We start from the raw sequence: 54,553 nt of genomic DNA, 5'->3' as shown, positions 1-54,553 counted from the left end.
AGTGATAAGTCCTGATTTTTCATCGACGGTGGCCACGGCTTCATCACTAGAGGTGTACTTTACGATTTGCTCGTAAGGGTTATTGAGAACAAGATTCAAACCACCGCTTTGCACATCAACGCCAAGCTCTGAGTACACAACCGGTGAGTCATCCACTTTACGAAAACCGACAGGCTCAAGCTTTAAGTTGTCGTCTGAATTATTTTCTACATCCGCTTTTAACTTTGCTTCCACAATAGGTTGACCTAATTGATGATAAGCATCCCCTTCACGTTTTAAGAGGTGAAGCTTTGCGATGGCTTGCTCAATCAAATCGTTACGACGTGAATGGTGCAGCAGTGTGCGTGGGTGAGCGCCCATTTGAACAAAGGCATTCGACGCGTCACGCAGCGCTTTAGAAAAGACACCATCTTGTTTGGCTTTTTGTTGCTCTAGGGGACTCATAACCAGGCTCCTTCTGCAAAGAGTTGAACGCAAGAAAGCGTAAATTCATTCGCGGCGGTGAGCGCAGAGTCATCCGCAAGCACCACACGGTCGCGAAGGTACGCGCCAAGGCGAAGTGCTGAAACAGAGGCATCACCTTTCATTTGTTTTGTGGTCACCACCCCCAGCGTCACTTGAGTGACGGTAAGGTTGCCAGCGCCATCATCTTGAACGGTGATCAACGGGGAGCCGTCCCAACGCCCAGTGATCACACCATCAGTGATCACCACGGCATGACCAGGCTCTAAATCGGTGATGCCATTGACCATCATTTGTTGGATGACGTTGCCACCGGTATAACTGCCGACAATGGCGGGAGCGCCCTTGATGGTGGTTTTCATTCCAAATTCCATTACCAACCCTCCGGATCAAAATTATCTTTTTGAGCATTGCCTGTATCCGCTAGCTCTAAGTTCTCAGTTAATTTATCCCAGACCGATGGTGTTGCCGGAACCGTTTTCTTCTCAGACATAGCACTTAGCATGCCTTTCAATTGACTGTAACGATTGCCATCACCAGAGGCGCAAAGCTCGATAGCGGACGCACCTTCAATCATGACTTTCACACTCTTGCGAAGCTCGTCGCTCATTTCACGCGAGTCCGCCAGTTCGGTCAGTGTTTCTTTACGATCGCCTGCCAACGTTTCTTGCATCGCAGTAACCGCACCGTTTGATTTGTCGTCATCGGTCTTGGTCGGCTCTCCATCTTTGCTTTGCTCACCTTCTTTTTTCACTGGCGGCGTATTGGGTTTAATCCCCATACCGTCAAGCTGCTCTTTGACGACATCGCCGAGCAGCGTTTTGAGTTCGTCTTTTTTCATGGTTATTCCTGTTTCATTGTCACCAGAGCCAGGTTGAGTACCGACATCTGCACTGAGATAGATAGCGTCATCACAAAAATCGCTATCGCTGAGATCCACCACATCACGGGTTTTCGTGTCCGCCGCCGGAGGAAGTTGACCCAAGAAGGCAAGATGGTGCATGTACCACTCACCTTCTTTATCCGGTACTGGATGGATGCCAGCACTGAAGCCTTCAAACTTGCCCGAATCTTCCAGTGTTTCCATTTCGGGGGTGTAAATCACCTCACCCACAAGGACGGTTTTTCCGCTTTTATCGCCACTGCCAGCTTCCGTTCTGAGGTTGGACGCTCGCCCCAACGCGGCAATCTGATCGCTGCCTTTGGTTGGGTGACCTGGGGTCACGGGAGGGCGGGCGTCCGATTTATAATGGCGAACCACCGATTCAAGCTGCGCTTTCGTGACGGGTTGACCATTTTTTTGAATGCCATCCGCCACAATTTCCAACTTACGAATTCGCATATCGACTCCTTACAAGGTCACGGTGATACCAAATTGCCCTGGTGCATCCGGTGGATATTTCGCTCCGGTTTGCATGTCGAGCATGAATACGCGTCCAGAGGTATTGCTGATCTCAATAAAATGCACAGCAATGTTGGCGCTGTACGGCGAGCCTTCATCGTTATAACCAGGCACCGGAGGGTTTTTCACAAACCCATGAATACGAGTAATACCCGCATCAATGATCTTGGTCCCCGTTTCGGAATCCAGCATGCGTACTTGTCCGGTGAGACGCAGCTTGATCCACCCATCGTTATTAGTCAGTTGAGCCACGTCGCCAAGCGCCACCGATTGAAACTCCACCGTTGCCGTTGGGGCTTCGTACTTGCCGGTTGGCACTTCGACATCACCCAGCCCCCCTAAGCCGCCCACCGTGGCCATCTTGCGCTGTAGGTCGCTGCTTGCGCTTTTTACGCGTCCGACGTATTGGGTTTCATTAATGAACGCCATCTGGTCACGCCAGACCACACTTTTCTCTGCCATGATTTACCTCATGCAATCAGTTTGTTAAAGGCGCTTTCTAACCCTTCAACGTAAATTTCAGCTTCAAATTCCACACTCTGCATAGGCACAGGCGGTGTCATTCGATAGCGGTACTTAATTTTGCCTTGCATCAGATTGGTGAGCGGGTTATCACCGGCATCAATTGATACATTGCTGTACACCAATGCGGTGCCTTCTTTCGAGCGAAGATAATCGTTCACCGTATCTTTCACGCGGCCACAGGTCGTATTGGCAATGTCAGTTGGGCTGGTGAACATCGGAAAGTCTAAGAACTGACGTGTAGCGTCCTCAATGCTTTCTTCTATGATGTCAGCCGTGCGGCGAACCGATAGAAATGACAGGTAATCGCTCTTGGCTGGAAATGCGGTGGAGTAGTTACCAAAGTTCTTCCAACCGCCATGGTTCATCAGCGTGGTAATGCCGTTCACGTTTAAGTAGTTCACATCACACGATGGATCGCTTGGGATGTAATCGAGCTCAATGGAAGGGCCTATCACATCGGCCATGACATAGTTTGATGGGGAGCACCAGTAACCGGTTTCCGGCACAATGTTCTGTTCGGTTTGGTTGCGATCTACCTGAGCAATTAAGCCGCATAAGCTTGGCGCGTACCAATCGACCACCGTAGCTCCGTCTTCATCTAAAATTTTTGGACGTGGCCAGCCAACATACGCTCGTTGTGAGGTGTACTTTTGCTTCCAAGCGTACGCCTCAGTGGGTGTTGAAATATGCTCTGGCATATCTCCTACCCAAATGCCACGGATAGTACTGACCGCCGCAACCGCAAGTCCCATCGCGCCTTCTTTATGTAAGATGCCTGGAGCCATGTTAATTTTGGATGAAAAGCCGTAGCTCTGTTTCGCTTTACGCAATAGCGGCAGTGCTTCCATAAATGTCGCCAGCAGTGCATCCGTCACACGAGACACCGTGAGCACGTAAGTCAGTTCAACGCCTGCCACATCGCCAATCACGACTTCAACGCCATTATCATTGATGTAGCGGACATTGCTCTTAGGGGCGAGTTTCACGGTGACGACGGTTTGACCTTCTGAAAGTGGGGTGATCGTGCCATCACCACTATCGACTAAGGCAAGGGCTTCATCATCAATTGACCAAACAGCGGTTTGTTCGTGCGGATTGATTAACGCGTTCGGCTGAGAGTCTGCGCCTAGAAACGCTGTCGCAACAGAATCCCCCAGCGTCGCTGGACTCATGGTCTTGCCTGCGTTTGGATTGATTTGCGCCACCGTCACCCCATAGACATGGGCTTCATCTACGTCATTCTCACCATCATTAAAGGTGACCAAAGCGGTGATGTTAGCAACCCCCGCTTTCACTGGTGTTACCACGCCCGTATCAGCATCGACGGTAGCAATGAGATCATTGTCCGAGCTGTATGCAATACGACAAGCGTGAGGGTTTAAAATCGTGACAGGTAAGCTTGCGCCATCATTAATATAAATAGAGACACTGGATGTGCTCATCGTGACGCCAGAGACCGCAGGCGTTTCAACGTCAGGGAAGTCGCTGTCCTTACCTAAAGGGATAGATAGAATGGAGTTGCTTGGAACATAGTGGTGAACGCGACGAATGGCATTGGCGAGCGTGCCTTCACCGAAGGTCTTCTTCGCGTCATCGTAATTAGTGGTGTGGTAGAGCTTTAATGGCTCTGCCAACTCAGAGGTGCCAAACACACCAATCACACTGGACGACACTTCGATGACCGAAATGGGACCTGTGAGCGATTCGATAGTTCGGATGCCGTGAAGTAATTCGGCCATGGATACTGTCTCCTGTTAATCAGTCGAGTCAGTATCTGAGATTATTGGAGGATAATTTCCGTTCGGCAGGCTTAAGCGTTAGTAAAATCGAACACGTCACTTTGCCCTGTGGCGAGGATTTGGCAAGAAAGCTTAATGCCAATAATGCCTTGTGGCAAATCGGTTTGAGTGACCACAATACTATCGAGTTTGACTCGAGGCTCATACTTGGCCACCGATTCAGCAATGGACACTTTCAACCCTTGCACTTCCCATTGAGGCTTATCAATGTACTCTAATGCATCCGCGGCGTAATCCTGCATATAAATACGTTCGCCTTTGCCTGTGTACACAATCATAAAAAGTGATTGCTTGATATCGGCCACCAAATCAGTGTTTCGTCCGCTTCCTGCAAATTTGAGTGAGTAGGTCATGCGTACCCCGTTTGAATTCGTTTGAAATCCGGTTTGAATGAGTTTGAATAAAATTATTTGAAATTCACACCAGATAGAAATTAAGCGCCCTTAGAATCGCTCTGAGGGCGTTTTGTCATTTATTGGTTTGCGTTGGACGTTGGTCTGCCTTTTGCGTCATTGTGGTTATGGCTAATCACGGCGACCGTAACACCATTGATGGTCACTGAGCCTTGCATGGTGGCACCGCTGCTCATCACGGCTGCGCCACCACTGGTGCTGCCGTAACCTGCTGCGCCTACTAAACCAGTAAAGGTGGCCGTTTTCATTCCCGTTAACGTATCCATCATGGTCGTCGCTTTTACGACCTTGAGGGTGTCATTGAGCGAGGTCGCACCTGTGACTTCCAGCTTCGCGTCAATCAATACCTTTTCTGTATTGACGGTAATGGCAGGGGTTCCACCGCCAATCTTTAGCACGCCCGTTTGGGTGGACTGGTCGTACTCAAGCAATGTGCCGTCTTTAAACTGAACCCCAAACTTATCGACATTCGCGATATAGGGCTTTGCTGATTTGTTTGCCATCGAGCCAAGCACAAAACCAGACATCATTGAACCGCTGGGGATGAACAGGCACAGCACCTGTTCACCTGGCTCAAGGTTGCACGAAATACTGACGCTCTTACTTCGTAGCCCCAGCACAGGCAGCCAATCTGACTCAGGGTAACGCAGCCCTGGGAAGGTCACTTTGACGCGCCTTAGCTCGGCATCCACCTTACTCACCTTGCCAATGCACACCAGCTTGCGCAGCATGGAGAGCACATCGCTGAGTTTGGTTTTCATTTCTACGAGTTTGTTGAACATAGAGATTCCTAACGCATCATTCGTCGCAAAGCACCACCACCAAAGCGTGAGAGCGCTTTCGCGGCGCTACTGATTGACTTGGGTGTTTGTGGCGTTGCGCCGCCCACAAAGCCAGATTCAAATCCACTGATGGCCATCTCCACCGCATCGGGGCCGTCATCATGACCACGAGGGAACTCTAAAAACATTTGACGAAGCAGCGTCTGAGTCTCTAAGAATTGGATAAGTCCGTTCTCCACTTGCGAAGAAAGTGACTTAATACGCACTTGCTTATTGCCTCCTTTGAACTCTCGAACCGGAAGGCGCACGCCTTTCTTCTTGGCATAACGCATCACTTCCTTTTTGTAAATCTTCTGGAACGCAACGGTTTCGAACATCACAAAGGACGGTCTGTGTTGCCGGAAGACATCCACAATACGCTGGGCAAACTTAAGATCAGACTCTTTCCAACCTTTGGCAAACAGCACATGATCCACCATAGTAATTTTATGTCGAGCCACCACGGCAATAAAGGACCAGTCGCCTTTTTTAAGGCCCGTAGCAGGGTCAATCGCCATACCAATGGTGCAATCTCGAAGATCCAATTCATAAGGTTTGAAATAGACAAACCACTCTTCCTTAAAGTCGGCATCTTCATCGGCAATGGGACGGTTCATCCATTCCGTCCACCACGCACTGCCTGACGCGATGCGTTTATTGTCTAACTCTTGCAAGCTCCAACGCGATGGAAATAAGGAATGCCCCGATGGGGTAATGGCACTGAAGCGCAGCCCCAACCAGTTAGGTAAACGACCGTCTTCAATTTGTTTAAGTAAACGTGACGGTAAATCGTCTGGGTGCATGATGGTGTTGGCGATAATAGTCAGCGCCCCTTTGCCCAGGTTCATAATAACGCGTTTAAACCAGCGCTCTGCCTGACGACGCAGTGTCGGCGATTCCACCTCTTTGTCATCAAGCAAGTCATCACAGATAATGTGAGTCGGACGTTGGTATTTATTCTTGATACCACGCAGCCGCTGCCCACGACCGACCGCCACGATGGAAGAGCCATTGGCAAGTTTGATTTTACGTTTAGTCCATGTGTTGCCGCGCTGCTCCCCATAGTCATCCAGAATCAATTCGTTATCTTCTAAGTCATCTTTAATGGCATCCATCATTTCTTTGGCGCTATCGGCGGACGCGCCACAAATGACAATAAAAGAGCCTGGATGATTAAGCGCCAGCCATAAGGGCATGGCCTGAGTATTACGGGTGGTTTTACCGTGGTCACGTGGCTCGATATCGAGAATGCCTTCATACTCCCCACGCTTGCCATTTTCAAGCGTAAGGGGCTGTTTGATAAAGCCGTGGTCGCGCGGGTCAATGAGCGCTTTGAACAGCGCTTCGTCTTGATGATTCAAGTGTCGATTGGCGGCCAGGCGAGTCAGTGCAAGCTGGTATTCACTGAACTCAAGCGTGAACGCATCCGGCATATAGATCTGACAGAAATACGCAAAGTCGCGTTTAGATTTGGCGCGGCGCTTTTGGCGCGCCTTTTCTTCTTTTTGTTGTCGTGCTAAATCACGCCGCTCTTGGGCTTTGGTGTTCTTCGTGACGCGTTTATCTTCAGCGGCGATATGTGCACTGTCTCGAATATTCTCTAAATCCGCATCGGATAATCCACCAAAGAGGCCGCTCATCGACGGCCTCGTTTCGGTTTTTGGTCGATACGAATCTTCTGAATGATGCTAACCAGCTCAAGTAAGAGCTCGGGGCGCGTCTCTTTGAGCATATCGGTAAGCTGACTTTCAAACTCGGCCTTTGCCGCATCCACACCTTTACGAAACTCGACTTTCAATCGGTCAAGGTTCACCTGTGCATCCGATAGTCGTGCTAACAAGTTGGCCAGCTTGTTCGGATCTTTAAATGACTCAGGACCAAACTCCAATTCACGCAATACTTTGAACATGTAGCGCTGCATGATTTGTAAGTTCAGCTCTGAGATATCGGTGTTGGGGCTGTCTTTGAATTCCTTTAGAAAGACCTCTGCCTGCTCTTGAACCAGACGCTGCTCTTCAATCAATTCCTGATTACTGCGAAGCACACGGTGCACTGACGAACGTGAAATATCAAAGCCGTCTTCTTTGAGCGCCTCCGCGATATCGTCCAGCTTCATCTTGTCCACGGTGTACATCTCAATGACGCGCTCAAGCAGCCCGTGCAATTCCACCTTTGAGCGTGGAGCCATGGGGTTTCCTTCTTATTGTTCTAGTGAGTGTGCAGCTTATCCCTCGAAGGGTTGATTAACTTCCGTTCGGCAGATGGCCGCTAAATAAAAGGCAGAATTTAAGCCTGGTTCAAACACCGTTCAATGGAGCGTATCAGCGATGAAAGGGTTTCTCGATGCACTGCACAACACCACCAAAGCGATTGAGGGACTGCCCGAGACGTTGGCTCCCTTTGGCTTGCAGTGCGTGCGCGACAACATGAAAAACGGCACTTTCAAAGCCAATTCACCATTGACCCAAAACACTAAAAACGCAGGGGCTAAGCCACTGTTTGATACAGGCGAAACTTATGCGTCATTGACGTATCAGGCAGGCAAAGATGAATACCGAGTGGGCACCAACAAAGCCCATGCGCCACTGATTAACAATGGCGGCGTGATTAAAGCTAAGAAAGCCAAGCAGCTCGCCATACCGGTCAACAAGCAGGTAAAGAAACGCACTGAGGTGTATGGGGTGCGTAAAACCTTGGAAGGATTAGAGCGTCAAGGCTGGAAGATTTTCTACCGTCCCCATTCCATCATGGGACGAGCGCCTTTGGGTGGTAAGGCTTTTGGGCAAAAGGTGAAGACCAAAGCCAACCGAAACAACAAAGGCGCAGATAAAGGCGTGTTCTATGTGCTGTATATCCGAACGCCGCAAATCAAAGTCTCCAGTCGTGAGTTCATGTATTTAAGTCCCGAGCAGCAGCAAGCGCAGCAAGAAATGGCGTTAGAGCAGTTAAAGGCGGCAATCCAATGAAAGTGATCCGAACATTAGAAAAAACACTGCAAACCTCACTCGGCATGCAGGCGGTAGTTGAACCTTCCAATGCCGTGGCCAGAAAAGAAGTGCGAGTGATGTTTAACGGCATTCGTGGTTTGAACCGCTTACCATTAGCAACGCAAGGCTCCTACGTCCCTTATGAAATGCTCCTTGATGTGGTGATTTCAGCCAGGGTCAGCGGCGGGAACACGCAATGCTTTTTATCTAGCCAGCAGATACAACTCAACCTGCGCATGACTGATTATCTCACCCATGATCTGATTGTTTTAAAAGACATTGGCGAAGACTTGCCTGCTGGTTTTGGTGAACTCTGTGAGCGGCTGACGGTCGTGGGCGATGCGGAGATGTCCGACGCTCGCAAACTATCATCGGGCTGGAGTGAGCCAAAACAAAACGATGACTTTGACTCCAAAGACGAACTGTTTACTTGGCGCGAGGATTGGCAAGCCACATTAGTGCTCACCGTACACAAACACTTTACCAACCCTAATGTGACTGAAATTACCGCCAAGAGCGTTCTCACGGGTGAGAGTCACACCATCAGTGATGAGGAACCATAGATGACAGAACAAACAACGAACTATTCCCAGTGGGGCGGCTTTGGTGACTTGATCTTTAAGGGGCGCTTCACACCAAACAAAATCAGCGACTCGCGCACTTTTAATATCAACAAACAAGATCTCATTAACGGTTATCCCGCGCACCAAAATATGGGGGAAGATGAGCACACCGCGTCATTGGAGCTGACCTTCAATAATTACTTTGTCGACATCACGAAAATGATCAAGAAGCTCGAATTAATGGGTGAAAACGGTGTGCCTCGCGCTTTGGTCGTGGGCTCAGAGGTGTATGGGCAGTTCTGTATTCGAAAAATCAATCGTACTCACATTGAAACCTTGCCCTCTGGCGTTATCACCAGTGTCAATTACCAAGTTGACCTAGTGGAAGTACGCGCATGAACACCTTGATTGCACGCCAGAGCGAGCGATGGGAGCAGCTTTGTTATCGTGCCTATCGCGCCAACAGCCAAACCTTAGTTGACGCGCTGTTTGAGGCTAACAGAGAGCTCACCCGAACCATGACAAGCTTTACTTTTCGTGGCGGTGAAACCGTTATTATCCCTGCAATTAAGGTGGTCAACACAGTCACCGTGGAGACGCCGCCATGGGCCTAATCGCCACGGGAGTTATTCGTCCGTTTGCCATTTTGCATTGGGCTGGCAAGGATGTGACCGCTGAGCTCAGTCGCTATGTCAAGTCCATGACCTATACCGACGTCATGGAAAGCAAACAAACTGGTACCGATACCTTGTCTCTCACTTTATTTAACAAAGACCGACGCTTTTGTCAGGCATGGTATCCGACCAAAGGGGACACCTTAAAACCGGGTATTGGCTGGTTAGATGAGCAAGGTCAGCGTCACGAGTGGTTGTGGGGCGAATTCAGTATTGATGAAGTGTCCTTCAAAATTGGGCCTGATGATGTGATGGTCGGTGCAAACGCCAAGCCGCCCACCATCAAGCGAGGTTTTATCGACAATCAGCAGTGCTTGGTACAAGAGAATGTCACGTTTGAGCGCGTTGCACAGTCTTGGGCAAAAGAGAGCGGCCTATCGTTTATCAAAGCGCCTGATACGCCTGACTTTCAATTTGCTCGCATTGAGCAGCGAGATGAAACCACCCCTGCATTCTTAACTCGATTGTCAGAGCAAACCAGTGTGCCGATGGCCATCAAAGGCAAGAACCTTGTGATGGGCAACTTTAAAGACGACGTGATTCAAATTGACACCTTAAACCGAGACATTCTCACCGCTCTCAATTTACCCGATAGCGCTCGTTCAAAGTACGTAGCGGTCGAAGTCAATGGTTATGACCAACAAGCCCAGCAGCTTTTTAGTTATCGCGCAGGGGATGCCACCGCGACGGGCGATCGAGTGAAGATGCTGCACAACATCGACAACGTGAAATCCATGGCAGACGCCAGAGCTTACGCCGAGTCCTATTTACAAAACGGCGCAGACGGGAAACAAGGCGCGAAAGGACGCATGTCAGTGACCAATATCATGTTAACCACCGCGCATTCGATTGAATTTTTAAACTTTGGCAACGTGCCAAACCGCTGGAAACCCACCACCGTGACGACCTCCATTAGTGGACGTTCGTGGACCGCCAGCGCGCAACTAGCAAGAGCGAACTGATATGACCAATCGATTCCCTAATATCCCAGAGCCGCAACTGGTCGAGGTGAATTATGACGCCGACCTTGTCAGCCTCAAGCAGCATTACCAACTAGGCACAGGGCACTATCCTGGCATCAACGATCCAGAAACGTTTCATCTTGAGCAAATCGCGTATGAGAAGAACGAGCTCAAAGCGCTCATTAACTACGAAAGCAAACAGAACTTGCTGCCGTTTGCAGAAAAAGAGCGTTTAGACAACCTTGGACTGCTCACTGAAACCGAACGGTTGCCTGCCTCAAAGGCCCGTACGGTAATGGCTTTTACCTTTACCCCTCATACTGGCTTTGTCATTGCTAAGGGCTATCAAGTGATTGCCGTGGATAACCAAACCCTGTTTGAAACATTGGAAGAAGTGGTGGTCAGTGCGGGCACGCAGAGTATTAATACCAACGTCGAGTGCGTCGACGCTGGCCTTCAGGGGAATGGTTTTTTAGCCGGACAAATCAATCAAGCCGTTGCGCCATTGGATGCGCTTGAAAGTGTGACCAATACCGAAGCAACACAAGGCGGCTCTGAGATTGAGGATGATGATGATTTTGCCTATCGAATCTATATTTCGCCGTCAAAGTTCAGTGTGGCTGGGCCGTACGAGGCGTATGAGTACTTTGCTCGCTCAAGCAGTTCATCAATTAAGAACGTGTCGGTTTGGACTCCGGCCCCGAATGAAATTGAAATCAGTGCCATTTTGCAAGATGGCTCGCTCCCTAACCAAGCCATCAAAGACTTGATTAAGTCAGAGTGCTCAGGAGATAAGCGAGTGCCTATGGGGGATTTGGTGCGCGTGGTGGATGCAACGGATGTCAGGGCAACGGCCAGCTTTCACCTGCAGATCTTCAGTGACTACGCCTCACTGGCTGAGTCCATTCAAATGACAGCAAAAACCAACATTGAAGCCGTCATTAATACGTGGAAGACGCAGCACGGACGCGACATAGTGCCTGCGGCCTTAACGTCGCTAGCCCAACGTATTGAAGGGGTGTACCTCGCTAAAGGGGCGGTGACTGGCAGCGATGGTCTAGTCATTACAGAGACGAAACCGGTGACCCAAAAACAAAGGCCGCTGATCACCCTAACGGCCGTCACCTTTGAGATCATCACTGAAAGTAGTCAACAAACATTTGAATAACCACAATAAGAGAGAAAAAGCCAATGAGTGAAACGGGAATGAAAGCCATCTTGATGTCCCTAACAGACTTAGCGGGTCTAAAGAAAGTCGGCACGTCTGTCATGGCCACGATCGTCAGTTTTGGCGTCAATGATATCGCACAACTAGTTGCGGTTACGGTGGGCATTATCTCGGGTTGTATGGCCATTCGACATTATGCGGTGGCCACTCAGCTTAATAAAGCCAAGTTGGCGCGCCTGAAAGCCGGTCATGGCACCCAAATGGAGTCGGAGGAAACCTCATGAGTTTGAAAACTAAAGCAACGAAAGCCTTGGTGTGCTCCATCATGGCCGTATTGGCCATCGTGTTTAACATCGACGACGCATTGAGTGTCAGTGAACGTGGTCTGCGTCATATTGCGAATGAAGAAGGTTGCCGCGCTCAAGCCTACCAATGCAGTGCCAATACTTGGACTCTCGGTCTTGGGCATACTCAAGGGGTGAAGCAAGGTGACACGGCAACGAATGAGCAAATCGCCCACGACTTTGTTAAGGATGTGGCCAGTGCTGAGAGTGTGGTGAAGCAGCATCTCACACGAACGCCGAGCCAAGCGGAATACGACATGATGGTAAGTTTTGTGTTCAACCTCGGCGCGGGCAACTTTGCTCGTTCGACCTTACTCAAGACATTTAATCAAGGAGACCATCGCGCGGCCTGCTTGCAATATCCGCGTTGGGTCTATGTTAATAAGAAAGACTGCCGCATTAAAGGCAGTGGTTGCGAAGGTATCCCCAAACGGCGAGATAAAGAGATGGCGATTTGTCTGAACGGATGGCAATAACATGGGTGTTCTAAACCAACTCAAACGCACGGCTTTCTGGTTAGGCTGCGCGATACTCATCGTGAGTTTATTGGTGAACTACAAGCTCTTCCACTACACCAGTGAGCTAAAGGCCAGTAACCAAGTGCTAGGCGAGACCATTACCAGCCAGGAAACCACCAACCACTTACTGGCTGAGCGCATCACCACATTAACCACCCAAAGGCGTGAAGCGCAGAAAATCGCGGACGAGGCGTCGACTCGAGAGCGCAAGGCTCGACATCAGCTAAAAACACGAGTCGAACAATTGGAAAAGGAGCTTGAACATGAAATATGCAGCGCTGAGCCTATCGCTTATCCTGTTGGCTGGGTGTCAGGATACTAAGATTGTCACTCAGTATAAATACCAAGATATTATCCAATCGCCACCTGTGGGTGACCTGGTGGAGTGTGAGCAGCCGTTTGACCAAAAGCCGCTGACTTATGGCGAAGCGGCCAGTCGTGATGCCGTATGGCTAACCTACTTTCGATTGTGCGCGTGTAAAATAGAGCGCAACCGAACTTTCTACGGTTACACCAATAAAAATGGCGCTTGCTCCAAACTGGATGCAAGCGCCATTCAAACTCTTTCATCACCGCCCGCTACCCAAACAGACTGAGCTGCTCCTTAGGTTTGCCATTAGCGGTTTCGCCTTTATCTTTGACAAACACAAACCAGGTTTGCAGTTTGGCGGCAAAAAAATAGCCATCTCGCACATGATTACGCTGGGTGCGAGTGCAGCTATTAAACACCTCATAGGCTGGAAGCATACGGATCGGTTTCGATGGCATGATAATTACTCCTTCTCCATAGGTACTCGGCCAGCTCTTTAGGGGTGTACCAATTACGAATACCCAAATCACTTTTGATGATCGCTTTATCAATCTGATTGAGGGTAGCTTGAAACTCGATAGCTGCGATGCGGTTATCCGGATACATTTCAAGTAATAGCGCCTCGAGCTCTTCTTGAGTTCGAGGGTTAAGCACCTCATAGCGAGGCTCGGCCCGAAACTTTACTCGCCTCGACATGACCCCTCCTTTTGAGCAAGCCAACGCTCAAGCCCTACGATAACAGAGCGAATATTGTCACGAGTTAGCCAGCGAGCACGTTCGACTTTCACTGTGCGCTTTACAAAGCTATCCAATGCAGGGTCATCCAATCCTTGCCAGCCCATTGACTTTGCCAAAGCCGCAAGTTTAGCCCATTGTTTACTGGATGGGTGGCGGGCTGAGCTGCCACCCAAGCGTTTTTTAAACTTGAGCGAGTCCTCTAAATAGCCTTGCTGCTTTAATTCTTCTACCAACTGGCGTAATGCACCATCACTCAAGTTCTTACAGCTTGTTTGGCCCGTTTGAATACCTAAATAGTTGCGATACTCATCGTCATCATAAAACCCCAGACGGTCATTCAACAGCGCTTTCACGCCCTTGTGCACCAAACCATAGTAAGCATGACGATTTATCTTCATTTTCATAATACCTCCTCAATAGGTAAAGTGAAGGGTTTATCCAACCAATTTTTGTTAGCAACACGAAGCGACAGAACCGTAAAGAACTCAGATTTTTCTTTGGTAGAGAAACCGACATCCTGACATAGTGTATTAAATAACTCAGTCCTATCGATATCAAGAATAAACTTATATTCGACTTGACCTCATGCCTTGCTGCACAGGCGACTATCGCAGGTTCTATCAGCTTGAGATTTGGGGTTGTCGACTTTAGGTCATCTGATACGAGCGGAAGAAATGACCATAAACGTTACTCACTCACAATAAGTTATTGTTCATAGTTTATGCATCTGGAAGCGTTTGTAAGAAAAATTTGAGGGGAGATAAAAGAAAACCGCCCGAAGGCGGTTAAAAGCTTATTTAGCCTTTAATATCCTCGGAGCTGCGGGGTCACACAAAGATAAGATCGCCTGTTCCGTATCATTTAATTGTTGGTTTAACTCTGCAATGTAATCTGGATCCGCATTTCTCTTTTGGGCAGCTGTGAGTGTAACCTCAATTTCACTCTTTTTAGATCTTAATTTTGTCTTGGCAGTATGAGTTGGTAAATCATCAACGTCAGCAAGGCAATAAAGGGCGAAGTAGACAACACCGGACACGACAAAAGGAACGGATGCTTGTATGACGGTAAGCCACTCATTTTCTGCAAATAATTGATTAACAAACAAAAGAGCAAACGAAGAGATCCCTCCGACACCCAATGTTTCAACCTTACCGACTTGGGGCTTATTTGACATTTTTACCCCTTGTATTTAAAAGGGCTTGAACTAACTCGTTAGTATTGTCTAATTGGATTACATCGGTCGTTACAGAGCCATCATCAGCAACAGTTTGAATTTCAATTGTTTTTACTGGGTCAATAATGTTGAGTGCAAATCGGGTGAGCTTATAAAAGATGCTAAAAACCAGAGGTGCTGACATAAAAAATGCCAGCACCTTTAGTATATGTAAGCTAATTTCTATAAGCTCTTGTTGCATTAAGACTTATCACCAATAACACGGATTACTTCTTTCAGATTATACACGGTCTTTGTGATTTTCCCATCAACCTGAGTCACTTCTTTCTCTATACTGACAAGGTACTTTTTATCTTTTGCAAATTCAGCATAGCCACCATTAATACGGTTAATAAAGGCTTGGTCCTTCATTTTTATCGTTTGAGGTTTATCTTCACTAGGTAAAAAAACTTTCCACCCGGAGCTAATTGAATCAAAGTTCACAGCCGCAAATGTAATTTGGTTTTGAAGGTCTGTTTTGACCACCTTAGTGGTTATGGTTTTAGAGGAAATAGGAGCGAATGCTACTGCATCTTCATTGTTTACTTCAGTAACCACATTGCCACTTTCATCTTTGATCTTAAATTTGGCCTTTGCTTTGCCTGAGATTGGCTTATTGACTATCTCAGATAAACTTTTCCTTACTTCTGGATTAGTCACCAGTGAAACAATCTTTGTATCGATTTCAATTTGCTGGCCATCTTCAGTTTCAATAATGGATGCACCTTTTTTGTCACTGGTTCTTGTTAGTTTTATTTTTTTATTTTTTAAATGAGCTAACGTAGCGAAAACAGTACCTAGAGGCACAGATGCTGATACCATTGCTTTAGCTGAGAAACCCAACAGATCAAGTAGTTCTTTACCACCAGTGTTATACCAAGCAATCAACTCAACAGTAAAACTCCCTGGTTTATGAGCTTTTACTTGGAGCTCCATCTTACTTTCTTCACCGTTAATTAAGCGGTTCGATTCATTTACTAGCTTGGATATATTTACCAAGCTATGGCCGAGAACCTCAGCATCAATAGAATGCCCCTTCGTTTCGTCCATGTCGTACGAAATAGCAAAAATACTGTTATTTTTAAAATCAGGATTATCTGATGCGTCGTTCATAACTAAAAAACCTTAATGGAAACATGATGGTGGATTAGAGCATTGTATGTTATTTAGGTATATCAAATAAAGTTAATATAAAAATCCCACGCGATTACGTGGGCGAGCTAACAAAATGTAATTCATTTTATAAGGTCGAGAGCTTGTTTTGTTCTTGTCCACTAACGGCATGGTTCAGTTTGGTAGATTTACCAGCTAAGTGACCAGCCAAAAGAGCATCATCAACGCCACCTCTCGCGTGCTTGGTTGAAGCTTTACGCGTATCACCCGATTTTAGGTCAGGGTGGGCTTGCTTCATGTAAGTCGCAAGCCGCTGTGATTCTTCATCACTAAGCGCAAACGCTTGGACCTTGGCTCTTACACTCCCAACCCAACCTTTACAGAAGAGATCGGCTCTAGATGTTTTGGTGCTTGCCTTAATACACTTATTCAACGTTGAGATAAACACTTTACGCGCTTTGATAAGTTGTCGCTCTAACACTTCATAAGAGTAAGATGCCACGTCTGGGCGTTCGTTGTGGCCTATGAACGTAACAACGTATCCACCTTTAAAGCCGTTTCAGTTGAAATGTACACGGCAACCAAAGGCTTCAGCAACCATAGTGCTGAGGCAAGCAAAGTTGTTCGTAGGCTTTTTCGCTTTAAACTTCGATTGGATCTCACCAGTATAAACATCACTGAGTTCAGGACTCTCACTCGAAAGACCATATTACTGCATTAACGTTTGAGCACGAGACATTGCCGCAGCCGCTTCGTGTTCGTTAGCTGATTTTGCCAAGCGCAATAGCTTTTTAATTTTTTCGATATGCTTGGAGTTAGCCACGGAGCTTCTCCTTAATCGCACCATCCGTCACCACTGCGATAGCAAAACCTAAAGCGTAGGCAACAAAGGCAGGCGCAAGAATGTATGTGATGATAATTAAACCTAGTGAGTCAGGCTTATCAGGGTAATTGTTGTCATAGACACGAATACCAAGACAGCATACTATTGATATAATCTAGAGAATAATGAGGGAGTGAATCATTGCCTCTCCTTTATTAAAACAATCAAGAACGAACCAACCACAACACAGCCTCGTGCTAGAATATTCCAGTTAAGTGGGTTGATGTCTTTCAGCGATATTAATATAAAACAAGAGACATTAACTAGCACTAGATAAAAGAGCGTGACCATGAAGAACCATTTAGCCCTAAACCTCCCAAGCCTCTTAATATGGTCAAGATTAACCATTGGAAGCCTCCTTCACTCGTTGTTGTAGTGCCTTAACCTCATTCAAACAGCAGCGCTTCAGCTTCTTACCTGAAGGACAAACACAAGGCTTGTTGCGATTGCGCCTTTTACTTATGATTCGAATGAGTTCAGATAATTGTTTATCAGCCATGCCATTCTCGACTACCTTAGTCTTCATCAGTAATCACCCCCAAGTGTTCAACTGACAGGCCGCCAGCTTTACCAGAGACGTTTACAACGAGCTCACCACACACTTCCCATGGTTCGCTGCGTACTTCGCCTATGTGAAAGTGCGCCTTGTCTTTAATAAGAGGGAAATACTTAACCTGAGTACCTATCAGAACTTGTTGTTTTGCTTGCTGAATATTCATTTTGAAACATCTTTAAATCGCGTTTAAATATAACTTTCACTAAATTCAGGCAAAGCGAAGCCAAAGCGGGGTCGCCTAGAACGCCGCTTTCCTGTATTTAATTAGTTGGTTATTGGGTTGATTTACTCGTTGCGAGTAACTGTTTATCTACCTTGTAGATGATGGTTCTTAGCATGGAGATACGAGTCATATTTCCACATCTCACACTCGGCTTACCTAAGCGATCTAATACTTTCAGGGCTAATACTTTTGCTTCTTGAGGATCACGTGCAAGCATGCATTCCAGTGAGCCTTTAGCATCATCGACACTAGTCCTAATTAAAGTGGTCACTTTATCCATGATGACATCCTTACAGCTTGCTGAAGTTTAAGTGAACCTGTTGATATTCACCTTCATCATCGCGTTCATAAAAATTGAAGTACGACTTACTACCAATGACCAACAGTGAATCTTTTGCAGCTTCTTGAGCCTTGCGTAAGCTTGGGTCTTGAAAGTCTTTACCAATAAAGCTAATAGTGTTCGCAATAGAGGCATCATTCACAAAAAAGTCTTGAACCGCGATTAATACATCATGTGGCAGTTTGTCTTTTTGGCTGTTGTAATAGTCACGAGCGAGCTGACGAGCCGCATCATGCTCTGGGCCAAGGGTTTTGAGTTTGGCAGTTTTGTAAGTGATTTTGTACTTACCATCAAAACTGAACATTGCCACGTTCTCGCCATTCCCACGGGTATGCAGTTTCGTACCGTAGCTCTCCAACATTTCAATTCGAAATTCTTCAAAAGCTTTCACTAGGTTTTCTTTGAAGGCTTGAAGATGTTTTTGATGCGTTTTTACTTGCTTAACCAAACTGGTGACGAACGCATCTTTACGCAGCTCATGAGCGGGAATATTGCATTGGGCAATCAGATTACCTTCAGCGTTATAGACAAAACCTTCCGGTGCGGTTAGGCGAGTCGGCTTTACTTCTGGTTGTTGAGTCGTTTTATTCATTGTGGTGCTCCTGTTTTAACAAAATGGTCAGCTTGAAGAAGCTCGTTCTGTTGTTTTAAAAATTGACTGACGGCTTGGTAAGCCGTGTCTTTTGCGCCGTAAGCAGCGATGGCTGTGTTTGATTCCAATTGGGTCAATGCTTCTGCTCGATAATCGACGATAGAGAACTCTCCGATACCGTTTTGGTTATTTGGGTCAAAGCGAACAATCACTTCGAGCTTAATGTCTTGATTGGATTGCTGTCCCATTACGCCTCCCAATAAATAATGCTGTGGTTAAGCTTAACGGCTTGCATGTGTCGTTCGATGCCTTGACAGTTCGTGTTGATATCGAATTTTGCCATGTCGGCATCAGCAATTAATAAAGGTCTATCACTCATCACCAATTCACCTTTGCCTTTTGGTTTACGGCTGGCGACTCGACCGCCACGCAACCAAACAAATTCATCCGTTTCTCTGCGACTCATATTGCCTCCCAAGGACGTAGAACTTGGTTTAATAACTGGTAAGCAGGAGAGAGTAAAAATTGAAACTCAGCATCCAGCTGGGGGTTGTTGCCTTTGCTTCTTTTGGGCCTGCAATGTTTACAATGACCATTGTGTAAGTGCCATTTCAGAGTCTTCCCTCGGCAAGTAAGACAGGGGGAGTAAGGTGAGGTCCCTGTCAGTTGATAGAGGTATGCATTCCCTTCTTGCCCGCCAACGGTAACTGCGCCATGTGCTTTTAAACGTATCAACAGGTTCTTAATGGTGGTGAGCGCAAGGCGGTCACGTCCAACTTGTTGTTGCCAAAGAGCCTTACACGTGCAGGGCTGGTGCTTAGTCAACAAGGCCATTACGGTCTCGGTGGTGTTGGGGAGCAGTGTCATGGTTACACTCCTATGCTTTCTTTCAAGTAGTGGTGAGCAGCGGCCAAGTGCTTCGGTGTCAACGGCTCATGGTTTCGGGATGCTGACGAACTGGCTAACATGATCATGTCAGCGAGCGTTCTAAGTTGCCCTGTGGTTTTCGGCACAATAGCGTAAGCCGCTTTAAACAGCTCTTGGTCTTGAATACCCCAAGCCTGCATGTAGCTTTTGATGTCGCCATTTGACGTCACCTTTATACAGGTTGGACGTATCATTCGGCTCCAAATCGGGTTCATGTTGACTTGAGAGCGAGCCGCGCTCATACGAGTACGCACGACATCATTACCAAGAAGAAACACGCCGCACTTGCGCTCAGCTAAGATACGTAAGCCATTCAATACATCATCTGAAAGGTATTGCGCTTCATCGATAATGATGAGTCCGTTTGAGCCATCTAACTCCTGCGCTATTGCTTTTTGCATAAGGTAGACTGTCATATTGGACGCCTTAATATTCATGCGCTCACAAAGCTCAGAGAGGATGGCCCGCGCTGATTTACACAGGTTTGAAGCAGTCACAATCCAGACGTTGTTGTGTTTGCGTTGATATTCTTCGGCGGTGACGGTTTTACCAATGCCTGAGCCTTCATAAACCATCGACCAGCGGCGCATCGTGCGAGCCAAGTCCATCAGTTTCCAAATCGTTTCCGAGGTTGGCAGCATCAAAAAGTCAGGCTCTTGAAGTGACGTATCTGCTAACTCTTCAACTTGGGTACACCGTGTATTCAACCAGGTTTCAAGTTTATGAAGCTGAGTTTCGGTGTCGCCCGTATAAGGTTTGTTATTAAGCAACTTACTTAGAATGCCTTCACCAATATCAGATTCTTTGGCAATCTTTCGATTACTGAGATTTTCACTGACTTTCACGGCAAGGACTTGTTGAATAATGTGGTTCATTTTGCTTTCCCGTACTGCTGCATTAATGCGTCTAAATCCATAGTGGGTTCAAAATCCGCACCCACCGCTTTCTTCTCAAGTAAGCTTTCAAATTCACTCGGGTTCATTTGATGCTGCTCTGGCGTTCTTGCTAACTCGGGTGTCATTTCAGTAATGCTCGGCACCATACCGCCCAATGGCTCGGGCTTCTCATTGCTGCGCGTTAACTGGGCAAGGTCGTCGTTAGTTAATCCGACCATTTGCTCCTTTAACCACGCGGCTCGATTAATATCTTCACTTTGGTGTAGGCTCTGACGGCGTGCCGCGCCTAAATCGTCATAAGCTGCATCAGCAAACAATGGAACCTCGCCGATGAACTCCCCGAGCTCACTGTAGGCATACACACAGCCTGTTAAGTCATAAGGGTTGAAGCGAAGATGAACACTTTGACCGATGTATTCGAACAACAGTGGGCTGCGGTAACGATTCGACAAATGCTTGCTGTAACGCCCTGCGTTTAATTCAACTAAACCGCCAGCATGAACCTTCACACTTTTGCGTGTCCGGTGCAGACACAGGCGCAACTGTGTCGCGGTGGGTTTACGTACTTGTATTTGGGTGTAACTTTGCTCAAACACTTGCTTATAGCTGTGAATGCCGCGTGCCATTTCACTGCGACGGCCTTCCAAGCTATTCCAATCGGTCACCCACTCGGCAAATAGCTCAACCACTAACTCAACAGGTACTGTGGCTTCACCGTAGTTCGCGGGTTTGCTGGTGGCTGATTCACCTGTGTAGGCTCCTGCAAAAGCTGGATGGCGCTCAAACTGACCGAGACCACCTTTAGAATGGAACAAACGCTCAACAGGTTTAGCTCGCGCGTTACCTTTACGGCCTACGTTGTCATCTTCAACGCGAGTCCAGTTCACTTTTGAGCCTAGAGCCGTAATCGCGCCTTCAATCTCAGCGTTATCAAACTTTTTATGCTCTAACTTGCCTTTGCCCGTTGCTTTAGGGCGTGAGGTTCGCCCTGTCATTGCTTCACTTAACGCCACGGAACCTCGGTCAAGGTCGAACATTTCAGGGATACCAAACTTTGAAACCATGTTGAAAAGAGCAATGCCTAACATCTCAGTGTTCTCTGTAATATCGATGGCGTAGCCCACAATCATGGAGCTATAGACATCTTGAAACACCCAAACGTTAGGACGAAGCACCGTGCCATCTTCCAGGTGACAGCGAAGACGAAACTCATGACCATCACCCGATACGCGCTGCATAGCATGCATACCGACTCGTGTGCGACGCTGCGCAGGGACTAATGTTTGCTTGGCTGCAAATAAACCACCTCGGCAATACACTTGAAGCTCATAAGGAATATCGGTATTCACGCGCTCTCGGATTGTGGAGAGGCAGGGCACACTCCAACCTTCACGCTTAGCGGCTTTACCCATGCGGTTATAACATTCGGTTATGGTGGGCTGTTCAGGTCGCAAATAATCGGCCTGAAACATGGACCAAGCTTCCTGTGATAAGGGGGCGGTACGTTTACCGTGAGAGCCAATTCTATCGAGAAGTGCCGGCAACCAATCTTCCACTGGGATCTTGTTGGTTTGCAATCCTGGGATGTTGTAAAACCAGCTCACAATTTTGGAATAGGTTCTTCCAGACTCTTCCGCCACGCGCTTCATTGATTTACGCATGCTAATACCCGATTCAACATACGCCTTAACTCGCATACACAATTCATAGCGCTGCTTGGTTGAAGCTTTCTTGCTTTCGGTAGCTTCTTCGTACTCAAGCCATAGTTCATCGGAATCAGGAGTTACAACTTGACGAACATGGCGGCTGTCTTCAGCTTGTAGAGTTTGCTGCTTAGCTACGTCACGCAAGAGGTGCAAACGAGTTTCTTCTGGTAAGCAATCGAGATGGTACTCAAAGGCTTTAGAGCCTTGGCGTTTACGCTTTCGAACAACACCTAGTTGGTTTAGCTTGTATCTCACACCTTGAGGTGTGCCTGCCATGCCTGGTCTATTCAATAATTGCGATACATCAACCCACATCTCACACCGCCTTGTTTTGTCTGTATCGACTAGGCCAAATCTCTTTAGGGTGTTTGTTTAAGGCGTCAGCAATAATTCGTTCACCTTTAGGCCATGGACGAGATAAGGTGTTAGACAACGTTGTAGCAGCAAGACCTGCCTTTATAGACAAGCCTTTTAGCGTTAGTCCTTTCTTATGTAATGCTGCAACTATATCGATTCTGTGCATGTCTTTTCTTTCAATAGACATAATGATCCCCTAACTAAAAACTGATATGCTAATTAGTCGCTAAACTAACTATCGCTAATTAGTTTGCAAACTTAATCAAGGCAGTTAAGTTTTGATCACATTGTTGAGCAAATCAAGCGCAAAGTTGAACTTTCTTTTCGTATTTTGTTCGCACTTTGGTTTAACTAGTTATTATTCCATATAAATCAATAAGTTGAGTTAAAAGAAAGACTATGCGTAATAATGAAAAATTACTTTCTTTAGATGACAGTACATTAGAAAGTGTACATAACCGCATTGAAAGCCTGATGAATGGTAGGGTTGGTCGAGAATGCGCACAGGATTGGGATGTGCCGCATAGCACTTTAGTGACGCTATTACATCGAAGAAGCGATCCGAAACTATCTATGCTATTAAAAATAGCTAACGCAGAAGACGTGACCATTGATTGGCTTGCTACTGGTAAAGACTCATCAGCACAATTTGTAGAAGTTCCCGTTAGAAAAGACAACGTTGTTGAGGTAGTTCAATATAACTTTCAAGCTAGTGCTGGGGCTGGCTGTCTAGTTGTTTCAGAAAACCCTGTAGCCAGATTTGAGTTTTCAAAGGAATGGCTTATCCGCCAAGGACTGAACGGGAAGGAATTAACTATTGTTCCTGTACGTGGGGACTCCATGGAGCCAACATTGATGGATGAAGATCTAATGCTGGTGGAAGTGGTAAAAGATCCTAAACAGGCCCGTGATGGTGTGTGTGTGTTTAGAATCGATGATGAAGTGTTGGTAAAGCGTGTTCAGTATGATTTTGCTAGCGGTGGCTACCATGTAACAAGTGACAATACTGCATATAAGCCATTCTTTATTGGAGAAGAGTTTGAAGGCCGGTTCCAATTACTTGGTCGTATGGTAAGAGTGTTACAGAGAGCAAAGAAAGCATAACTAAAAGATCATTTTACGCACAATATGATCTGTTTTAACTCTTAACCATGAGCTCTTCATAAAAGTCCTAAAATCTTCAATAATTCACTTTAGAGCTAAAACTCATCTTTTCTTTCTTATTTTCAATGCGTTACCAACGTATAACTCACTTTCTCTTTTGTATTAACTTTTAATTCTCTCTCTCAATTGGTGCCTTTTTTTACGTATTGGAACACGGTGAAAATGAAAAGCTCTATTCGATGAAAAGCCGAACGGGCCGTTGGTTAGAAAGTTTCATATTGGGTTTGCTTTTTATCACTCGAGGCCCATTCAATTATTTTGAGTTTAAGAGCTTAACCGGACGAATTGCTACGGTGTTCATTGGTGTGCTGAGTATGCTGTTTATCGCCAGTATTACTGCGGTATTAGCCAGCAAGCTTACGCTCAGCCAAGGCTCTTCACATATTAAAGGCGTGAATGATCTTGCGGATGTTGAAGTAGGGGCAAAAGTCGCGACGACGTCTTCTTTGATGCTCACCAGTTTTGGTATTCGACACAAGAGTTATATCGATATGCCAAGACTGTTGGCGGCTTTAGAGGAAGGCGAAGTGGAAGCGATTGTCGCTGATGATGTGGTGCTCAAATATATGATCGGTAATGGCAGAATAAGCGGGCAGTTTGATGATCTAGAGGTGTTACCATATCAGCTAGAAAAGCAGAATTATGGCTTTATTATCACTGAAAACAACGTGTATGAAGAAGAGATTAATCGTGCTCTTTTGAAAATTCGTGAGTCGCGAAAGTGGCGTAAAATCTTGGTCGATTACTTTGCGGATAAGTAACCGATTTTAGCTGCTGACTCTCAAATATTTCTAATGCTGATTCCTAAAGTGGTTCTGAACTAGAAGCTTTGTTCTTTTTGAAGTATTTGAATGCAGTCCAGACGGCGTAAGCCGCAACACCCACAATCAATGCCGAACGGATGAGGATAGGTGCATCATGCTCAAGCTGGCTAACATGCGGCACAATACTGGCGAACAATCGACTGGTAAAAAGCAGCCCCATTACTAACATAACAATTTTATTCATGTGACCTGCCATTCAATTAGATGCGTTACACAGAACAAAGCATGAGTTAGTCACACTCTTGCGAGGTTAAAATTTGTTCTGTTCGAAATTAAAGAATGCGCTTCTCAAACTCGCTCGTCAACGCGATATCATCCAAAAACCAGTAAGCTAAAGTTTCGTTTTTGGAAGTCACGCTTTGCATTAATGGAAAGATAGGCAAAGGATTGAATGTGTGAGGAACAGTTGAACTTATTACGATGAATTTTAATTTTGCCATTTATTATTCTGATTTATGATCGCATGCAATCTAGGGGGGACAAATGTCCTCCTCTTTGTTTCTATCGGCGCAATAAGATAGGTGCTACAAAAATCAAATAATAAAGGACACCCCGATGGACCTATTCGCCCTACTTGATATCAATAATACCTTAGTCAATATCCCAATAGGGGATGGCTACGCGATGAGCTGGATTGAAGCATTCGGCACGGTGTTTGGCCTGCTTTGCATTTGGTTTGCAAGCCAAGAAAAAACCATTAATTACCTGTTCGGGTTACTGAATGTCACCTTATTTGCGGTTATCTTTTTCCAAATTCAGTTATACGGACTGTTACTTCTTCAACTCTTTTTCTTCTGCGCTAACATTTACGGCTGGTACGCATGGACACGCCCTAATGAGCAAGGTGAAACGCTAGAAGTTCGCTGGTTGAGCCAAAATAAGCTGGTGGCAACAGCCGCAGCGTGTGCGATTTCGATTGCCTTGCTTACTATGTACATCGACCCATTCTTTTTTGCGCTGGCAAACATCGCGGTTGATAGCCTGAATCTATTTGGTGCGGACTTAGCAGAACCTGTTCTTGAACCTGATGCGTTTCCATTCTGGGATGCGACCATGACCATTCTATCGATTGTTGCTCAAGTTCTCATGACTCGTAAGTATGTTGAAAACTGGATACTGTGGATTGTAATTAACATTATCAGTGTTGGTATTTATGCGACGCAGGGCGTTTATGCAATGTCCGTTCAATACGCTATTTTGATGTTTATTGCGGCGAATGGTACTCGTGAGTGGGCACGCACTGCTAAACGAAACAGTGATAAATCACAGACTCAAGCAACGGCTTCTTAGGAGTTAAGATGGCAAAGCAACCTCATATTGGCGTTGATGAAACACAAATTGCTCCGTTGGTCATTGTTTGTGGTGAGCCTGATAGATCAAACCGTATCGCGAGTCTGCTTGAGCACGCTGAGCTAGTCGCCGAAAATCGTGAATATCGAATTTTCACTGGTACTTATCAAGGCAAAGCGATATCGGTTTGTAGTACGGGGATCGGCGCGCCTTCAATGATCATTGCGGTCGAAGAGCTTAAGTTTTGTGGTGTCACTCATATCGTAAGAGTCGGCTCTGCGGGTGCGATGCAGTCCCATATTGGGCTTGGTGAGTTGATTGTCGCAGAAGGTGCGGTTCGTGATGAGGGAGGTTCTACCGCTTACGTTAAGCCGTCGTATCCCGCCTATGCAAGCTTCTCTCTGCTTAAAGAGCTAGACAAGTTCTTGCAGCAGCAAACAACACCTTACTATTTGGGCACGGTACGCTCACACGACAGTTTTTATACCGATGACGAGCAGGCGCTTTGTCAGTACTGGAATGGCAAAGGCATTTTAGGTGCAGACATGGAAACATCCGCGCTGTTTACCGTGGGACGCTTGAGAGGGCTTAATGTAGCTTCTATCTTGAACAATGTTGTCTTGTACGAACAAGATGTAAAGGAGGGCGTTGGGCAGTATGTCGATGAGGCAGAGGCAATGATGCAAGGAGAGCGGCTAGCGTCATTAGCGGCACTGGAAGCATTAATTACTCAATAAGAGCCTGAATAAATGCAAGACGAAAGCGATGGGAGACCGTCGCTTTTTTATTGGGTTCTCTCCTGTGGTTTAAGTGGTTACAATCGTTTGAATATAAACAGCAGTAATGCAATGAGAGAGTAAGTATGAAGATTGCACCATACTCAAGCGGACGCTTTAAAAACTACTTAGAACAAAAAAGCTCTGAATTTAGAGATCTCATCTACCAACACCAAGTTAACTCTCGTTACTTCAATCAAAATGATGAAATTCTGCGTCAAGGTGAGCAACTTCAGTATCTTTATGTAGTGCCCGCTGGGAGAGTCTCTATGAGTATTTCTGCGGCTAATGGGCGACGCTTTCAATTGGGTGAGGTGAATTGTGATTATCATATCTTCGGTGAGATGGAGTTCTTCACTCAAACGCCCTGCCAATGGAACGTAGTGGCTGACGAACACATGCAAGTTGATGTCATTTGCATTCAGAAACTAGCAGAAGCATTACATGAAAATCCGGAGATGATGTTCTTTTTCGCCTCAGCACTAGCGGAAGACTATCAAGACTCTATGGGCATTTACACTAACCGTCTTCTACACTCAATTACCTACAACATTGCCTACGACTTATTGGTTCAAAGCCAGACAAATACCGTGTTAGGCGGTTTCGATAAAGTGAATCAAGAAGCGGAACGATTTGGCACATCGAGCAGAGTGTATCGAAGAGCGGTTAAAGACCTATTAGACAAAGGTTTCATTAGAAAAGGAGACCAAGGGTTGGAAATTGTCGACCAGCAAGCGCTCCGAGCCTTTATTGATTCGTATGAGTAAGAAAAAGAATGACTCAAGTTGAAAGGGAAATTTAAGTGAAATCAGAAAGGTAAGAGCTGCTTCTCGATTCTAAGGCCCCGTATTATGAGGCCTTGTGTTTGTAACAAAATAAAGAGCGAGCGCCAGAAAGTAGTACCTATTTAGAAGGCAGTTGTTAGCTAAACTGAACTTGAATGTTGTGGCTCATTTTGTTCTTTAGCTCTTCTTCATACTGATCTAGCCACGCATACCGCTCACGATATAACTTACGTTTTTGGCGTTTCAGAGCCTCAAGGTCTTTCCTGTTTGGGTTGTTCGGTAGACGATAAAAATAGTCATCGTGTACCTGTCCATCGTGCTCTTCCCATAAACTATCGTACTTAAGGCTGATGTCTTTGTTTTTCTTGCCGTAGCGTAATGAGTTCGACACATGGCCAGATTCTTTTACCGCATAGATATTTTCGATACCTAAGCTAATGGCTAACAGTCGTAGTGTTTCTACCATGAAGGATTTAGGTCTTAAACCATAGAAAGCTTTTGTGAATGTACGGCTAAATCCATTGTCATTGGCTCCACCCTGAATACCACCGATGTAGATGCTGTTGTCGAAAACAGTGAACGAGATGCTATACATTTTTTCGAGTAGAGAATTGGTCAATGAAATTGTCAGTTCACCTTCTTTTCTCGCGTTTCGTTCAAAGCTGAGATTAACCAGATAAACGTTGTCATCTATCTCTAGTTTTAAAAGATTGAGTCTTTCATTATAGATTTGGTGTCTAGCTTCTGTTGCGAAGGTTTCTTCAAACCAGTCGTAGTGCTTGGATAAGATTTCTATCTTTTCTTTATTACTAAAGCCAGTACATAAGTAGGGAGTTACAAATTTGGATAAGAAGTTAGGCTGTTTGATAAATAACAGCTTTCTCTCTTCAGAGTTGAAATTTTCACTCATTTTTCTAGTGGCTGAATAGTAAAACAGGGCTCGAATAGTAAACTTAATTATCGCCTTGTACTTACCCTTATTTTTATGGGTATTGGCTTCTATTCCCATGCGAACGACATTCATAATCACCTCAAAAAAAGAAACGCCGCACCAACACATTAGTGTTGCGAACATTTCCCAGACTCTCATAACTAACAATGAAAATGATGATAGTGAAAAATGCGATTTGGGTATGTATGGGTATGTATGACAATGTAATTAAGTCAGTTACTTAACGTTCAAATTTTGGGCTGCTTTTACGCTTAACGCGGATTGATAAATGCAAAAAGTAACATTTACAAAACGATCGTGTAACAATTGAGTGGCGAGTAGTATGCTTCCTAATTCCGAAGCTGAGTTTCATATGACTGATTTTTCGGAGTAAAGATACTTTTGAGGAATTAAACATGGCAGGAAGCATATCACCGCGCAGTTACGGCCGTTTAAGGCGAAGCCGATGGAATCGGTGGTATAAATGATTGGTTGGGTACGCTTGTTAACATCGAGAAGTTCATTTTCGATGTTAGTGATCATCGCTATTGCCTCCGTGATAGCGAATACGGGGTGGCGAGTTGTCATGAACAATTTCGCTGTCGATACAGTGGGAATGACAGGAGCGGATGTTGGTCTGCTTCAGAGTGTAAGGGAGATCCCTGGTTTACTCTCATTTACAGTGCTGTTTCTATTACTTATTCTTTCTGAACAACAAGTTGCGGTGCTCTCTGTCGCCGCGCTGGGATTAGGGGTTGCCATAACGGGTTACTTACCCTCAACCTATGGCTTCTATTTCAGCACAACCCTGATGTCTGTTGGTTTCCATTATCTAGAAGCAGTGAATAAATCACTGTCTACACAACTTCTAGGTTCGGAAAACTTTAGTGAATCCATGGGGAGGATTCGAGCCGCGGCATCCTTTTTCTCCATGGTGACTTTCATATGTATTATTGTCGCTAATTATGTTTTTGGTGTATCAGATAAGGCTATATTTTTTGCTAGTGGTACAGCGTGCTTCTGGTTAGCTTTTTATCTACTCACATTCAAAAATGCTAGCTGCGGTGAACGACAGCACGCCAAGCTTATTGTACGTCGTGAATACACCACATATTACATATTGACCTTTCTAAGCGGGGCAAGAAGGCAGATCTTTGTCGTGTTTGCAGGCTTACTCATGGTCACCAAATTCCATTACACGATCGCAATGATGGCCGCTCTATTTATGTTATCCAGCTTGTCCGCTACTGTTGCATTACCTGTGGTGGGTCGTTTTATTGACCGAGTAGGAGAAAAGAGATCTCTACTGATTGAGTATGCGGCGTTGATGTTGGTGTTCTTATCGTATGCTTTTGTTGATAATCATTATCTGGCAGGTGGGCTATACGTTGTCGACAGCATCATTTTCAGTTTTGCGATAGCGTTGACTACTTATTTTAAGAAAATCGTCCGGTCAAACGAAGTGGCGTCCACGGCGAGTCTTTCGTTTACTATCAATCATATCGCGGCAGTATTTCTGCCATTCTTATTGGGAGTGGTGTGGATGTCTGGCTATCAATGGGTGTTTGTTGCAGGGGCTATTATTGCATTGCTGAGTTTTCTAATCTCGTTGACTATCGATACCAAATTGCATCAACGCCTTAATGGGGTGACTGAATTGCAGAAAGAGGTCGTTTGAAAGGGTTAATCGGTATAAGCACTTGATTAGTGAAGCGCTGTTTTTTAAATCAAAAATGCCACTGCAAGGCTGCAGTGGCATTAGAAGAATAACAAACTATAACTCTAACAGTTTTGCCAATTCACGCTCTTCCATAAGCTCTTCAATGCGCTGACGAGTCTTGGGCGTTTCGGCTTGTGCTTTGGTTGACTTGCCTGCTTTTTTACTGCGGCTAGCTTTAACTTTTTCTTTGGTTATAGACATAGTAATCTTCCTTGGATTCTGCTTTGAGATCGTATTTACTCTAAGCGTTACATGACTCTTTTAGTGCTTTACCTGCTTTAAACGCAGGCGTTTTTGATGCTGAGATTTGAATCTCTTCTCCGGTTCGTGGGTTACGACCAGTGCGAGCAGCACGAGAATTAACTTTGAAACTACCGAAACCAAGGATGGCAACATCATCACCCTTAGCCAATGTATTAGAGATACCTTCAACAAGTGCGTTTAACGCTGAACCTGCTTGATCTTTTGAGATGTCTGCTGAAGTTGCGATGTGTTCAACCAACTGAGATTTGTTCATATTCTATATTCCTTATTGAGTACGACTGGCGCTTAACTTTAAGGCCAAGCTTGTTCTATCTTAGCAATAAGGGCTGAAATAGTGTTAACACCTAGGCAGGGTTTTGTAAAGTAATCAACAAGATTGAGCGTTAAATCATCTTTCAGTATAACCGAATGCAGTTCTTTAGCTATTGGTAATTTAAATGCTAGCTATCAAGCTAGTATGAGAAAGGTGAACGTGAACCTTTCATTTGATTGATAAAGCTAATCATAAGTGAGCGTATTACTGGTTGGCTAAATGAGAGAATAGAAACAAAAAAGCCCAGCGATAGAGCTAGGCTTGGATGGTGAGGTGTAAATATTGTGAGGTGTTGAATGTAGTGAAGTATAGAATTAAAGCGACTTAGTGACGCAATAATTGACTAAAGCGTAGGTTGAAGGCTGCAGAGTCATCAGGGTCTAACATGATTCGAACAATATTGATGCCTTTAGGGGCTTTCAATGCTTCAAAGATGTTTGCCATGTCTTTTTCTGTGTGGGCGACATAACTATGAATGTCTTTGCCTTCGGTGCCTCCTAATGCTTCGCCAAGTTTTTCATATTTCCAAACCGCAATGTCATTATATGAGCGCTGTTTGCCTGGGTTAATCGCTCGCTCTGCACCATAACCAGAATTATCGAGAAGAAAAATAACAGCGTCCTTTTTATGGTGAATCAATGTAGCAAGATCTTGAGCGCTCATGGTAAACGCACCTTCACCTTGGATGGTGATAGATCGGCGATTGAGTTGTTCATTCGCAAAGTTTGCGCCTACGAACATACCGAACCCAGCGCCAAGTGACCCCCAGTTTCCACAACCGTGCATAATAATATCTGAAGGGAATTCAGCTTGTGTACTATTGATAAATCCACCAGTATCGCCATACAACATATCACCTTCTTCTAGGTAATTTGAAAATTGAATGAACAGTCGATCAATAGTTAAATCATTGTTTGTTGGTACAAAAGCGTCGCGTTGTTCAAATGCAAATTTTCTTCTTGGTTGTAATATCAATTGACCAGCTTCGATATCTTTAATCGCCCCCAATAATGTTGGCAAAAAATCACGTAAGTACACTTGGTCAAAGCGACGACCGTTGATTTCTACATAATCTTGACGGATCCAGATAGCATCTTGTTTTTTACCGAGTTGGGTGGAGAACACTCCAGTATCGAACTCGTTTAAGGTGACCCCTAATGCAATAGCAACATCAGCACCGTCGACCATTTCTTTTGTATAGTCTTCGCTGACTTCACCCATATAAATACCAACGTTGTTGGCATGTGCCTCAAAATCCCCCATTTTGCAGGTAAATGTTGTTGATACAGCCGCATTTAGTTGATTAACCAGTTCGATACCTTGAGGAACGAGAGCTTCACGTTGAAGTAGATGGCCAGTCACGACGCTACGGGTGCGTGAACGGTGCAATAGAGTAACGGTTTCTTGCAATGCGGCTTCAAGGTTTGATATCGAAGACTGATCTAGCATTAAGTCTAATGGTTTTGTTGGTGCATCGACATCCATTGTTTGCATGTCGTATGGGACTTCCAAATATACTGGCTTTTTAGTTTGCATGGCTTTACGTAGCATCTGGTCAACGTAGTAGGGTGCGGTGTCAATGCTCTCAACTCGTTGGCTCACACAAGTAATATGTTTGAACATATCAACGTTGGTATCAAACTTATTACCAATAGCATGATGATAAAGGCGTTCGGTTGGTGTTTTCAATACGCTAATGGCTGGTGCTCCGGCCAATACTAGAATCGGCGTATCGTCGGCATAAGCGCTGGCTAAACCATTGGCGCAGCTAAGTGAGCCAACACCAAATGTGACCGCCATTGCCCCAAATCCATTTTGCTTGGCGTAACCATCAGCTGCGTAAGTTCCGTTAAGTTCGTTACAAGGCATAATGTGTTGTACGCCATGGTCGCCATCAAGGATTTCGTCAAATAATGGAAGTACGTAATCACCGGGGATACCGAAAATGTGGTTCGTATTTAGTTCTTTTAGGCGCATTAAGATGTAGGTTGATAGTGATACTTTTTTCATGGTGTTACCTCATTGAATTTTATTGTCAGCGGTTGCTGTGTTTGGATGAGGTAATATTAAAAGGATCATAAAAATCGATATAGACGACTTTTTGAGTTCGACAATCTCATTTTTGGAAACCACCCATTATGCTTTCTACAACAGCCCGCTGAGCTGCGGTCTGCAGATTTTTATCTCTATATAACAAGCTGAATCTAACCGGGCTGATGGTGTAGTCATCAAATATTTCAATTACCTTGTCAGCAGCGGCAATATCTTCATGGATATAGGTTGGAATGACCGCATAACCAAGAGAATCTAGTACGGCAACGACGACCATTTCCATATCCATAACAGTGAGGCGGCAATCTATTTTGAGTCGAAACTGTTCTTCGGTAGAGCGGCGTAATACGGTTAGAGTAGGATGAGAAAATGTAGCAATGTAGGGAAGTTTATTGAACTCACCATTGGCAATTTCTGATTGATAAGAAGTCTGAAATTCATGACTCGCAACAAAGATTAACGGGACATCTATCAACTTTCTGGCGATGAGGTTTGTTTCTGGCAGTTCGCCGCTTGCAACCGCGATATCTACATCTTCGGTGAGTTCGGTTGAACTATGGGAGTTTTTAAGTTCGATCGAGAGATCTGGGTTCTGTTTAAGTAAGTCTTTGAGGTATGGGTACATAAACTTAAGGTAGAACTGCTTAGTAGCAGAGATCACCACTTTACCATGCAACTTTCCAGAGTCTTCATGTAACGCGTCCAATGAATGAACAAAAGCTTCGAGGTGTTGGTTGAGTGCTTGGAAGTATTTCTCCCCTTGGTTAGATAGAGTTAGTTTGTTCTTACTCCGAATGAAAAGTTGGACTCCCAAGCCTTGTTCAAGTCCGACAATTCGTCGACTTACAGTAGAAAGTGGCAGTTTTACTCGTTCACTGGCTTTTTTCATACTGCCGTATTTTGCGACCTGACAAAATACATAATAGTCGTCTATTTGATTCTTCATGTTTTACCGCTCTAAACTCGAACCTTTCTTAAAGAGTAACACATGAAAATACATACACATTCGGTATTTAAATTGCAGTCGGTAGTGTGTGGGGGAAACGGGGTAGTTAAGCGACATCCAACAAAAAAGCCCAGCGAATGTGCTGAGCTTTTGGTGTGTGTTTCTATTTTAAGACGAGACACTAAGTTAGTTCGGTAAGATCTACTTAGTAATAAAGATTTTCTCTGTTTCTAGTGACGTCATAGCACGAACTTGGCGCCAAATGTAATAGAAAATGCCTAACATCATCAGCATGCTAGGGATAGCTATGGCTGGGTAGCTGTAAAGTGTCAGTTTACCAAGTTCTTCATTAAAGGCTGCAGTACCAGCAGGGCTTGTCACAATCCAAGTTGCTAGGAAATAGTTCATCGCAGAAGAGAAAGCGAAGGTACTTGCGAACATGTAGTTCGATGTCATTAGACAACGATCAAACTTTGCTTGGTTACCGAACTGTCTTAAACGCTCTTCAATAAGAGAGATGTTTAACAGAGCTGGCGTAAAGATAACTTTTTGGATAAACGGGTAGCGAGTGAAGGTCGAGCCAAGGACCGCTAAACCAATTAGGCCAGGTATTAATGCTTCTTTTAGTGCTAACCAACGAGTATCTAGTTCGAAGAAACCAATGCCACCCGTTAATAGTACGCTGACGAAGCCAAGCGCAGCGATGAAGTTAAACTTCTTGTTGCGGATTAGCTCCATACCACCGTAAGCGATAGGGAAAGCAAGGGCGACAAGCAGTGCTAGACCGGTTCCTAGGTGCTCCTCTCCACTGAACTTCATTAAGATGAATGACGGAAGAAATACGTTAAAAACGATTTCGAAAAGAGGGTTCGATTTTTTGTTTTCTGTGTTACTCATAATTTCTAAATACATTATGTTATGGATTTATTCTCAGGGATTGTTGTTTACCTCGCCCAAGATGTAAAGCCTTAACACGTCATGCTGTGTAACGACATGTGACATCAACGACATCTCTGAGCCTATGTCACGTTGAATTCAAGGCTTTACGCATTCTAGTTTTGGATGCTCTTAGGTATCTCGACTGAACGAATCAAGCAACGTTTCATAATCAGGCTTGTTTGCCAAACTCTCAATGCTTATAAGTGTCAGTACGTCTGCGAACGGAGAAAGGTGTAAAAAATCGATGATGTTGCGGCTGTCCACTTCATCAAACAATTCAGTATGTCGGAACTGGACGTAATCTAAAGCGACATGGAGATACAAGGTGGCCAAGTTGTCGCTCAAAAGTGATTCTAGTCCTTGTTCTTTTATCTCTTGGTCAAGTTGCTCTAGGGCGGCAACCATACCTTCTTGCCCTCTATGGATAAGCGCATTGTCACTGTCTGCATAGCGAATCAATGCCGCGGTTCTAAACGCGATCTCCATTAACGTCTTTGCTGTTCCTAACGTTTGCATTTCATTGGCACGACTTAACGTTACCTGACGTAGCGTTTGAGGTTGGTACGTTTCAATTAGGTATTGGCAAATGCACAAGCTTTCCGTCAGTGCTGTTTCGTCTTCAAGTTTGAGTGCTGGAATTAAACAAAACGGATTGACGCTTTTTAGGTTGGCTGGGGAGCTCCATGGATCAACCCAAACAAAAGACAAAGGAGAGCAGCGTGTTAGAAGCGCAGTTGCTGCGACTACACGTGAAAACGGGGAGGTTTCATTTAAGTAGAGTTGCATGATAATCCTTTATTGTATTCGTCAGATGAACTGAGGAAGTTAGCTTAGCTCTAGGTCAATGTTCAGGCTTAGAGTGAGTGACAGTCATTAAGGTACACATCGCAGACAGCATCAAAGCAGCAGTACTAACGGTGAACAACACGTCGTATGAAGCCATATGATTTAAGTAGTACGCCATCAAAAGCCCAACCACACCTTGTGATATAGCAAAAGAGAGTGTCATTCCTGCCCACGCTTTGGTGTGCAGTTCATAGCCTACAATCTCCAACGTGTAAGTCGACACTAGAGTTACCGTTCCCGGCGTGAAAATACCAACCAGTAATGAAGAAATTAACAGCGCGATAGGGTGTGTACTAACAAGCGGGAATGCGACGCCTAAAGCCTTGAGGCTAAATGCAATGCAGAGGGATTTTTTAAGCCCTAACTTGTCTCCCAAGACACCGGTAATCAATGGTCCAATAGCGGCGCCAATACCAAAGGTTGCCCAGAACAAACCACCGCTGCTGAACGGCATACCCAGTTCGCGCACGATGTAATCTACCCAAAACAAGGTATGGGGTAAGTAGCCAATAGCGTCGAAGGTATACGCTGCCAGAATAAGCGCAACGCTGATTAGTTTTGGCTTTGAGAGCTGAGAGAATGAGGATTTTATATAAGGCGCTTTAGACGTGTTAGGTTGGGTTTGCCATGTATTCCAAGTCAGTATCGTTGTGACTAATGCGATGACTCCCATGCCAACCCAAGCCGACACCACACTAAAATAGATCAGTACTGGGATTAATGTGCCTGATAACATCGCACCAAGTCCAATGCCTGAAAATATGATACCGCTGACACGCGCCTTCACATCGGGATTAAACTTTCGGACAATCACTGGTGGGGCGACAACCATTAATAAGGCACCCGCAATTCCAGCCAAAGTTCGCCAAACATAGAACCATGTTAAGGGCGCTTCTTGTAGCGCACAGCCTAAGTAACTAAAACTGCTTATCAACATAGCGAATCGAATTAACTGCCCAGCACTAAAGTAACGCAGCAGTATGTTGGCAGCAGGTGCACCCAATATGTATCCAAGAAGGGTCGCGACACCAAGGTAAGATGCATCACTTTCGCTAAACCAACCACTTTGAATGAGAGCCGGCATTAATGCTATATAGGCAAACCTACCGATCCCGTTGCCTATTAGAGTCGCCCCCATTCCAGCCAAGCTGTCTCGATTAACGATGTGTTTATTCAGCATTAAAAGGGCTCTTTTTAGGTTCAGCTAGATGTTCTAGCACTAGGACAAGATCTTTGTTTAGTTTTGCATACTGACATCATTCGCCATCAATATCACTAGGCGGTTAGTCATATAATTTGCTCATCTAAAACCGGTTTGAGATAGGTAAATAGCGAGTGTGTTTAAACACTTAGGTGGATGTGTTGTTCTGCTGAGGATAAGGCAATAAGCGATTGTTTTAATCACCGCAGATTTGAGTGATTAATTGTTAGACTAAAGTTGGATGACCGACCGCCTTAATTGAACATGAGTGATTTGTTTATCTAGATCTGTGTACTGACTTGCCGGCTCTAACTCACATTCACCCACCTTAAACGATAGATGAATGTGAATTAAGAAAGATCTAACTGGGTAGGTGTGAACCCATTATTTATCGAAGAGCAGATTGAAGCTTAAAGGGATTTTGTCGGAAATCGCTAACCCACCAACGGTAGCTGATAGCTTGTTCAAGTTGTCTGTCGATATTCCAAAATCAGCGCCATTGACGATGATTGTCGAGGCTGAACTGACCATCACTAACTCTTCTGAAGGAACGATTAAAACGGGAAAATCAATCGTTTTTGTTACGCCGTGCAAGGTAACCTCCGCTGCAATGGTTGTTCTTTTTGGGTCACCAGACAACATTGACGGTTCAACTTTTCCAGAGATTTTTACTTCAGGGAAAGTCATCGATTCAAAGTAGAGCTCATTGAGCCTCTGATCGCGAATAGCGACGCCAGTACTCACACTTTTCACGTCCAACAATATGGAAAATTGACCCTCTTCGGTAAGACCACCAGATAAAGGCTTGATGGATGCGGGCTCAACAACAAACTGCTTCTTGATAGTTGCGAACGTAATATTCGATAAATTGGGGTCTAACGTGTAGCCCGTTTCCGCTAAAGATTGAGCTGAGATAACGATGCATAGGAGGCCGAGTGTAGAGATTAGTTTTTTCATAAGTTGTCACCACATTGATGAATTCACAAGTTTAACGTTCGCGAGTCGTGCATTTTTGGAGTCTTTATTTGAACTAAAGATAAATTAGAAAAAGATAGATAGAAGCTTAGTTCAGCATTGATCAAATTACCTGACGAAGGTTGAGCATCGCCATATTATTGGAACCATGATCGGCAAAGTTACTTGTGTAAATTGAGTTATGTTATAACATAACTTAAATCCGACATTACTGTGAACGACGTTTGCAGTATTAAAAGATAAACGATCAGCAAGCATCAAGGAGATGACGTAATGAATGCCGTGTTAACCAAGTCTTTGATAATGAATAGTAATCAGCCACTTAACATTAGTTCCGTTGTGAGTATCAAGGATCAGGCGAATCATAATCCAGGACTTAGCGCTTCTGAGCAGCCAACGGTATTAGCGGATATCTACCAAAGCGATATTAATATAGCGGTATGGCAGCGACAGTTTGATGAAGATTTAACTATGGCAATTAGTGAATTCATCGCCTCGAATCCTAGCTTCAGTAAGTCTATTAGCCTGTCACCAGACAACGCTTACGATAAATTGGAATTTGCTACCGACGGAACCGCTTCTAAAGCGTTATTAGAAAACATGACAGAGCTGGTGGATATGTTCTGTTGTTTGTTCGATCTCGAAGAAGTAGGGCTCCGTTTGGCGGTTCTGAATAAAGCGATGTGTCCTCGTTTTCATTTTGACCAAGTTCCTTGCCGCTTAGTGACAACCTATCACGGCGTTGCGACTCAATGGCTGCCAAACGAATCGGTCGACCGTTCTAAGCTTGGCCGTGGAAGTAACGGACAGCCTGATTCTATTTCTGGCCTGTACAGTGACGAGTCTGACATACAGAAAATGGCCAGTGGTGATGTTGCGTTATTAAAAGGGGAGCGTTGGAGTGGCAATGAAAATAGAGGCCTTGTTCACCGCTCACCAGTTACGTCATCAAATGAGACACGACTGTTGCTGACTCTAGATTTCGGTTAGTAAGCTTTTTATGAGATGAGATGAGATGAGATGAGATGAGCAAGCGGCTTAAATACGGCTTGCTCTTATTCATTTAAGCGAATACGCGGATGCGGTGGTTGTCTGGGTCAACTGCGAGGAAGTTAATGCCGTAAACGGACTCTTCTGGCGCTTGCCCAAACTGGATACCTTTTTCTTTCCATGCTTTATAGAGGTTTTCCAGTGTCTCTTTGTCAGCAAGAGGCATAGAAAGCTCAGTACCGCCACCCTTGATGTTACTTGCTGGTGTTAGAACGTCAGCCTGCTTGAGTGTTATTTTAACGTTGTTTGCAAAGTCTAGAACAGCAAAGGTCGGTGATAGAAGCTTTGGTTCGCAATCAAATGCTTTCGCATAAAAGCCCATGCTGCGGTGAATGTCAGTGACATAAAGAACAAATGAATCGATGGTAAACATAATAGCTCCTGAAATGTTCAATTGGATTTGCCGTGTTGGTTTCAGTTAACTCAGCTTTTGTCTTGAGCCCGATTTGGGACCACGGCAATGTATCGAACCCCTGTGACATTTTTTGTCAGTAGTGAATCACTTTATCTGTAATGCCTTCTATGTTCTGCCAATCTTTGAGCAAGTCATGACGTGGGCGCTGATACTTTTCTTCTAGGATTTTCCATTCAGCCATTCTATCGAGCCTGAAATTACGATATGCACTTCGCGTTTCACACCAAGCGACCAAAACGTAGTGCTGTTCGAATAAGCCAATCAACATTGGCCAAACGATTCTTGAACTCACATTAGCTTTTGCGTCTGTGTAATGAATCTCAGCTTTACTCTGCTGCTTAATTGCTAGCTTGATATCTGACAGTTCGATGGTTAACTCTGCAACCTCAATGATTGAAGCAACACGCACAATGTCTTCACTGCGTTTGATCTGATGGTCAGCAGGTAACACCGCAGAAATTTTGGCAATGGCATTTCTAGCCGATTCACTGAATTCCCCATTGGCTTGCTTGGCTACCCATTCAGCGCCAAGCCGTAACGCTTCCAATTCTTCCGTTGAAAACATCATCGGTGGGAGAGTGAAGGTCGGTTTTAACAGATAGCCAACTCCTGCTTCACCATCAATTTCAGCACCTTGTGCTTGCAGCGTCACGATATCGCGATAAATGGTGCGAGTACTTACGTTCAGCTTGGAAGCCAGGTGACCAGCTGAAACTGGGTATTTATGACAACGCAGTAATTGGAGTAGGTCAAAGAGACGTTGGCTTCGGGACATGGAAAACTCGGATTGCATAAAGACAATTAAGATTAATACATCGAAAAATATAACTCTATCCATAATCCATTATAATTTAACGGGTGTTTTCATCTGGAATTTGAGCCAATGTTTCGTCGCATTATATTTGCGAAACTATTTGTTTAAGTAGGCGGCTCATCTCTTTTCGTTCATCTGGCTCCAATACACTTAAATATTCTTGATTGATATGAACGGGAATTGGCAAAAGCTCTCTTTGGATAGCGCGCCCGTTCTCTGTTAAATAAATATTGAACGAACGACGACTATTTGGGTCGAGTCGTCGTTCAATCAAACCAAGACGTTCGAGCTTATCCAAGGTTCGAGTCGTGGTCGAATTTTCTACTTTAGATTTCCTAGCGATTGCTCGTTGAGTTATTCCTTCTTTTTCCCACAAACACATTAAGGTAGGCCAGAGAGCGATCGTTAATCCGTGTTTTCTAAGTTCCGAGTCGAATGTCTTCGCTGCATCGTGTGCAATTACATGGATCAACCAACTAGCAGTTTGCTGTCTATTAAACACTTCATTCATTGATTCGTTCCTATGCTCCAAATTAAATCGGTTTAATTTATGCCAATGCAACCAGAATAACGGTAAACATTGCAGCTAAAGCAAGTACAAACAACGCACGCCATTGCGATACAAACGCTACGCTTCCATTAAATTGGATTTGTGTTTGAAAGCCTGTGATCATCGCCCAAGTTAATGGTTTTGAACGTAATTTATAGAAAAGAACGGCAAAGACGTGTACACCAACCAGAGTAGGAAGAACTTTTATCATGGCAAGGTGAACGTTTTCTAATACCGAAAACACGGAGTCATTCAACCAAATATTTGCATAGGGCAAGTGGTCAAGAAATCCAGCTAAGGCTAAACCTGAGACACACTGAAGAACTAAAGCCAGTAGCAGTGTTACAACCATCCAACCACCTGCAGGGTTATGACCCGGCTTTGTTTTTTCTTTGCCTTGTAGATAGTGAATAACCGATCTTGGTGAACGTAGAAATTGTCTGAATCGGCTTGTTTCACTGCCAACCCAACCCCAAATCAATCGCCAAATGATCAATGTCATGAGTGTCAACCCCAGTTGAATATGGGGTCCATTACCAGAAATACCCGATGCCATTAAACCTATAAAAAGCGCGGCTTGAGCCCAGTGATATAGGCGAGTTGATAGATCCCAAATTTTCATAACTTCATTCTCTCTACTGTGTTTGTTTGTTTAATATATATTACATTTGCATTAATTTACACAACAATAGTTGCAACTGCAACTATTGTTGTGTAAATTAATCCCGTCAGAGCAAAACGGAACATCGAAACGAATCATCGATTTCTGTATCGAAACCAAATAGAAAAGCTATACGAAGCGAAGAGAGAGCAATATGAACAAGAGAATGCTGCACAAGAGATTGGTGAGCCTACTGTGTACTACAACCGTTTTACTGAGTACCCACGCTTTGGCCTCACAAGGCGATGCTAGTCAAGGCCATGCAAGTGAAAGTAATTCTTCACAAGATCATTCAAACCAAATTGAGCAGCGCCAACACACATTTACACAAGTTGAAACCTTAGTCGAGAAGGCCAATGACACTTTGGATGGCGATGATACTCATTGGCAGACGCTCGAAGACACGAGCTTTGAGCTAACAACTCACAGTCAGGCGTTATTGACGTCATTTCCGTTGGGTAGCCAAGAGGGGAGTAAAGCAAAAGAGAGTGTTTGGAGTGACCCTGAAAAATTCAATCGTCTCCTAACGCAAATGGATCAGGGTTTTCAGGAACTTTACCAAGGTAGTCAACAAGGTGATGCATCACTAGCGGAATCAGGATTAGAAGCAGCGCAAGATACTTGCAAAAGTTGCCATCGCTCATACCGCTCTCGTTGGTAGCGTTGTTTTAACAATTCAACCAACTCGACCAGTTAAATTTAATTAATTACATCTTTATCAGCCAAACCTAATCAGCCAAAAAGGAACAAAACATGAAAACTATTACATTTATCGCATTTGCAGCTTCAATCTTATTTTCTACCTTTACCAGCGCAGCAGACTATGCCGTTGAACTGGAGTGGAATACAAACAACTTAGAACAAGTCCTCGACAATATGCCGGAACAAAAAGCTGAATTCAGTAAGCTGATTGACCAAGGCGAGATAAAAGATATGTATGTATCGCATAGTGAGATTGATAGCCGTTCGGTGCAGTTATTGCGTTTTGTTATTGAAGCGAATGACTCACAACAGGTCCAAGCCAAATTGGCTCACCTACCTCTTTATAAGAAAGATTTGGTTAAAATTGCCAAAATTATTCCGCTAGGCTCAAAGTGGTTAGACAATACGCCAGACTACAATAACTACGGCGTCACAATTACATGGAAGCAGGGAATTGAAGCCCTTGAAATAGATCGTGTGCTTAGCATTGATTTACAAAGAGTGATCAGTCTCAACCAAGCTGGGCTTGTGACATCCTCATATCTTGATACGCAAAAACTTGAGAACAATGTTGTTCGACCTGTGTATTCGGTTTCTTTTATTGCTAAGGATGCGCAGCATGCAAAAGAGCTAAGTCACCAATTTGAAGCTGTTACGTTGGGGTATGCTGATGTGAATGTTCAATATTTGGGTTACAAGCTTTCTTTGACGAATAACAAATAATAGTTGCTGATTGAGTGCTGATTATTAACGAATAACCCTAATTATTGATAACAGCACCAAACTTACTCAGATACTCAGATACTCAGATACTCAGATAAATAGACAGACAAGCAAACAAATATAAAAGCGGACAGTATGAATAATCGATTGATCAATTTTCTAAACGAAATCGGCACCATCATGTATGTGGGCGGTATTTTTTCTCACATTGTAATCGGCGCTACGCTAGGCCACGAAACTGCCGAAACGGCTTACCATGTTGGTACTTATAAAGAGTTGAGTGCATATATTCTGATTTTACCAGGGTTAGCATTAAAGTTGTTTGCTGATTTATATTGTTACTTTTCTACAAAACAGAAGCCTAACTGGTTAAAAATGAAACTTGTGATGTTAGCGTTTTTGAGCGTCAATGCATTCGTGTTCTTGGTGCCGATGATGCCTGAAATGGTAGAGCTTGCTAAAGCATCAATACCTCAAGGAAAGGTAAGCCAAGCGTACCTAGACAAAGCTAAAATTGAAGAGCTGATCGGTATGTCTAATGCGCTTCCGCTGCTTGCAGAGTTAGTACTAGGTTCATTCAAACCGAAGCTATTTGGTGAAAGAAAAATCAAAAGCTAGAAAGTGAATTTTTCAACACCTCACCTATTTAAAGTCTCAATTTGTAGAGGTTATTAGTTTTCAATAAGTAATCTAAGTGTTCGGATATTAATATTGACCAGACAAGAAATTATATTTAGTCAATGTCAGTAGGAATAAAGAGGACTGAACGTCATACGTTGGGTCCTTTTTTATTTGATGTATCAAGCGTACTGAGAAAATAGAACGCATTCGATAAGTCATCCCCACGAGAGATTGTCAGAAATGATTTATTGAGGAGTGGCGGGCTATTTACTCCATGAATATGCCACTGTACGTGCCCTCGTTCACACATATCAATAATTCAATCCTCTGATTGGTTCTATTATTTATTTTAAAGCGTAAAATATATTCAGCTTGCAACCGTCTTGGTAACAAATTTGTCGCCACGGTTTTTTACTTCCAAATTATAGGTTTCCTATGTTCAAGAAACTCTCGCTTAAAAATAAGCTAGCGATATCAGCTAGTATGGCCATCATCCTGGGGGGGATTTTGGTTGAGGCCCTTTCTTTTCGTGCTTCACTGCAAAGGTTGGATATTGAAGTTGAACAGCGCTTAGAGGGCGCATCGGCTTCGTACAATCAATATGTATCGGATTGGATCTTATCCAAAGAGCGTGCGCTTACTTCTCTTTCGAAAGAGTCCAAGCAAGACAGCTTGGTGACTCATCTAAAACAGGTTCGTGACTCGGCCTCTTTTGATAATGTCTTCCTGGCATTCCCTGATGGTTCACAAAAGAATGCCAATGGTGTTGTGTTGCCACCGGGCAATGATGATCCACGCCTATGGGGTTGGTACACCAATGCGGTTGCTAACCCAAGTAAGGTATTCATGGACAACCCAACGGTTGCGGCCGCAACGGGTGCTAACGTTGTGTCGCTGGGTACCGCAATGCAATTACACGGTCAGCAGGTCGTGTTGGGTGCAGACGTAGAAATTACCGACATCCTTAATAGCCTTGAAAAGGTAATCCTTCCGGGTGAAGGTTATATGTTCATCGCGACCAATAAAGGCACGGTTTACACGCACGCAGATACTAAGCTACTGAATGAGAATATCAGCTCGCTTGGGTTAAATTTCTCCGATGTACAAAAGGCGTTGGTAAGCGGGAAAGACACTTCGATAGATTTAAACGGCAGTGACTATGTTCTGTATGCACGAGCGATTGATGGCACAAACCTGATTACCATCAGCGTGGTTAATCATGACTCTTTGGTGGCGCCGCTATTCGATGCGGTGATCGGTCAAGTGTTGGTGACATTATTGGTTGTGATTGTATGTACCATATTGTTCAATCTGCTGTGTACGATTCTATTTCGTCCGCTTAATCATGTATCTCAAGCCTTGGCACAAATCGCCAATGGTAGCGGTGATTTAACTCAACGAATTCATGTTGAAAACCAAGATGAAGTCGGTGAGCTGGCTCATAACTTCAATACCTTTGTTGGCAGTTTACAGCAGTTGATTGGTCATATCCGTGGACAATCAGAACAGCTAAACAGCCAGTCGGAGCAAAGTGCTCAGCGTGCAAATCGTTCTGTGGATGAGCTAAACCACCAGCAGCAAGAAATCACGATGGTGGCGACAGCGGTAACGGAAATGGCTTGTGCAACTCAAGAGATTGCATCGCATGCCGAGCAAACTGCGAAAGCTGCGCAAGATTCAGCGGCAAGTACTAACAGTGGTCACGCTCTGGTTGTCGACACTAAAGGCTCAATCAATAACTTGGCCAATGAAGTGAACGAAGCGGGCAATGTGATTAGCGAACTTAACAAGCACGCTCAAGAGATCTCAACGGTGCTAGCGACAATCCAAGGCATTGCAGAGCAAACCAACTTACTTGCGTTAAATGCGGCAATTGAAGCGGCTCGTGCGGGCGAGCAAGGCCGTGGTTTTGCGGTAGTAGCTGACGAAGTACGTGTGCTTTCACAGCGTACTCACTCTTCAACAGAAGAGATCAAATCGACGATCGATATTCTACAGCGCACAACGACTCAAGCCGTTGAGCTTATGGAGAGCAGTTCTAAACTGGCAATACATTCCGTAGAAGATGCCGACAGAGCTTCGCATGCGCTTGAAGAGATCAATACTGCCGTTGCTTTGATTAGCGATATGGCGACTCAAATCGCCACGGCTGCTGAAGAGCAAACACACGTGACGGGTGAAATTACCCAGAATGTGACGACCATTAAAGATGTTACCGACCACTTAGTTGTGGGCGCGCAGGACAGCTTAACTGAGTCGAACGAACTTAAAAGCCAAGCCGCTGGTTTAAGCGACAAAGTGGCGACTTTTAAGCTTGCTTAACGGTTTCATTCACTGATGCCTGATCAGTAAGTAATCGGTAAGCAATAAGCCAAAGCGACGTAGATTACGTCGCTTTTTTTGTGTCTGAAGAACGCACTTTTGTTAGCTCGCTTCTGAAAACTCTCTAAGCGCACTCATGGCGGCTTCAGCTTTGTCTTTTTGAACGAAGATATGGTCATGGTAATAACCAGCAATCACGTTGGCGCTAATGCCGTATGAGCCTAGCTTGGTGGCAAAAGCTGCTGTTAATCCAACTGCTTCAAGACTGGAGTGTACCGATAAAGTGATCATGCTAAACACACCGTCGAAACTTAACTGCGCTTGAGTCGCCACTTTTTCTGTCAGCACCAAAGTTAACCCTTCTCTTTCTCGAAAGGTCGCGATTGGCTCGAGTTGAATATAGTCTGCCAACGCTCCATCGACAGTACAGAAAACATAGTTGCCTTCAATGAGTTCTGGTGACATGGACTTTAACAAAATGTCTAAATCGGTAATGGCGGTCATCGTCTTTTTCCCTGCGTAATCGCGTTGGTTTATGGTGTTGGATAATGCAGCCAAGATAGAATTTAGCTCCGCATAAGTAAAATTAATAATACTTATTCCACATCAGTATCGTTAATGAGAGAGTTTATCTACCAGCTTGCAGATTGCTCCATCTCGCTAGATAAATGATCGATAAAGGCTCTTAACAGCGGAGTGACTTGCTTTCGGGTTCCGTAAACAGCGTGTACTCCGAGTGTTTTAGGTTGCCACTCAGGAAGTAATGACACTAAAAGACCATCTTGTATCAAGCCTTCGACGGAAGGGAAGGGCAATATGCTGATCCCATTGCCTTTAAGTGTGGCAGACAACAATACCTCAGAGGTGTTGGCACTGATATTTCCTTTAATCGGCACAGATTCCAATCCATTAGGACCATTAAACGTCCACGCGGTTTTGCCAAAGTAACTGAATGACAGACAGTTGTGGTGCGCTAAATCTTGTGCGTTTGATGGCGTACCTTTCTCTTTTAGATATTGAGGAGATGCGCAAATCACCGAGCGACATTCACCTAGCTGCTTAGCGACAATATTGGGCGTCAGTTCGTTGGTAATGCGAATTGCCAAATCGATGCGTGATTCAACAAGATTGACTGTTTGATCAGTAGAAACGATATCAATTGAGACCTCTGGCCATTTAGCGATGAAGCGGCTGATCACGCCCATCAGGAAACTATCGACAATGGAGTAACTGGCGGTAATACGCAGTTGGCCTTTTAAGTGTTCGCGGCTTTGGTTTCGAATACCCGCTAACGACGCTTCAAGGGCAAGCAATTCTCTTGCGACTTCTAGTGTTTCTTTCCCTGCACTGGTTAAGCTCAAGCTTCGAGTGGTTCTATGAAGCAAGCGTGTGTCCATCCAGCTTTCGAGTTCCCCCAAATAGCGAGTGACTTTGGTTCGAGAGAGCTCAAGGTGCTCTGCTGCTGCACTCAAACTGCCACGTTCAACGATGGTGACAAAGACGTTCATTGCCTCGAGTTTATCCATTGTTCTAATTACCCAATGATTTTTGAATCTAATAGCTACCGGAAAATTAGTATATGTCCGAAAATCGCAACAGTGAAAGTTAATTTGATGTCTATTTCATCTAAATCCAATCAAATAAGATGTTTGCACACTCAATGAGTTGGCAGGCGTTCAGCTCGAAATAACGGAATCAAGCTATGAAAAAGTTATCTAAAATCCTTCTATCGAGAACCGCGCTTTTAGGAACGATGAGCCTAGGAGCAATGTTGGCAGCATCGAGTGTTGTCTCTGCTGCTGAACTAAACATCACTCATTACAATCCGGGTGAAAACGCGATATTCCCCGCAAGCTCTGTGTTGGTGGCTGGTGAGAAGGACGTGATTTTGTTTGATGCGCAATTTAGCGTCGTAGATGGGCAAAAGCTGGTGGATCAAATCAAAGCGACTGGCAAAGAGTTGTCGATGGTTTACATCAGCAGCGGCGACCCAGATTTCTACTTTGGCTTAGAACCGGTTGTGGCGGCGTTTCCAAACGTCGAGATCGTAGCTAGTGAAGCGGTTGTTGCACATATCAAACGCACTAAAGATGCAAAGCTCGAATACTGGGGCCCAATCTTAGAAGACAGCGCACCGTCTAAAGTCATTGTTCCAACCGTGCTTAACGACACCACGCTGAGCATCGAAGGTGAAACTATCGAAGTGAGAGAAATCAATACACACCAAGCTTATCTGTGGGTTCCATCTGAAAAAACGGTGTTTGGTGGCGTGTCGGTTTATAGCGGCGTGCATGTATGGATGGCAGATACTGCATCGAACGAGATTCGTAGCCAGTGGGCACAATCATTAGAGCGTATGAAAGAACTTGAGCCTGAAGTTGTCATTCCGGGTCACTACTTAGGTGAAATGCCAACGGGTACTAATGGCGTTCAATTTACATTGGATTACGTGGCTGATATTGAAAAGGCGTTAGCAAGCACAAGCAATCCAACGTCTGTAGATATCAGTGATTACATGAAGACAGCTTACCCGCAATTTAAGGCAACGGAAGGCGACCTAGAACTGGGTGCTAAAGTGTTAAGCGGTGAGATGGAGTGGCACTAAGTTCATTATCTCGGTTGTATCTCAGAAAAGCTTGAAGATTGTGTGCTAGATTTAAGTTGATACACAACTGGAGATATCGATGATCTGGCTTTCGGTGAAGGTACTACAGATTGGACTTGTCTACGGATACAGGAAGTATCAAAAAACGAAAAGAGCGCCAGTTTAGGGGCTCTTTTTTTGTTTTCCAAGTAAAGCCATTTTATGTTGAGTAGGATTGAAAGAAAAACCGCCATTGTCCGGTTTAATAGTCAGTATCTAAATTGACTCTGAAATGTCACATCATCAATAAGCGAATTTATGTTGAAAATCGAACCCATTACCCCTCACATCGGTGCTCGTATTCATGGAGTCAATCTCGCGACATGCAGTGCGACTGAACTTGATGAGGTTTATCAGGCGCTTCTAACCCATCAAGTGATTTTTCTGGATTATCAAACCCTTTCGTCAGAACAGCATTTGATGATTGCAGAGCGATTTGGAAAGCTTGAACCGGCGCACCCGTTTTTTCCTCGCGTCGAGCATGTACCTCAGGTGAGCGTGATAGAAACAACGCGTGGCAATGCTCCGATGGAAAGTTATTGGCATACGGATCTAACATGGCGCGAATTGCCGTCGAAAGCTTCTCTGTTGCATGCTCAGCATGTCCCAAATGTGGGAGGAGACACGATTTGGTGTTCGATGACTGCTGTATTTGATTCATTAGATGAAGACATGAAAGCAAAGCTGAGGAGCTTATCTGCGACTCATTCGCTGGTGGCTTTTGAAGGTATAGAGTCGGATCAGATTGAGCTTGATTGGCACAAGTCGTTAATCAAAACGGCTCAAGAAAATCCACCAGTGATTCACTCGGTTGTTCAAGCTCACCCTGAAACGGGTAAAGAGACGCTCTATATCAATGAACAGTTTACTCGTTATATCAATGAGCTCGACCGACAAGAGAGTGATGTTTTACTTAACCAACTGTTCGAAATTGCGAGACGCCCTGAGTTTCACGTTCGTTTCAAATGGGACAAGGGAACAATGGCTATTTGGGATAACAGGGTAACGCAGCATTACGCGGTGATTGATTACGGCGATACCCCAAGAAAGATGCATCGCGTTACAGTGACATAATGGTAAGTAAGAGGGGTAATTGGTGTAAGCGCTAGCGGACAAACCTTAGGAACTCAGGTTTAGTGTCTGAATTAAAGTATAAAACTGAGACTTCATTCATCTAAGTCAATAATTAAAACAAAAGCGTTGATACATATTTGATTGAAACCTCACTGATCGGAGGTGATTTGTAATATAATCGACGCCAAAATATAAGAATAAAAATCAAACCATAGAATTAGTAAACGTTAGGGCTTAGAGAATAAAGAATTTCGTATGAACGCTATTCGTAAAGTTTATCAGTACGCAGAACCAAACCTTACTCTCGTGGGTTGGATGGGCTTTGTCGGCTTCCCAATTTACTACATAGTGTGGGAGTTCTTGTTCCCTCAACCTTATGAAAACTTAATGCTGCGCTTGTTTTGCTCAGTGTTGTTTTTCGGCATTATCTATCGCAATCGTGTCCCATTTGAATGGCGAAAATACCTTCCGGTTTATTATCAAGTCGCCGTAACCCTCTGCTTGCCGTTTTTCTTCTTCTACATGTTACTAATGAATAATTGGTCCAATGTTTGGGTTATGTCATTCATGTCTGCCATTTTCCTCCATATTTTATTAGTGCACGTGACGAGAGTGATGTTTGCACAAACTTTTGCCGGTATTGGGATGGCGACCTTGTGCGCTTGGATTGCACAAGGCTTCTACCTAGAACTCACAATGGATTGGACGCATGTGCCAATCTTTTTGTTTATCTACTTATTTGGTAACTTGTTCTACTTCCGCAATCAGATGGAACACGAGAATAAGGTGTCGTTGGCGAAATCTTTTGGAGCCGGTATCGCGCACGAGATGCGAAACCCCCTGAGCGGTTTGTTGACCTCTATTGATGTTATGCAGTCCATATTACCGAACCCTAAAAGTGGTGAGCACAAAGGGCAATATGCTTTAAGCAACGAAGAAGTCATACAGTTACGTGAAGTGGGCGATGAAGCGATGGAGATCATTCACTCAGGTAACGAGACGATTGACCTGTTACTGACTTCAATTGATGAAAACCGAGTATCTCGATCTACCTTCAAGAAGCATTCAGCTCAAGCGGTGATTGAGGGTGCGATAGACAGCTTTAACTACAAGCGTTCAGCCGATAAATCAGCAATCTCTTTAGACGTACAGAGTAACTTTGATTTCTTGGGTAGCGACACTCTGTTGAAGTACGTGATGTATAACTTGTTCAAGAACGCATTCCACCATCGCAGCCCTGAAGATTTTCATATTCATGTCACCATGTGTAGTGATGAAGTGGCCAATCAAATAATGGTTACCGATAACGGGTCAGGCATCTCAAATGATGTGATTCGACGCATTTTCCAGGACTTTTATACTACTGGCCAATCGGGTAATTACGGCTTAGGTTTGCCATTTTGTCAGAAGGTAATGCGCTCGTTTGGTGGTGAAATTAAATGTCAGTCTGAAGTGGGTCAATGGACACAGTTCACGATGACTTTTCCATCTTTGTCTTCCCATTCGGTGAAAGAAATCAAGAATGAACTGACTAAACTTAAGACTGTGCTAATGGTGAGTGACCAGAAAGTTCTCACCAATAAAATGACTGAGGTAGCCCGTTTTATGGGGTTTGAGCTCACGGTGTTGGATGTAGCATCAGCGCTTAAAAAGAAGGAATACCAGTTCGAATTCGATTTGATATTCGTTGACATGGAGAGCTTGGATTTAAGAGCAAGTTGCCTCGATAGAATTGAATCTTTACTTTCATTCACTGAAGCTCGAATCATCTATTTGTATGAACGTCACCCAATTAAACGTGTCCGAAACGTTGCTTTTGAACCTATTTGGGTGGAAACACAAGTTTGGTTACTGAATACCAAGGCGACCATCGAACGCTTACTTTTCGACTCCAACTATGTGATGCCATCAGTTTCTGTAAAACCGTTAGAGGTTACCAATAAGCGCACGATTATGGTGGTCGATGATAACGAATCTCTGCGCCGATTTACCGCAATGTTATTGGAAAAGCAGGGTTTTGATGTCGTGCAGAAAGAAGATGGGCAACAAGCCTTAGACGCGTTGGACAGCGATGATATTGATTTAATTCTGATGGATATCGAGATGCCAATCATGGACGGTGTTGAAGCTTCTCGTCGAATTCGAAGCGCTAACAAAGCATACTCTTCAGTGCCAATTATTGCTCACACGGGTGACAGTTCTCCTGTGACATTGGAAAAAATGGAATCATCAGGCATGTCAGATTTTATCGTCAAACCGGCAGATAAAAACCGCCTGTTCGACAAAATTGCTCACTGGATTTAGTGAATGCCATAGGTTGAAGCACACGACCATTTTGTCAGCGAACAAAGACACAAGAAAGAGCTCAGCGAAATGCTGGGCTCTTTTTGCTTAGCGACATGATAGCGTCCATTCAGTCCTGCCGTTTGTGTTAGTTATAGAATTGGCAGAGTTATACGAATTCTAACTCTGGGTGATGGTACGCCTCATGACAAACCGTGAGCACATGGTCAATGTCTCGTGGTGTCATGTCGGCATTCACTGAAAATCGGATTATGTTCTTGTTCTTCCCCGTCGCGGGGCGGCAGAACACAGCACCGAACACATCACGCTGTTCAAGGAAGTCGCGCACTCGCTCGGTGTTTGTTTCACTACCACACTCTAGTGCCACTATTTGAGACTCGCTGCGGATGTTAAAGCCAATCCGTTTGAGGCCAGTAGTAAGCGATTTAGCGCTTTTGAATAAGGCTTCTCGTTTGTCTTCTGAACCTTTTATGACCTCTAATGTTTTCTCTAAACGAACCACCTCTTGTGGTAACACGGTCGAGCTGAAAATAGCTGGATACGCGACAAAAGGTAAGGTTTCTGAAAGCTGCTTTGGCCCAAGGATAGCACCAGCACGATAGGCAAATGTTTTAGCCAAGCTAACGGTAATAAAGTCGACTTGGTTAGTGAGGCCCAATGCGTGAACTAAGCCAGCACCATTTTCTCCATGCGTACCCAGTGAATGCGATTCATCAACGACAACGGCACAATCAAACTCTTGCGCCATTTCGTAGATGTCGCGTAGTGGGGCGATGGTGCCGATTGTGCTGTAAATCGAATCGACCACAATAACGCCTGAGCCGTGGCGCTCTAGCTGTTTGCGCAGGTGATTCATATTGTTATGCATAAATGGATGGGCTTTTGCACCAGCCGCGCGAATACCTTCCCACAGCGACATGTGTGCAAAAAAGTCGATATACACAGGCGTAGCTGGCGGACAGATAGTTTGAAGTAATCCAATGTTGGCCGCCCAGCCAGATTGAGAAAGCAAACAACTTTCCATACCCACATAGCTTGCGAGTTCGGTTTCAAACGCAGGTTTAGACTCTTCATCTTGCAGGAAAATGGCCGACATCACCACGTTGTCATCGTTTTCACTGATCGCCGCTTGGTGAGCTTGTTGGATCTGCTTGTTGTGCGACAGGGCTAGGTAATCATTGCTCTGCATGACAACGGCGTTGCACGGTGGACGTTTACCCAACACCAAGTGTTTCTGACTTTGGTTCTGGGTAATCAGGTCTTGAATATAGAAGTTCAAGCGTTCTTCAATAAAGGAAGGTAATGGTTTTTTTTTGGTTTTATCACTCATAATAGTTCTCTTCAAATACAGGATAACGCCAGCGCTGACGGTTGTATATTGACGATTAAAAGTGAGGTGTCATTAGCCAAGTTGCATAATTTTGTGCGTGCTTGCAAACTCAGTATTTAAGGGTTTTGAGGCGAGTGAATTTCCTTACGGTTCGGGGCTTTAACCTAGTTTAGATGGGAATAATGGCCTTCTTTTTTATGATAAAAGGCTATTAAAATTCGGTGCTCGAATGGCTATGAAAAGGTCGATTATGAAAAGCTACGGTGTGCTAGCTTTGTTTATTAACTAGCACGTATTACCTATGAATTAGCACGTATTACCTATGAATGTGAATCAGTTCTATTAAGTCGTCTAATTGCTGCTTGGCTTTCCCCTCTAACGAGTAACCAATATTGATGCGTAAGCAATTGCTGTAAAGGTCGAGAGTGCTGAACAGGTGTCCAAGCCTGATATCAATGTTCTGGTCGGCAACTGCCTGAGCAAAGGTTGATTGGTTCAAGTTGGGTATTTGTAACCAAAGCACCATGCCACCTTGTGGGTTACTTATCTTCACATCTTGAGGAAGATGCTGAGCCAAATAGCTTAGATATTGCTGGCGTAATGAAAGGATTTGAGCACACCTTCTTCGAACGTGTTTAGCGTATTGGCCTGATTCGATAAAGTCAGCAACCGCAAGCTGAGTAGGCAGGGCAACGCCATAGCTTGCTGCAGAAAACTGAGCCTTGTACTCGTCTATGTACCTTCCTGGTAAGCACCATCCTAATCGGTAGCTCGGTGACAGGCTTTTCGATACTGATCCACACCATAATACATAGCCGCCTTTGTCATAGTATTTTGCTGGCAGTGGCGTGTGTGAGGAATAAGAAAGCTCCAGATACACATCATCTTCAATGATCGGCACTCGATAGTGATTCGCTAATTCAGCCAGTATCTGCTTTTGAGTGGCTGACATATTGATCCCTTGAGGGTTCATATGAGAGGTACAGAAGATAGCGGCATCCACACGCTTGTTTTTCAGATGTGTTTCCAACTGTTGTAGGTCGACACCATCATCCAAAGACGGGATCTCGATGATTTTTCGCGACATTTGTCCGAGCAATTCCAGAATACCGTTGAAACATGGCGAGCTAATAGCGATGGTATCACCTTCTTTGGTACACGATTCAAGAGCAGCTTTAATCGCCGACATGCAGCCAGCAGTGATCACCATTTCTTCTGGTGAAAAGTGCACATCGAGCTTGGCGAAGTGGGTAGATAAAGCCTGTCTTAGCATCGGATCGCCCTGTGTATCAGGGTAATGGTTGAGCCTGCCGCCCATCCGTTTGATTGAGCGACGAAAGCTGCGTTCCAACTCAATGGTTGTTTGCTCATCGTTGGTGGTACTGGATACACCCAAAGGACCATTGGTGGTGTTATGTGTCGAAGAGGTTGGTTTAACGATGGATATTTTGCTTTCAAACTGTGCCCACTCAGGGGTTGAATGAGAAGGTTTATGTGGCGAAACAAAATACCCAGCTTGAGGTCGAGAATGTATCCAGCCTTGTGATTCCAGTTCTTGGTAACAGCTCACCACGGTCGACATGCTGATGGCCTGTTGCTTGGCCAATTGACGCAGCGAAGGCATGCGTCCGCCTTCCGGTCTTTTGCCGGTTTCTATCTCATCGATAAACTGATTGGCTAGCTTTCTGTAGATGCTCATTGTCACGACCGTTATTAACTGTACTGGTTTTTATTATAAAAATTGTATCTGTACTGGTTTTATTGTTCAAGGGATACTCATTCAAAACAAAGGAGGGGTGAGTATGAAAAGAAATGATTTGTTGTT

General features: G+C 44.7%; 67 protein-coding genes and 1 pseudogene (2 of these 68 running past the window's edge). 25 read left to right on the top strand and 43 right to left on the bottom strand.

What is annotated here, in order from left to right; all coding sequences use genetic code 11:
• From L3V35_RS08370 to L3V35_RS08330, 9 genes are all read right to left on the bottom strand, one after another.
• On the bottom strand, positions 1–444 hold the 5' portion of the coding sequence (locus tag L3V35_RS08370) for an Ig-like domain-containing protein (RefSeq protein WP_237299298.1). It extends 180 nt beyond the left edge of the window; 444 of the gene's 624 nt are visible here — the first part of the coding sequence; it begins with the start codon at positions 442–444; its stop codon lies beyond the left edge, outside the window.
• Entirely contained in the window at positions 441–836 is a 396-nt protein-coding gene (locus tag L3V35_RS08365) for a hypothetical protein (protein WP_237299296.1), read from the bottom strand. Before L3V35_RS08365 ends, L3V35_RS08370 begins: the two co-directional genes overlap by 4 nt.
• Positions 836–1,687, bottom strand: a complete 852-nt coding sequence (locus tag L3V35_RS08360; protein ID WP_237299294.1) for a hypothetical protein — start codon at positions 1,685–1,687, stop codon at positions 836–838. Before L3V35_RS08360 ends, L3V35_RS08365 begins: the two co-directional genes overlap by 1 nt.
• A gap of 126 nt (positions 1,688–1,813) precedes the next feature.
• The gene (locus tag L3V35_RS08355) at positions 1,814–2,326 is read right to left on the bottom strand and encodes a phage major tail tube protein (RefSeq protein WP_237299293.1); all 513 of its coding nucleotides are present in this window, start codon (positions 2,324–2,326) and stop codon (positions 1,814–1,816) included.
• A gap of 8 nt (positions 2,327–2,334) precedes the next feature.
• The gene (locus L3V35_RS08350) at positions 2,335–4,128 is read right to left on the bottom strand and encodes a phage tail protein (protein ID WP_237299291.1); all 1,794 of its coding nucleotides are present in this window, start codon (positions 4,126–4,128) and stop codon (positions 2,335–2,337) included.
• A 71-nt stretch (positions 4,129–4,199) separates the two neighbouring features.
• Positions 4,200–4,541, bottom strand: coding sequence for a GPW/gp25 family protein (locus L3V35_RS08345; protein WP_132785023.1), 342 nt, complete (start codon positions 4,539–4,541; stop codon positions 4,200–4,202).
• A gap of 119 nt (positions 4,542–4,660) precedes the next feature.
• The gene (locus L3V35_RS08340; protein ID WP_237299289.1) at positions 4,661–5,383 is read right to left on the bottom strand and encodes a phage baseplate assembly protein V; all 723 of its coding nucleotides are present in this window, start codon (positions 5,381–5,383) and stop codon (positions 4,661–4,663) included.
• Between the two features lie 8 nt (positions 5,384–5,391).
• Positions 5,392–7,062: a phage terminase large subunit gene (gene terL / locus L3V35_RS08335; RefSeq protein WP_237299287.1), complete on the bottom strand. Its 1,671-nt coding sequence runs from the start codon at positions 7,060–7,062 to the stop codon at positions 5,392–5,394.
• On the bottom strand, positions 7,059–7,610 hold the full coding sequence (locus tag L3V35_RS08330; protein WP_048615430.1) for a phage protein Gp27 family protein: 552 nt from the start codon (positions 7,608–7,610) through the stop codon (positions 7,059–7,061). Before L3V35_RS08330 ends, terL begins: the two co-directional genes overlap by 4 nt.
• A 139-nt stretch (positions 7,611–7,749) precedes the next feature.
• On the opposite strand from L3V35_RS08330, the gene L3V35_RS08325 reads away from it, so the two are divergent.
• The 10 genes from L3V35_RS08325 to L3V35_RS08280 are packed head-to-tail and all read left to right on the top strand — an operon-like array spanning position 7,750 to position 13,234.
• A complete protein-coding gene (locus L3V35_RS08325; RefSeq protein WP_237299286.1) occupies positions 7,750–8,388 on the top strand; it encodes a hypothetical protein in 639 nt (212 codons plus the stop codon).
• Positions 8,385–8,972: a hypothetical protein gene (locus L3V35_RS08320; protein ID WP_237299284.1), complete on the top strand. Its 588-nt coding sequence runs from the start codon at positions 8,385–8,387 to the stop codon at positions 8,970–8,972. Before L3V35_RS08325 ends, L3V35_RS08320 begins: the two co-directional genes overlap by 4 nt.
• The gene (locus tag L3V35_RS08315; RefSeq protein ID WP_237299282.1) at positions 8,973–9,371 is read left to right on the top strand and encodes a phage tail protein; all 399 of its coding nucleotides are present in this window, start codon (positions 8,973–8,975) and stop codon (positions 9,369–9,371) included.
• Positions 9,368–9,586 carry a tail protein X gene (locus L3V35_RS08310; protein WP_237299281.1) on the top strand — a complete coding sequence of 73 codons (219 nt, stop codon included), beginning with the start codon at positions 9,368–9,370 and terminating at the stop codon, positions 9,584–9,586. The genes L3V35_RS08315 and L3V35_RS08310 overlap by 4 nt, the downstream gene beginning before the upstream one ends.
• Complete coding sequence (locus L3V35_RS08305; RefSeq protein ID WP_237299279.1) at positions 9,577–10,608, top strand: hypothetical protein; 1,032 nt, start codon at positions 9,577–9,579, stop codon at positions 10,606–10,608. The genes L3V35_RS08310 and L3V35_RS08305 overlap by 10 nt, the downstream gene beginning before the upstream one ends.
• 1 nt (position 10,609) lies before the next feature.
• Positions 10,610–11,776: a baseplate J/gp47 family protein gene (locus L3V35_RS08300; protein WP_237299278.1), complete on the top strand. Its 1,167-nt coding sequence runs from the start codon at positions 10,610–10,612 to the stop codon at positions 11,774–11,776.
• Positions 11,777–11,799: 23 nt separating this feature from the next.
• Entirely contained in the window at positions 11,800–12,060 is a 261-nt protein-coding gene (locus tag L3V35_RS08295) for a hypothetical protein (RefSeq protein WP_057620485.1), read from the top strand.
• Positions 12,057–12,596: a lysozyme gene (locus tag L3V35_RS08290; RefSeq protein WP_237299276.1), complete on the top strand. Its 540-nt coding sequence runs from the start codon at positions 12,057–12,059 to the stop codon at positions 12,594–12,596. The genes L3V35_RS08295 and L3V35_RS08290 overlap by 4 nt, the downstream gene beginning before the upstream one ends.
• Before the next feature lies 1 nt (position 12,597).
• Positions 12,598–12,960: a hypothetical protein gene (locus L3V35_RS08285; protein WP_237299275.1), complete on the top strand. Its 363-nt coding sequence runs from the start codon at positions 12,598–12,600 to the stop codon at positions 12,958–12,960.
• Positions 12,902–13,234: a hypothetical protein gene (locus L3V35_RS08280; RefSeq protein WP_237299273.1), complete on the top strand. Its 333-nt coding sequence runs from the start codon at positions 12,902–12,904 to the stop codon at positions 13,232–13,234. The genes L3V35_RS08285 and L3V35_RS08280 overlap by 59 nt, the downstream gene beginning before the upstream one ends.
• A gap of 134 nt (positions 13,235–13,368) precedes the next feature.
• On the opposite strand, the gene L3V35_RS08275 is transcribed toward L3V35_RS08280, so the two are convergent.
• From L3V35_RS08275 to L3V35_RS08200, 16 genes are all read right to left on the bottom strand, one after another.
• Complete coding sequence (locus L3V35_RS08275) at positions 13,369–13,644, bottom strand: hypothetical protein (protein ID WP_057620491.1); 276 nt, start codon at positions 13,642–13,644, stop codon at positions 13,369–13,371.
• Positions 13,629–14,090, bottom strand: a complete 462-nt coding sequence (locus L3V35_RS08270) for a regulatory protein GemA (RefSeq protein ID WP_237299271.1) — start codon at positions 14,088–14,090, stop codon at positions 13,629–13,631. The genes L3V35_RS08275 and L3V35_RS08270 overlap by 16 nt, the downstream gene beginning before the upstream one ends.
• A gap of 389 nt (positions 14,091–14,479) precedes the next feature.
• Entirely contained in the window at positions 14,480–14,860 is a 381-nt protein-coding gene (locus L3V35_RS08265; protein ID WP_237299269.1) for a hypothetical protein, read from the bottom strand.
• The gene (locus L3V35_RS08260) at positions 14,850–15,101 is read right to left on the bottom strand and encodes a hypothetical protein (protein WP_132715494.1); all 252 of its coding nucleotides are present in this window, start codon (positions 15,099–15,101) and stop codon (positions 14,850–14,852) included. Before L3V35_RS08260 ends, L3V35_RS08265 begins: the two co-directional genes overlap by 11 nt.
• Positions 15,101–16,012: a hypothetical protein gene (locus L3V35_RS08255; RefSeq protein ID WP_237299268.1), complete on the bottom strand. Its 912-nt coding sequence runs from the start codon at positions 16,010–16,012 to the stop codon at positions 15,101–15,103. The genes L3V35_RS08260 and L3V35_RS08255 overlap by 1 nt, the downstream gene beginning before the upstream one ends.
• A gap of 127 nt (positions 16,013–16,139) precedes the next feature.
• A complete protein-coding gene (locus L3V35_RS08250; RefSeq protein WP_237299266.1) occupies positions 16,140–16,514 on the bottom strand; it encodes a hypothetical protein in 375 nt (124 codons plus the stop codon).
• 207 nt (positions 16,515–16,721) lie between these two features.
• Entirely contained in the window at positions 16,722–16,835 is a 114-nt protein-coding gene (locus L3V35_RS08245; RefSeq protein ID WP_237299265.1) for a DUF2786 domain-containing protein, read from the bottom strand.
• A 575-nt stretch (positions 16,836–17,410) separates the two neighbouring features.
• Positions 17,411–17,614, bottom strand: a complete 204-nt coding sequence (locus tag L3V35_RS08240; RefSeq protein WP_237299264.1) for a hypothetical protein — start codon at positions 17,612–17,614, stop codon at positions 17,411–17,413.
• A 109-nt stretch (positions 17,615–17,723) separates the two neighbouring features.
• Positions 17,724–17,954, bottom strand: coding sequence for a hypothetical protein (locus tag L3V35_RS08235; RefSeq protein ID WP_237299262.1), 231 nt, complete (start codon positions 17,952–17,954; stop codon positions 17,724–17,726).
• Positions 17,955–17,964: 10 nt separating this feature from the next.
• Positions 17,965–18,606: a DUF3164 family protein gene (locus L3V35_RS08230; RefSeq protein ID WP_237299260.1), complete on the bottom strand. Its 642-nt coding sequence runs from the start codon at positions 18,604–18,606 to the stop codon at positions 17,965–17,967.
• A complete protein-coding gene (locus tag L3V35_RS08225) occupies positions 18,603–18,854 on the bottom strand; it encodes a hypothetical protein (RefSeq protein WP_237299259.1) in 252 nt (83 codons plus the stop codon). The genes L3V35_RS08230 and L3V35_RS08225 overlap by 4 nt, the downstream gene beginning before the upstream one ends.
• Positions 18,854–19,072: a hypothetical protein gene (locus tag L3V35_RS08220; protein ID WP_237299257.1), complete on the bottom strand. Its 219-nt coding sequence runs from the start codon at positions 19,070–19,072 to the stop codon at positions 18,854–18,856. Before L3V35_RS08220 ends, L3V35_RS08225 begins: the two co-directional genes overlap by 1 nt.
• Positions 19,069–19,473, bottom strand: coding sequence for a BlaI/MecI/CopY family transcriptional regulator (locus L3V35_RS08215; RefSeq protein WP_237299256.1), 405 nt, complete (start codon positions 19,471–19,473; stop codon positions 19,069–19,071). Before L3V35_RS08215 ends, L3V35_RS08220 begins: the two co-directional genes overlap by 4 nt.
• Positions 19,474–19,475: 2 nt before the next feature.
• Positions 19,476–20,408 carry an AAA family ATPase gene (locus tag L3V35_RS08210; RefSeq protein ID WP_048666276.1) on the bottom strand — a complete coding sequence of 311 codons (933 nt, stop codon included), beginning with the start codon at positions 20,406–20,408 and terminating at the stop codon, positions 19,476–19,478.
• The gene (locus L3V35_RS08205) at positions 20,405–22,450 is read right to left on the bottom strand and encodes a transposase domain-containing protein (protein WP_237299254.1); all 2,046 of its coding nucleotides are present in this window, start codon (positions 22,448–22,450) and stop codon (positions 20,405–20,407) included. Before L3V35_RS08205 ends, L3V35_RS08210 begins: the two co-directional genes overlap by 4 nt.
• A 1-nt stretch (position 22,451) precedes the next feature.
• Positions 22,452–22,679 (bottom strand): helix-turn-helix transcriptional regulator, encoded by a 228-nt coding sequence (locus L3V35_RS08200; protein WP_048615410.1) that lies wholly within the window; start codon positions 22,677–22,679, stop codon positions 22,452–22,454.
• Positions 22,680–22,891: 212 nt separating this feature from the next.
• On the opposite strand from L3V35_RS08200, the gene L3V35_RS08195 reads away from it, so the two are divergent.
• Entirely contained in the window at positions 22,892–23,596 is a 705-nt protein-coding gene (locus tag L3V35_RS08195) for a S24 family peptidase (RefSeq protein ID WP_132715481.1), read from the top strand.
• Between the two features lie 185 nt (positions 23,597–23,781).
• Positions 23,782–24,417: pseudogene (locus L3V35_RS08190) on the top strand (transporter substrate-binding domain-containing protein); the annotation flags it as partial.
• A 43-nt stretch (positions 24,418–24,460) separates the two neighbouring features.
• Here L3V35_RS08190 and L3V35_RS08185 read toward each other — a convergent pair.
• A complete protein-coding gene (locus tag L3V35_RS08185; protein WP_102576647.1) occupies positions 24,461–24,664 on the bottom strand; it encodes a hypothetical protein in 204 nt (67 codons plus the stop codon).
• A gap of 371 nt (positions 24,665–25,035) precedes the next feature.
• Here L3V35_RS08185 and pnuC point away from each other — a divergent pair, with 371 nt between their 5' ends.
• The 3 genes from pnuC (at position 25,036) to L3V35_RS08170 (ending at position 27,313) form a co-directional block, all read left to right on the top strand.
• Entirely contained in the window at positions 25,036–25,770 is a 735-nt protein-coding gene (gene pnuC / locus L3V35_RS08180) for a nicotinamide riboside transporter PnuC (RefSeq protein ID WP_237299252.1), read from the top strand.
• A gap of 8 nt (positions 25,771–25,778) precedes the next feature.
• Complete coding sequence (locus L3V35_RS08175; protein ID WP_237299251.1) at positions 25,779–26,507, top strand: nucleoside phosphorylase; 729 nt, start codon at positions 25,779–25,781, stop codon at positions 26,505–26,507.
• A 125-nt stretch (positions 26,508–26,632) separates the two neighbouring features.
• The gene (locus tag L3V35_RS08170) at positions 26,633–27,313 is read left to right on the top strand and encodes a Crp/Fnr family transcriptional regulator (RefSeq protein WP_004734820.1); all 681 of its coding nucleotides are present in this window, start codon (positions 26,633–26,635) and stop codon (positions 27,311–27,313) included.
• A gap of 154 nt (positions 27,314–27,467) precedes the next feature.
• Here L3V35_RS08170 and L3V35_RS08165 read toward each other — a convergent pair whose 3' ends face one another.
• Positions 27,468–28,355, bottom strand: a complete 888-nt coding sequence (locus L3V35_RS08165; RefSeq protein ID WP_237299912.1) for a VirK/YbjX family protein — start codon at positions 28,353–28,355, stop codon at positions 27,468–27,470.
• Positions 28,356–28,791: 436 nt separating this feature from the next.
• Here L3V35_RS08165 and L3V35_RS08160 point away from each other — a divergent pair, with 436 nt between their 5' ends.
• The gene (locus L3V35_RS08160) at positions 28,792–29,940 is read left to right on the top strand and encodes an MFS transporter (protein WP_237299910.1); all 1,149 of its coding nucleotides are present in this window, start codon (positions 28,792–28,794) and stop codon (positions 29,938–29,940) included.
• 96 nt (positions 29,941–30,036) lie between these two features.
• On the opposite strand, the gene L3V35_RS08155 is transcribed toward L3V35_RS08160, so the two are convergent.
• The 8 genes from L3V35_RS08155 to L3V35_RS08120 all read right to left on the bottom strand — a co-directional run bounded on the left by L3V35_RS08155 (position 30,037) and on the right by L3V35_RS08120 (position 37,500).
• Complete coding sequence (locus tag L3V35_RS08155; RefSeq protein WP_004734823.1) at positions 30,037–30,183, bottom strand: hypothetical protein; 147 nt, start codon at positions 30,181–30,183, stop codon at positions 30,037–30,039.
• 40 nt (positions 30,184–30,223) lie between these two features.
• The gene (locus L3V35_RS08150; RefSeq protein ID WP_004734824.1) at positions 30,224–30,499 is read right to left on the bottom strand and encodes an HU family DNA-binding protein; all 276 of its coding nucleotides are present in this window, start codon (positions 30,497–30,499) and stop codon (positions 30,224–30,226) included.
• A 384-nt stretch (positions 30,500–30,883) separates the two neighbouring features.
• Entirely contained in the window at positions 30,884–32,569 is a 1,686-nt protein-coding gene (locus L3V35_RS08145; protein ID WP_237299250.1) for a thiamine pyrophosphate-binding protein, read from the bottom strand.
• A 106-nt stretch (positions 32,570–32,675) separates the two neighbouring features.
• Entirely contained in the window at positions 32,676–33,557 is an 882-nt protein-coding gene (locus L3V35_RS08140) for a LysR family transcriptional regulator (RefSeq protein WP_171307675.1), read from the bottom strand.
• Positions 33,558–33,758: 201 nt separating this feature from the next.
• Positions 33,759–34,454, bottom strand: coding sequence for a VC0807 family protein (locus L3V35_RS08135; RefSeq protein ID WP_017075154.1), 696 nt, complete (start codon positions 34,452–34,454; stop codon positions 33,759–33,761).
• A gap of 171 nt (positions 34,455–34,625) precedes the next feature.
• Positions 34,626–35,282, bottom strand: a complete 657-nt coding sequence (locus tag L3V35_RS08130) for a glutathione S-transferase family protein (protein ID WP_171307673.1) — start codon at positions 35,280–35,282, stop codon at positions 34,626–34,628.
• 55 nt (positions 35,283–35,337) lie between these two features.
• On the bottom strand, positions 35,338–36,522 hold the full coding sequence (locus L3V35_RS08125; RefSeq protein ID WP_237299248.1) for a YbfB/YjiJ family MFS transporter: 1,185 nt from the start codon (positions 36,520–36,522) through the stop codon (positions 35,338–35,340).
• Between the two features lie 405 nt (positions 36,523–36,927).
• Positions 36,928–37,500 (bottom strand): YceI family protein, encoded by a 573-nt coding sequence (locus tag L3V35_RS08120; protein ID WP_065205406.1) that lies wholly within the window; start codon positions 37,498–37,500, stop codon positions 36,928–36,930.
• 291 nt (positions 37,501–37,791) lie between these two features.
• On the opposite strand from L3V35_RS08120, the gene L3V35_RS08115 reads away from it, so the two are divergent.
• The gene (locus L3V35_RS08115; RefSeq protein ID WP_237299246.1) at positions 37,792–38,508 is read left to right on the top strand and encodes a DUF1826 domain-containing protein; all 717 of its coding nucleotides are present in this window, start codon (positions 37,792–37,794) and stop codon (positions 38,506–38,508) included.
• 73 nt (positions 38,509–38,581) lie between these two features.
• Here the strand turns inward: L3V35_RS08115 and L3V35_RS08110 are convergent, their stop codons facing one another.
• The 4 genes from L3V35_RS08110 to L3V35_RS08095 all read right to left on the bottom strand — a co-directional run bounded on the left by L3V35_RS08110 (position 38,582) and on the right by L3V35_RS08095 (position 40,969).
• Positions 38,582–38,941, bottom strand: a complete 360-nt coding sequence (locus L3V35_RS08110) for a VOC family protein (protein ID WP_114633360.1) — start codon at positions 38,939–38,941, stop codon at positions 38,582–38,584.
• A 115-nt stretch (positions 38,942–39,056) separates the two neighbouring features.
• A complete protein-coding gene (locus tag L3V35_RS08105) occupies positions 39,057–39,758 on the bottom strand; it encodes a YafY family protein (RefSeq protein ID WP_171307670.1) in 702 nt (233 codons plus the stop codon).
• 121 nt (positions 39,759–39,879) lie between these two features.
• The gene (locus L3V35_RS08100; RefSeq protein ID WP_171307669.1) at positions 39,880–40,308 is read right to left on the bottom strand and encodes a MarR family transcriptional regulator; all 429 of its coding nucleotides are present in this window, start codon (positions 40,306–40,308) and stop codon (positions 39,880–39,882) included.
• A gap of 37 nt (positions 40,309–40,345) precedes the next feature.
• Entirely contained in the window at positions 40,346–40,969 is a 624-nt protein-coding gene (locus tag L3V35_RS08095) for a cytochrome b/b6 domain-containing protein (RefSeq protein ID WP_171307668.1), read from the bottom strand.
• A gap of 193 nt (positions 40,970–41,162) precedes the next feature.
• Between L3V35_RS08095 and L3V35_RS08090 the strand changes: the two genes are divergently transcribed.
• The 4 genes from L3V35_RS08090 to L3V35_RS08075 all read left to right on the top strand — a co-directional run bounded on the left by L3V35_RS08090 (position 41,163) and on the right by L3V35_RS08075 (position 45,376).
• Entirely contained in the window at positions 41,163–41,669 is a 507-nt protein-coding gene (locus L3V35_RS08090; protein WP_081008966.1) for a cytochrome c, read from the top strand.
• 92 nt (positions 41,670–41,761) lie between these two features.
• Positions 41,762–42,433: a hypothetical protein gene (locus L3V35_RS08085; RefSeq protein ID WP_237299245.1), complete on the top strand. Its 672-nt coding sequence runs from the start codon at positions 41,762–41,764 to the stop codon at positions 42,431–42,433.
• A gap of 135 nt (positions 42,434–42,568) precedes the next feature.
• On the top strand, positions 42,569–43,051 hold the full coding sequence (locus tag L3V35_RS08080) for a hypothetical protein (RefSeq protein WP_054546489.1): 483 nt from the start codon (positions 42,569–42,571) through the stop codon (positions 43,049–43,051).
• A 438-nt stretch (positions 43,052–43,489) separates the two neighbouring features.
• Positions 43,490–45,376 (top strand): methyl-accepting chemotaxis protein, encoded by a 1,887-nt coding sequence (locus L3V35_RS08075; protein ID WP_237299243.1) that lies wholly within the window; start codon positions 43,490–43,492, stop codon positions 45,374–45,376.
• 102 nt (positions 45,377–45,478) lie between these two features.
• Here L3V35_RS08075 and L3V35_RS08070 read toward each other — a convergent pair whose 3' ends face one another.
• Positions 45,479–45,880: an ACT domain-containing protein gene (locus L3V35_RS08070; RefSeq protein WP_237299241.1), complete on the bottom strand. Its 402-nt coding sequence runs from the start codon at positions 45,878–45,880 to the stop codon at positions 45,479–45,481.
• 128 nt (positions 45,881–46,008) lie between these two features.
• Positions 46,009–46,902 carry a LysR family transcriptional regulator gene (locus tag L3V35_RS08065; RefSeq protein WP_237299240.1) on the bottom strand — a complete coding sequence of 298 codons (894 nt, stop codon included), beginning with the start codon at positions 46,900–46,902 and terminating at the stop codon, positions 46,009–46,011.
• Between the two features lie 176 nt (positions 46,903–47,078).
• On the opposite strand from L3V35_RS08065, the gene L3V35_RS08060 reads away from it, so the two are divergent.
• The 3 genes from L3V35_RS08060 to L3V35_RS08050 all read left to right on the top strand — a co-directional run bounded on the left by L3V35_RS08060 (position 47,079) and on the right by L3V35_RS08050 (position 51,398).
• Positions 47,079–47,981, top strand: coding sequence for a Vmh family MBL fold metallo-hydrolase (locus tag L3V35_RS08060; RefSeq protein WP_237299238.1), 903 nt, complete (start codon positions 47,079–47,081; stop codon positions 47,979–47,981).
• A gap of 297 nt (positions 47,982–48,278) precedes the next feature.
• The gene (locus tag L3V35_RS08055; RefSeq protein ID WP_237299236.1) at positions 48,279–49,094 is read left to right on the top strand and encodes a TauD/TfdA family dioxygenase; all 816 of its coding nucleotides are present in this window, start codon (positions 48,279–48,281) and stop codon (positions 49,092–49,094) included.
• Positions 49,095–49,349: 255 nt separating this feature from the next.
• Positions 49,350–51,398 (top strand): hybrid sensor histidine kinase/response regulator, encoded by a 2,049-nt coding sequence (locus L3V35_RS08050; protein WP_237290576.1) that lies wholly within the window; start codon positions 49,350–49,352, stop codon positions 51,396–51,398.
• Positions 51,399–51,546: 148 nt separating this feature from the next.
• Here the strand turns inward: L3V35_RS08050 and cqsA are convergent, their stop codons facing one another.
• Both cqsA and L3V35_RS08040 read right to left on the bottom strand, forming a co-directional pair.
• Positions 51,547–52,728: an alpha-hydroxyketone-type quorum-sensing autoinducer synthase gene (gene cqsA / locus L3V35_RS08045; RefSeq protein ID WP_237299234.1), complete on the bottom strand. Its 1,182-nt coding sequence runs from the start codon at positions 52,726–52,728 to the stop codon at positions 51,547–51,549.
• Positions 52,729–53,044: 316 nt separating this feature from the next.
• Positions 53,045–54,427: a PLP-dependent aminotransferase family protein gene (locus tag L3V35_RS08040; protein ID WP_237299232.1), complete on the bottom strand. Its 1,383-nt coding sequence runs from the start codon at positions 54,425–54,427 to the stop codon at positions 53,045–53,047.
• A 103-nt stretch (positions 54,428–54,530) separates the two neighbouring features.
• On the opposite strand from L3V35_RS08040, the gene L3V35_RS08035 reads away from it, so the two are divergent.
• Positions 54,531–54,553: the 5' portion of an EamA family transporter gene (locus L3V35_RS08035; RefSeq protein WP_065205396.1), read on the top strand. 892 nt of this gene lie beyond the right edge of the window; 23 of the gene's 915 nt are visible here — the first part of the coding sequence; the start codon lies at positions 54,531–54,533; its stop codon lies beyond the right edge, outside the window.

It is taken from the genome of Vibrio sp. L5-1, assembly GCF_021728315.1.
Lineage (GTDB): Bacteria > Pseudomonadota > Gammaproteobacteria > Enterobacterales > Vibrionaceae > Vibrio > Vibrio splendidus_K.
The sequence above is the reverse complement of the archived record's forward strand: the minus strand, read 5'-3'. Positions and strand labels throughout refer to the sequence as shown.

What these genes read in the sequence shown, in the direction of transcription:
- L3V35_RS08185 (WP_102576647.1), bottom strand. Translation starts at nt 24,664, where the DNA reads ATGAATAAAATTGTTATGTTAGTAATGGGGCTGCTTTTTACCAGTCGA.
- L3V35_RS08310 (WP_237299281.1), top strand. Translation starts at nt 9,368, where the DNA reads ATGAACACCTTGATTGCACGCCAGAGCGAGCGATGGGAGCAGCTTTGT.
- L3V35_RS08200 (WP_048615410.1), bottom strand. Translation starts at nt 22,679, where the DNA reads ATGTCTATTGAAAGAAAAGACATGCACAGAATCGATATAGTTGCAGCA.
- L3V35_RS08315 (WP_237299282.1), top strand. Translation starts at nt 8,973, where the DNA reads ATGACAGAACAAACAACGAACTATTCCCAGTGGGGCGGCTTTGGTGAC.
- L3V35_RS08160 (WP_237299910.1), top strand. Translation starts at nt 28,792, where the DNA reads ATGTTAGTGATCATCGCTATTGCCTCCGTGATAGCGAATACGGGGTGG.
- L3V35_RS08210 (WP_048666276.1), bottom strand. Translation starts at nt 20,408, where the DNA reads ATGAACCACATTATTCAACAAGTCCTTGCCGTGAAAGTCAGTGAAAAT.
- L3V35_RS08070 (WP_237299241.1), bottom strand. Translation starts at nt 45,880, where the DNA reads ATGACCGCCATTACCGATTTAGACATTTTGTTAAAGTCCATGTCACCA.
- L3V35_RS08330 (WP_048615430.1), bottom strand. Translation starts at nt 7,610, where the DNA reads ATGGCTCCACGCTCAAAGGTGGAATTGCACGGGCTGCTTGAGCGCGTC.
- L3V35_RS08125 (WP_237299248.1), bottom strand. Translation starts at nt 36,522, where the DNA reads ATGCTGAATAAACACATCGTTAATCGAGACAGCTTGGCTGGAATGGGG.
- L3V35_RS08110 (WP_114633360.1), bottom strand. Translation starts at nt 38,941, where the DNA reads ATGTTTACCATCGATTCATTTGTTCTTTATGTCACTGACATTCACCGC.
- L3V35_RS08220 (WP_237299257.1), bottom strand. Translation starts at nt 19,072, where the DNA reads ATGAGTCGCAGAGAAACGGATGAATTTGTTTGGTTGCGTGGCGGTCGA.
- L3V35_RS08280 (WP_237299273.1), top strand. Translation starts at nt 12,902, where the DNA reads ATGAAATATGCAGCGCTGAGCCTATCGCTTATCCTGTTGGCTGGGTGT.
- L3V35_RS08260 (WP_132715494.1), bottom strand. Translation starts at nt 15,101, where the DNA reads ATGCAACAAGAGCTTATAGAAATTAGCTTACATATACTAAAGGTGCTG.
- L3V35_RS08065 (WP_237299240.1), bottom strand. Translation starts at nt 46,902, where the DNA reads ATGGATAAACTCGAGGCAATGAACGTCTTTGTCACCATCGTTGAACGT.
- L3V35_RS08270 (WP_237299271.1), bottom strand. Translation starts at nt 14,090, where the DNA reads ATGAAAATGAAGATAAATCGTCATGCTTACTATGGTTTGGTGCACAAG.
- L3V35_RS08215 (WP_237299256.1), bottom strand. Translation starts at nt 19,473, where the DNA reads ATGACACTGCTCCCCAACACCACCGAGACCGTAATGGCCTTGTTGACT.
- L3V35_RS08175 (WP_237299251.1), top strand. Translation starts at nt 25,779, where the DNA reads ATGGCAAAGCAACCTCATATTGGCGTTGATGAAACACAAATTGCTCCG.
- L3V35_RS08080 (WP_054546489.1), top strand. Translation starts at nt 42,569, where the DNA reads ATGAATAATCGATTGATCAATTTTCTAAACGAAATCGGCACCATCATG.
- L3V35_RS08050 (WP_237290576.1), top strand. Translation starts at nt 49,350, where the DNA reads ATGAACGCTATTCGTAAAGTTTATCAGTACGCAGAACCAAACCTTACT.
- L3V35_RS08205 (WP_237299254.1), bottom strand. Translation starts at nt 22,450, where the DNA reads ATGTGGGTTGATGTATCGCAATTATTGAATAGACCAGGCATGGCAGGC.
- L3V35_RS08090 (WP_081008966.1), top strand. Translation starts at nt 41,163, where the DNA reads ATGAACAAGAGAATGCTGCACAAGAGATTGGTGAGCCTACTGTGTACT.
- L3V35_RS08060 (WP_237299238.1), top strand. Translation starts at nt 47,079, where the DNA reads ATGAAAAAGTTATCTAAAATCCTTCTATCGAGAACCGCGCTTTTAGGA.
- L3V35_RS08305 (WP_237299279.1), top strand. Translation starts at nt 9,577, where the DNA reads ATGGGCCTAATCGCCACGGGAGTTATTCGTCCGTTTGCCATTTTGCAT.
- L3V35_RS08320 (WP_237299284.1), top strand. Translation starts at nt 8,385, where the DNA reads ATGAAAGTGATCCGAACATTAGAAAAAACACTGCAAACCTCACTCGGC.
- L3V35_RS08265 (WP_237299269.1), bottom strand. Translation starts at nt 14,860, where the DNA reads ATGTCAAATAAGCCCCAAGTCGGTAAGGTTGAAACATTGGGTGTCGGA.
- L3V35_RS08150 (WP_004734824.1), bottom strand. Translation starts at nt 30,499, where the DNA reads ATGAACAAATCTCAGTTGGTTGAACACATCGCAACTTCAGCAGACATC.
- L3V35_RS08230 (WP_237299260.1), bottom strand. Translation starts at nt 18,606, where the DNA reads ATGAATAAAACGACTCAACAACCAGAAGTAAAGCCGACTCGCCTAACC.
- L3V35_RS08275 (WP_057620491.1), bottom strand. Translation starts at nt 13,644, where the DNA reads ATGTCGAGGCGAGTAAAGTTTCGGGCCGAGCCTCGCTATGAGGTGCTT.
- L3V35_RS08100 (WP_171307669.1), bottom strand. Translation starts at nt 40,308, where the DNA reads ATGAATGAAGTGTTTAATAGACAGCAAACTGCTAGTTGGTTGATCCAT.
- L3V35_RS08155 (WP_004734823.1), bottom strand. Translation starts at nt 30,183, where the DNA reads ATGTCTATAACCAAAGAAAAAGTTAAAGCTAGCCGCAGTAAAAAAGCA.
- L3V35_RS08170 (WP_004734820.1), top strand. Translation starts at nt 26,633, where the DNA reads ATGAAGATTGCACCATACTCAAGCGGACGCTTTAAAAACTACTTAGAA.
- L3V35_RS08350 (WP_237299291.1), bottom strand. Translation starts at nt 4,128, where the DNA reads ATGGCCGAATTACTTCACGGCATCCGAACTATCGAATCGCTCACAGGT.
- L3V35_RS08165 (WP_237299912.1), bottom strand. Translation starts at nt 28,355, where the DNA reads ATGAATGTCGTTCGCATGGGAATAGAAGCCAATACCCATAAAAATAAG.
- L3V35_RS08095 (WP_171307668.1), bottom strand. Translation starts at nt 40,969, where the DNA reads ATGAAAATTTGGGATCTATCAACTCGCCTATATCACTGGGCTCAAGCC.
- L3V35_RS08365 (WP_237299296.1), bottom strand. Translation starts at nt 836, where the DNA reads ATGGAATTTGGAATGAAAACCACCATCAAGGGCGCTCCCGCCATTGTC.
- L3V35_RS08340 (WP_237299289.1), bottom strand. Translation starts at nt 5,383, where the DNA reads ATGTTCAACAAACTCGTAGAAATGAAAACCAAACTCAGCGATGTGCTC.
- pnuC (WP_237299252.1), top strand. Translation starts at nt 25,036, where the DNA reads ATGGACCTATTCGCCCTACTTGATATCAATAATACCTTAGTCAATATC.
- L3V35_RS08285 (WP_237299275.1), top strand. Translation starts at nt 12,598, where the DNA reads ATGGGTGTTCTAAACCAACTCAAACGCACGGCTTTCTGGTTAGGCTGC.
- L3V35_RS08145 (WP_237299250.1), bottom strand. Translation starts at nt 32,569, where the DNA reads ATGAAAAAAGTATCACTATCAACCTACATCTTAATGCGCCTAAAAGAA.
- terL (WP_237299287.1), bottom strand. Translation starts at nt 7,062, where the DNA reads ATGAGCGGCCTCTTTGGTGGATTATCCGATGCGGATTTAGAGAATATT.
- L3V35_RS08115 (WP_237299246.1), top strand. Translation starts at nt 37,792, where the DNA reads ATGAATGCCGTGTTAACCAAGTCTTTGATAATGAATAGTAATCAGCCA.
- L3V35_RS08055 (WP_237299236.1), top strand. Translation starts at nt 48,279, where the DNA reads ATGTTGAAAATCGAACCCATTACCCCTCACATCGGTGCTCGTATTCAT.
- L3V35_RS08105 (WP_171307670.1), bottom strand. Translation starts at nt 39,758, where the DNA reads ATGTCCCGAAGCCAACGTCTCTTTGACCTACTCCAATTACTGCGTTGT.
- L3V35_RS08300 (WP_237299278.1), top strand. Translation starts at nt 10,610, where the DNA reads ATGACCAATCGATTCCCTAATATCCCAGAGCCGCAACTGGTCGAGGTG.
- L3V35_RS08240 (WP_237299264.1), bottom strand. Translation starts at nt 17,614, where the DNA reads ATGAATATTCAGCAAGCAAAACAACAAGTTCTGATAGGTACTCAGGTT.
- L3V35_RS08225 (WP_237299259.1), bottom strand. Translation starts at nt 18,854, where the DNA reads ATGGGACAGCAATCCAATCAAGACATTAAGCTCGAAGTGATTGTTCGC.
- L3V35_RS08075 (WP_237299243.1), top strand. Translation starts at nt 43,490, where the DNA reads ATGTTCAAGAAACTCTCGCTTAAAAATAAGCTAGCGATATCAGCTAGT.
- L3V35_RS08235 (WP_237299262.1), bottom strand. Translation starts at nt 17,954, where the DNA reads ATGGATAAAGTGACCACTTTAATTAGGACTAGTGTCGATGATGCTAAA.
- L3V35_RS08290 (WP_237299276.1), top strand. Translation starts at nt 12,057, where the DNA reads ATGAGTTTGAAAACTAAAGCAACGAAAGCCTTGGTGTGCTCCATCATG.
- L3V35_RS08195 (WP_132715481.1), top strand. Translation starts at nt 22,892, where the DNA reads ATGCGTAATAATGAAAAATTACTTTCTTTAGATGACAGTACATTAGAA.
- L3V35_RS08295 (WP_057620485.1), top strand. Translation starts at nt 11,800, where the DNA reads ATGAGTGAAACGGGAATGAAAGCCATCTTGATGTCCCTAACAGACTTA.
- L3V35_RS08135 (WP_017075154.1), bottom strand. Translation starts at nt 34,454, where the DNA reads ATGAGTAACACAGAAAACAAAAAATCGAACCCTCTTTTCGAAATCGTT.
- L3V35_RS08255 (WP_237299268.1), bottom strand. Translation starts at nt 16,012, where the DNA reads ATGAACGACGCATCAGATAATCCTGATTTTAAAAATAACAGTATTTTT.
- L3V35_RS08085 (WP_237299245.1), top strand. Translation starts at nt 41,762, where the DNA reads ATGAAAACTATTACATTTATCGCATTTGCAGCTTCAATCTTATTTTCT.
- L3V35_RS08355 (WP_237299293.1), bottom strand. Translation starts at nt 2,326, where the DNA reads ATGGCAGAGAAAAGTGTGGTCTGGCGTGACCAGATGGCGTTCATTAAT.
- L3V35_RS08325 (WP_237299286.1), top strand. Translation starts at nt 7,750, where the DNA reads ATGAAAGGGTTTCTCGATGCACTGCACAACACCACCAAAGCGATTGAG.
- L3V35_RS08040 (WP_237299232.1), bottom strand. Translation starts at nt 54,427, where the DNA reads ATGAGCATCTACAGAAAGCTAGCCAATCAGTTTATCGATGAGATAGAA.
- L3V35_RS08140 (WP_171307675.1), bottom strand. Translation starts at nt 33,557, where the DNA reads ATGAAGAATCAAATAGACGACTATTATGTATTTTGTCAGGTCGCAAAA.
- cqsA (WP_237299234.1), bottom strand. Translation starts at nt 52,728, where the DNA reads ATGAGTGATAAAACCAAAAAAAAACCATTACCTTCCTTTATTGAAGAA.
- L3V35_RS08130 (WP_171307673.1), bottom strand. Translation starts at nt 35,282, where the DNA reads ATGCAACTCTACTTAAATGAAACCTCCCCGTTTTCACGTGTAGTCGCA.
- L3V35_RS08345 (WP_132785023.1), bottom strand. Translation starts at nt 4,541, where the DNA reads ATGACCTACTCACTCAAATTTGCAGGAAGCGGACGAAACACTGATTTG.
- L3V35_RS08120 (WP_065205406.1), bottom strand. Translation starts at nt 37,500, where the DNA reads ATGAAAAAACTAATCTCTACACTCGGCCTCCTATGCATCGTTATCTCA.